This is a genomic window from Ottowia thiooxydans DSM 14619 (assembly GCF_000422885.1).
GTDB lineage: Bacteria > Pseudomonadota > Gammaproteobacteria > Burkholderiales > Burkholderiaceae_C > Ottowia > Ottowia thiooxydans.
On sequence record NZ_KE383943.1, the window covers coordinates 1 to 55280 of the forward strand.

The following is a 55280-nucleotide window of genomic DNA, read 5'->3' on the forward strand; positions in this document are numbered from 1 at the left end:
CTGTTGGTCATGATCTTCGGGCGCATGCACAAGCTCAGTGCTGATGCTGTCGTCGCATTCACCGGACTAGACCCGCGCCCGAACGACTCAGGCAATAAAACGGGCCAACGGCGTCTGTCCAAGAGAGGCTGGCCGGAGATCCGACGCCTTCTGTACGCTGCTGCGATGTCGGCAGCTCGCACCAAGACCTGGAATGGGTTCTATCATGCTCAGCGCGAGAAAGGGTTGAGCACAACCGCTGCCCTGATCGTGCTCGCCCGAAAACTCCTGCGCGTGGCATTCTCACTGTTCAAGCAAAAAAGCAACTTCGACGCCTCCATCGTTGCTGGAAAAACTTGACGAAAACCATAGAACCTCAGGCCAGGCCAAGCTCAACCCGAACGGTGTTCCTTTTTCAACGTCACCCACCGCTGGATTGAAACCATAGAACCTCAGCCTGAACGAACTTGATAAGTCAGCGAGCTAATGGACCTGCGGTGCCTGCAGTCTGCAACGCTGAGATCTCGTCTTCACTGAAGCCGAGTTCGCTTAGAACTTCGTGCGTATGCTCTCCGTGCTGCGGAGCTGGGCGTTGAAGGCCCGTGCGCAAACCATTGAATCTCAGAGGTTGGGCAACCGACTTCATCTGACCCAACGTGGGATGCTCGTAGTCGAACACCATGCCACTTTCCCGCGTATGCGGGTGGGATGACAGCTCGCCGAGAGTGTGCAGCGGAGAGCAGGGGATGCCGGCTTCATCCAATGCTTTCAACCAATCAGCCCGGCCCCGGGTCTTCATGGCCTTTTCCACGTAGGCCAGCGTTTCTGCCCGGTGAGCTACGCGAGCGGCGTTGGTCGCAAAGCGAGGCTCGTCCTTGATGGCTTGCAGATCGGCAATGGCGCAGAAGCGCTGCCAGAGCGAATCGTTCGCGACGCCGAGAATGAGCGGCTTGTCCGCCGTCTCAAAGACTTGGTAGGGGCAAAGAGACTCGTGGCCGGAACCTGGGCGCTCGGGTTCTGTGCCGCGTTCCCAATAGTTCTGCAGGAAATATCCCAGAAAACCGGTAGCCGTGTCGAACAAGGATGCCTCGACTGTGCAGCCCTCGCCCGTGCGCTCACGAGCTTGCAAGGCAGCAAGAATGCCTACAAGTGCGTGCAGGCCCGTGCCTTGATCGACCGGGGAGAAGGGGCTGCGAACCGGTGGGCGGCCCGGTTCGCCAGTGATCGAGAGCATGCCGCTAAATGCCTGAAGAATGACGTCGTAGCCTTTGCCCTGGTTCATAGACCCGACGCTGCCGTAGCCGGAGATGTCGCAGCAGATGAGCCTCGGGTTCAGGGCGCGCAAAGTCGCGGGGTCGATCTTGAGCTTCGCGGCCACGCCCGGGCCAAAGCTCAGGATAGTCACGTCGGCCCAGCGGGCCAGACGGTACACCACGTCCCGTCCAGAGTCGCTGGCCAGATCGACGGCTACTGATCGCTTGTTCCTATTGGCGCTAAGAAAGATCGCTCCCGTCTGGGTGTCGCCGCCCTGGCGCAATGGCGGCCAGCCCCGGGTTTCGTCTCCGCTTCGCGGTGGTTCGACCTTGATGACGTCGGCTCCCATGTCGCCTAGGTACTGGGCGCAAAGTGGGCCGGCGAGCACTTTGGAGAGGTCAAGCACGCGCAAACCGGCGAGAGGTGAGGGTGTTTTTTCAGTCATGCAGGGAAGTGTGAATGATTTTTTTCGGTGCGACCCGAGTGATCGCCTGTGCATCAAAACAAGAAAGCATCAGCGTGGGGTAATCCCTATGAGGCATTCCGAAAGGTTTGCTAGCATACTAAGATCTAGTATACCGATCAAACCAGTACCTGAGGAATCCAATGCGTTCATTGAAAGTTTTGCGCTTTTTACCGCGTGTCTTGACGGGCTTGACTTTAGCCGCCGCCACTACGGTGATGGCTCAGGGCTACCCCAACAAGCCCATTCGGTTGATCGTTCCGTATGCCGTGGGACAAGGCACTGATATTGCGGCGCGGTACATTGGCGATGAGCTTTCCAAGGAGCTCAAGCAGCCGGTAATCGTAGATAACCGCCCGGGCGCGGGTGGCAACGTGGGCACTCAGGCGGCGGCCAGATCCCCCGCCGATGGCTACAACATCATGATTGGCACGAACGCCACGCACGCGGCCAACGCCTATCTCTACGCAAACACGGGATTTGACTCACAGGCGGATTTCGAACCCGTTGCCATGGTGGGAATTTTGCCCTTGGTGTTTGTGACCAAGCCATCCAGTCCTATCAATTCCATGCCAGATCTGGTGCGGGCTGCACGCGCCAAGCCGGGTTCCTTGAACATTGCAATATCCACGACTACTTGCCGCCTGGCCTATGAGCTCTTCAAGTCACGCGGCGAGGCTCCCATGTTCCCAATTGACTTCAAGGGGAGCGCCCAGGCTTTGACGGGTGTCTTGGGGGATCAGGTGGAGTTCATGGTCGACACGATCACTTCGCTTCGCGCTGCAGTGACCAGCAATCAGGTCAAGGCACTGGGGGTGACTTCGGCTCAGTCCAGCAAGCTTTTGCCGGGCGTCAAGTCCTTGGCTGAGCAGGGAATTTCTGGGTACGAACTTGTGGGATGGACGGTCTTCTACGCGCCTAAGGGCACTCCACAAGAGGCTTTGAACGTGCTGTCTGCCGCGCTGAATAAAGCGCTGGTCCGCCCGGATGTGCAAGAGAAGCTGCTGCAGCTTGGCATTGAGCCGCAGCGCAAATCCATGGAGGAGCTCAAGGCGTTTGGGCAGTCAGAGAAAGAAAAGTGGGGCCGTCTGATTCAAGGCGCCGGCTTGAAACCGGCTGCGTAATCTGCACGAGGTGCGCGCAAGTCTGGTTGGCTGGGCGAGGCACCGCGCGCTGGGCTCTTAATAGGTGATGGGAACGTGATCAGGGCGATTGCCCACAAGATTAACTAGCACTGTGTTCCATCAAAAGGCTGACGAAATGAATCCGATGGATGTGTTCGGCAGGCAAGGCGCAACCCGCAGCGATAGCTGTAGCTATCGCGAGGAATTGCAACGCTGCATGGTGAACAAAGACGCGGTTTCATATCAGCTTTTTGGCGGAACGCAGTACTAAATTCAAGGAGACAACCATGAACACCACTAGAAGACAATTTGTTGCGGGCTCGTTGGCGCTTGGCGTGTTGCCAGGTAGCGTCTTGGCGCAGGATCAGTGGCCAAACCGTCCTTTGAGAATGATTGCGGGCGGGTCTGCCGGCGGCGTCAGTGATATGTTCGTTCGTATCCTGGAAACTCGTCTGCGAGAGCGCTTAGGGCAGCCGCTTTATCTCGAAAACAAGCCTGGCGCGGGCGGTATGCTCGCTGCTGGCTTGACATCTTCTGCGCCGCCAGATGGCTACACCTACTACGTGAGCAATTTGGCGACCAACGCCATCGGGCTTGCTTTGTACGCCAAGCCTACCTTTGATCCGGTCAAGGAGTTGCCAGGTGTGGCACGGATTTCCACTCTGACGAACGCAGTTGCCGTGCGAGCAGACTCTGGCATTGACTCAATCGGGGCGCTGATTGCCTACATGAAGGCTCAACCAGAGAAAGTGTTCTACGCTTCCGCGGGGGTGGGCACCTCATCGCATCTGGGTGGACATCTGTTTGTTCAGCGTGTGGGTGTACCTGGTAAGCACGTCGCTTACAAAGGAACGGCTGCGGGACTTACGGCGTTGTTGGCGGGCGAGGTGCTTTTCGCAATGGATAACCTCCCGCTCTACGTACAGCAGGTCAAGGCAGGCAAACTGAAGTTGCTGGCTGTGACGCAGGCCAAACGCTCGCCGATTTTCCCTGACGTACCCACCATTCAGGAGGCAGCCGGTCTTGGCCCATTCGATGTTTTCTCCTGGTATGGGCTTTCCGCTTCCACGGGAACACCCAATGCCATCCTGGAGCGCCTAGGGGGCGAAATCGTCGCGGCGCTCAAGGAGCCAGCCATCATTTCTGCGGTGCGCGAACTCGGCGCTGAGCCTGCTCCACTGGGGCCTGCGGAGTACCAGGCATTCGTCCAATCGGAGATCCGTAAGTGGACGCCTATCGTCAAATCTTCGGGAGCTTCGGTGTCTTGAGGCAACACTGAACAAGTTTTCGTGTGCTGCGCACCCCAACCCTATCCCCAGGGTGCGCTGCATCGCGAAACCTATTCAACGCCTCCTTGATCGCTCAATCCTCCTCACTATCCGTATTTCCGATTTCGGTGCGAATGGTGGAAAGGTTGTGCTTGACCTGGGCCAGCATGTCTGCGAGCAGCCTGCGTGAGGGCAGGTCCAGGCCCTTCAGCATGCGCTCACTTAGTTCGTGGCTTTTGACGCGCATCTCGGAGATCAGATGTGTGCCCATGGATGAAAGATAGACACGTTTGGCTCTCCGGTCGATCTCATCAGCGCGGCGCTCTACCAAGCCTGAAGCCTCCAGGCGGTCTATGAGGCCGCCTAACGCCGCTTTGCCAAGCTCCAGGATGTTGGCAAGGTCACTCTGGATCATGCCGTCGTGCCGGGAAAGGTTGGCCAAGACCCACCATTGGGAACGCGTGACGCCAAGCGGCTTGACGAAATCGTCGAACACCGTGCGTCTTAACCGGGAGACGTCATGCATCAGAAAGCCCAGCCGTTGGTCCCAGTTGTCGGATTCGGCGATCCGAGGGGAATTGGCGCTGCGGGCTTTGGCCGCCTTCGAAGGGGCGCGTGTGCTGACTTTGGCCGCAGCCGAGTTCGTTTTTGGAGTTGTTTCTTTCATAGATGCCGTTGCCCGCTCGTCACGAGGGGCTAAATATTACTATCTGCCAGCATACAGTATAAAAATGGATTGGAGATCAAATATTCACTCTTGCGATCGAACGTTGAAGTTGCTCGTGTAGCTTCCATATGGTACGCTAGCATAACTAAAATTAAGAGCTCGACCGGGCGGTGCCCAACGCCGCCGCCTGTCATCAACAAGGAGATATATGCCGTCCAAGCGCCCGCTATTCACACCAGATCACGAAATGTTCCGCGATTCCGTGCGGCGCTTTGTGGAAACCGAACTCAAGCCGCACCACGCACAGTGGGAGGAAGATGGTTTGGTGCCGCGCGAGGTTTGGCGCAAGGCGGGTGACGCAGGCCTGCTCTGCTGTAACACTGCTGAAAAGTACGGTGGAACCGGATCAGACTTTCTCTATAACTGCGTCGTTATTGAGGAAATGGCGCGCGCGGGAGTCACAGGCCCTGGCTTCAACATTCATTCAGACATGGTGGCTACCTATATTGAGCGCTTCGGTAGCGAAGAGCTCAAGAAGAAATGGTTGCCCGGCATGGTCTCCGGCGAGGTGATTGGCTCTCTGGGCATCACGGAGCCAGGAGCGGGGAGCGATGTGCGGGGAATTCGCACCTCAGCGCGTCGCGAGGGAGATGAGTACGTGATCAATGGGCAAAAGACCTATATCTCCAACGGCCAGACCAGCGATGTGGTGATGCTGGTCACCAAGTCTGACCCTGCGCGGCCGCGGGACGCGATCAGTCTCTTCCTGGTGGAAACCAACAGCCCCGGATTCAAGCGCGGACGCAATCTCAAGAAACTGGGGCTTCACGCGCAAGATACCTCGGAGCTGTTCTTCGATGATGTGCGTGTGCCGGCTTCGAATCTTATCGGTGAAGAGCATGTGGGCTTCAAATATCTCACGGCCAACCTGGCGCATGAACGCCTGGTGCAAGCGGTGCGAAGCTGTGTGGTGGCAGAAGTCACGATCGAGCAAACGGTGGAGTACACCTCGACGCGCAAAGCGTTCGGCCAGACGATTGCAGATTTCCAGAACACGCAGTTCAAGCTGGCTGAATTGCATGCTGCAACCGTGGTGGCACGCGCATTCGTGGATAGGTGCATAGAGCAACAGCTGAACAATGAGCTGGATCCCGTGACTGCAGCCATCGCGAAGATGCAGTTGTCTGATCTGCATTGCCGAGTGGTCGACGAGTGTCTGCAACTGCATGGTGGGTGGGGTTACATGTGGGAATTCCCGGTGTGCCGTGCCTACGCGGATGCGCGAATTGTGAAGATTGCAGGCGGCGCAATGGAGGTGATGAAGCAGATCATTTCCCGCGATCTGTTCAAGCGCGGAAAGTAGAGCTCGCTTTGCCTCAATGCTTCTCAATTAGTCTAAAGCCCGTTCGGGCTGAGCTTGTCGAAGCCTCTACGCAAGAGACGAGCCCTTCGACAAGCTCGGGGCGAGCGGAGCTAGCTGAGCGGCATTGCTCTTAGCCCCCATTTCAGGAGACGTTAGATGAGTGGTCAAAGGGTCAACCGCCGAGTGGTTCTCAAGTCGAGGCCAGTTGGCATTCCGCAGGCAGATCATTTCGAGATCGTGGAGAGCCAGATCCCAGAGCTCGAGCCTGGTGAGTTTCTGGTCAGGAACGAGTATTTGTCTGTGGAGCCAGCCATGCGTGGTTGGGTGAATGCCGCAGCGAACTACTCAGATGCGGTGGGTGTTGGTGAAGTGATGAGGGCCTTCGCAGCCGGTGAGGTGGTGGCTTCCAGACATGGTGCCTACGCCGTGGGCGACAAGGTCATGGGCATGCTGGGTTGGCAGGATTACTGTGTGACCAATGGAGATCCAGTCAGAAGAAAAGTACTGGAAGCAGATCTGCCTTTGACGCTATCGCTGGGCATTCTCGGTATCAATGGTGTCACGGCTTATTTCGCCCTTGGCGAGATTGGGCAGCCGCGTGCGGGAGATACCGTGGTGGTGTCCACCGCAGCCGGTGCAGTAGGTTCTGCGGTAGGGCAACTTGCCAAGCTGGCGGGCTGCCGGACAGTGGGCATTGCGGGGGGCGCTGACAAGGTTCGGCTTTGTATGGACGAGTTTGGCTTTGACGCGGCGATTGACTACAAGGACCCGAATTTCCCCGAGCGCCTGGCCGAAGCATGTCCAAGTGGCGTGGATGTCTATTACGACAACACCAGCGGCGCCATCAGTGATGAGGTGCTGCGCCACATCAACAAGTTTGCTCGCATCGTGATCTGCGGCACGGCTTCGGTACAGAGCTGGGATCCATGGCCAACGGGGCCTCGGCCAGAGCGGCATTTGCTCAACAAGTCTGCTCGCATGCAGGGGTTTCTCGTGTGGGATTACGAACACCGTTATGAAGAGGCCGTTAGCCAACTCGCCGCCTGGGTGCGCAGCGGCGACCTCCGCTACCGCGAAGAAATCGTGGACGGGATTGAGCACGCGCCGGGATCGATTGCAGAGCTGTATTCCGGCGCCAATATTGGGAAACGCCTGATCCGTCTGGAGTCCGGCAGGTAGGTCTTCAGATTCTTATCGAACAAACAAGGGGTAGCGCATGAAGCGGTTGGAAGGCAAGGTTGTGGTGGTCACCGGCGCGGGCGCCGGCGTGGGCAAAGCCATAGCGTTGGAGGCGGCGCGGCAAGGGGCCAAGGTCGTGGTCAATGACCTGGGCGTCAACATTGATGGCAGCGGAGGCGGCGCCGGCCCGGCACAGCAGACTGTGCAGGAGATAGAGGCTGAAGGCGGCATCGCGTGCGCCAACACCGACAGCGTGGCGGAATGGAAGTCGGCGCAGGCCATCATCTCCCAGGCGCTGGACATGTATGGCCGCGTAGACGCCGTGGTGAACAACGCCGGGAACCTGCGCGACATCATGTTCCACAAGATGCCTGAGGAAGATTTTGATGCCGTGATCCGGGTGCATTTGAAGGGCAGCTTCAATATGTCTCGCGCCGCCGCTCCGCATTTCAAGGAGCAGGAGGGCGGTGCCTACGTTCACATGACCTCCACCTCCGGGCTCATCGGCAACAATGCGCAAGCCAACTACATGTCCGCCAAGATGGGGGTTGTAGGCTTGTCCAAATCGATTGCGCTGGACATGGAGCGCTTCAAGGTGCGCTCCAATTGCATCGCACCGTTTGCGTTTACGCGAATGGTCAACTCCATTCCCGCCGATACGCCCGAGGGCAAAGAGCGCATGCGGGTGAACTCTCGTATGGAGGCGGCGAAGATTGCACCTTTCACCTGCGCTTTGCTGGCCGATGCGGCGCAAGACGTGACAGGGCAGATCTTTGGGGTGCGCAACAACGAGATCTATCTGTTCTCGCAACCGCGACCCATACGGACGGCGCACGCCGGCGGCGATGGGTGGACTGTAGATAGTTGCCTGGAACGCGCCCTGCCGATGATGCGCGCATCGTTTTTCCCTCTCGACCGCTCACGTGATGTGTTCTCCTGGGACCCGGTATGAATCTCCAAAAAGTCCTCGCTCATCAGTTCAAGCCGATTGAGCACATTCTTCAACCACGGGATTGCATGCTCTACGCCGCGGGCATCGGCTTGGGGGCCCGACCGGAGCATCCGGGTGATCTGCAGTTTCTCTACGAGAAGAGCTTGAAGGTATTTCCGTCGTTCGTGAACGTTATTGCCCATCCGGGTGGTTGGGTTCAAGCACCAGAGTTGGAGATCGACTGGGTCAAACTGCTGCACGGGGAGCAGGCGTTTGAAATGCACCGGCCTCTGGAACCAGGAAAAACCTATGTCGGTACCTTCAAGGTCACAGACGTGGTGGACAAGGGCGAGGGCAAGGGTGCCTTGATTTTCATGCAAAAAACCTTACACGAGGTGGGACATGACGACCCGGTGGGCACGGTGACATCCACCTACTTTCTCCGCGGAGATGGCGGGTGCGGAGGCACGGCAAATGCAGCGCCAACCCCGCACCCGGTGCCCGACTGCGCGCCTGACGGCACGTGCGTACTGGAGACCTTGCCCCAAGCCGCGCTCATCTATCGGCTCTCCGGTGACTACAACCCCATTCACGCCGATCCCGCCATTGCGCGCAAGGCGGGCTTCGAACGGCCCATCCTTCATGGCCTTTGCAGCCTGGGTGTGGCCACGCGTGCCATCGTGCAAGCGGTGTGCGGTGATGACGCAGACAAGCTCAAGTCATTCAGCTTGCGTTTTTCTTCGCCCGTGTATCCGGGCGAGACCATTGCCACGGACTATTGGGTGGATGGCCCGGTAGTCAGCTTTCGCTCGCGAGTACTGGGGCGTGATGTCGTGGTGTTGAACAACGGCCGCGCAGAATTGATGGAGTGAAGATAGATGAATTTCGACCTGACAGATGACCAGCAAGCGATCCGTTCGGCGGTACAAGAGGTTTGTGCGCCATTCGATGACGAGTATTGGCTGAAAAAGGACCGCGAGGGCGGCTTTCCTGAAGACTTCTATGCCGCCATGGCCGGGGCCGGTTGGCTAGGTATTGCCATGCCGCAAGAATATGGCGGAGCAGGCCTGGGTATTGCTGAAGCCGCGCACATGATGGAGACGGTGTCCGCCACAGGTGCCGGACTGTCTGGGGCTTCTGCCATCCATATGAATGTGTTTGGCTTGCATCCCGTGGTGGTGCACGGAAGCGATGAGCAGAAAAGCCGGTGGTTGCCTCCTATCATCAATGGCACTAACAAGGCCTGCTTTGGCGTGACTGAGCCGAACACCGGATTGAACACGCTCAAGCTCAAGACCATGGCGGTGCGCAAAGGCGATCGCTATGTGGTGAACGGGCAGAAAGTATGGATCTCTACGGCGCAGGTGGCCCACAAGATTTTGTTGCTGGCAAGAACTACGCCGATCGAGGAGGTGAGTTCGCCTTCCAAGGGCTTGAGCTTGTTCTATACCGATCTGGATAGAACCAAGATCGAGGTGCGCGAGATTGAGAAGCACGGGCGCAAGGCCGTTGATTCGAATCAGCTGTTCATCGATGGCCTGGAAATCCCTGTGGAAGACCGTATTGGGGAGGAGGGCAGGGGATTCGAATACATCCTCCACGGCCTTAACCCGGAGCGCGTGCTACTTGCTTCCGAAGCGACTGGCCTGGGACGTGTGGCTCTTCAACGGGCAGCGACCTATGCGGGCGAGCGGATCGTGTTTGATCGGCCGATTGGTAAGAACCAGGGTATCCAGCATCCCCTTGCAGACCGATGGGTCGATCTGGAAGCAGGCACCTTGCTCTATCAGCGCGCGGCCTGGCTTTATGACCAAGGCCGTTCCTGTGGGGCGGAAGCCAACGCTGCGAAGTACTTCTGCGCCGAAGCGGGTTTCCGCGCATGCGAGACCGCGGTTCTGACGCACGGAGGGTTTGGCTATGCCAAGGAGTATCACGTTGAACGCTATATGCGCGAGGCCATGCTCACACGCATCGCACCAATCTCGCCGCAGTTGATTTTGTCCTTCATCGCTGAGAAGGTGCTGAACCTACCGAAATCGTACTGAGCAACCCCTGCAAAGAGGGGAAGTCAGGGCCATACGCGTGCCGGCAAGAGAGCTGCTCACAGGTGAGCGCTATTGGGGAAATTGCCATTGACGATATGGTATTGGGTATTTACTATATGGTAGATAACTAATATCAATTGGAGACCTGAATGAATCGTCGCACTCTCTTGCTTCTTGCGATGGCGCTCGGCGCCGCAGCGCCATCGCATGCTCAGTCAACCTACCCCAGCAAGCCCATCAAGCTGATTGTTCCTGCTAGCGCAGGCGGTCCGAGTGATGTGGTGGCCCGGTTGGTGGCAGAAGGGCTCACTAAGGCCATGGGTCAGCCCGTGGTGGTTGAGAACAAGGCTGGTGCAGCGCAAACCTTAGGCACTGCTCAGGTCGCCAAGGCAGAGCCAGATGGCTACTCACTGCTGTTCACGACCAGTACGCCTATCGTAATGGCGCCGTTTACGCGCAAGAACCTGCCTTATGACGTTCGCAAGGATTTGATTGCGGTCTCGCATGTAGGTGTGACACCGCTGGTGCTTTACGCCAACTCAGCCGTTCCCGTGAAGTCAGTCAAGGAATTGATCGACTCAGCCAAGGCCAAGCCGGGCGAGTTGAGCTACGGCTCATACGGCAATGGATCAAGCGCGCACTTACTGGGCGAATACCTCAGCAAGCAAGTTGGGATCAAGATGATTCATGTGCCCTATGCCGGTGTGTCTCCCCAGATCACGGCATTGGTGGGTGGCCAGATCCAGTTCGCCATAGCTGATATCGGAGTGCCGGGACCGTTCGTCAAGGATGGAAAGCTCCGTCCATTGGCCGTGACTGGGACCCGGCGCTCCGCTTCGTTGCCCGAGGTGCCAACATTTGCCGAGCAAGGGGTGGCCGGCATGGAACCGTTCTCGCCATGGTGGGGGCTTTTTGCACCTGGTGGCACGCCTAAAGCGATTGTGGACAGACTGTCTGCTGAGACTGTGAAGATCGTGAAGTCGCCAGAATTCGCGGCCAGGTTTGCGGTGTTTGGAGCGGATGCGACTGGCATGGATAGTGCTGCATCTACGGTGGCCTTGAATGACGAGTTGGCGCGGTGGGCCAAGATTTTTGCGGCATTGCCGGGGTTGAGCCTTGAGTAAGTTGGGAGCCTTCAAGGTCCCCGGCGGGTCCGAGGGGCGTTAGCATTTCGAGCGCGATAGCGCCCTGGCTAGGTGTGCACCAGGTCGTGGGTGTGTTGACTCAAGGGGCCGAGCGCAGCAATGGCCCGAATCAGGCTCCCTACCCCTTGAGGCCGTGCCGAGGAGCACAGGGCAAGGGGCGGGCAAGAGCACTGAAAGATGCTCGTGCTTCGTGAACTAGCTTGCGGCAGCTGTTTGAACGTAGTGAGCGAAGCGAACGAAGAGAGTTCTGCCGCACCGCCCCTTGACCGAGCACCGGAGGGTGCCCGGAGCGCAGCGTAGGGACACGGACTTGGGGTCGCCTTTTTTGTGCCTACTATTTTTTGGCGACGCAAAAAATAGTAGGTGCGCCGCCGGGCGCATTCCCGGCCTCCGACCTAAAGGGAAGAGGAGAAGGTAACTATCAAGCGCTACCAATAAATCAACCGCCGCTTGCCCTCACGCCGCAGCCGGCCGCCCCCGCCCTCTCCCAGGGGGAGAGGGAGTAAAACAGGCCGCACTCCAATTTACCCCCCATTCACCTCAATCAACACCCGCCCAAAAGACCGCCGACTCTTTACCGCTTCGAAAGCAGACAAAAAATCCGGCAACGCATAGCAATCAGACGATGTGGGCTTGATCTCTCCGTTGAGCACGTGTTCAAAGAGCGTCTGCATCATCGTTCGAAGACCGGCCGCATGCAGCTTGCGCTCGTCCACCGGAGACCACCCCAGATAGGTTCCGAAGTTGAACCCGATGACATCGATGTTCTTCACCAGCAGGATATTGGCCGGTATCTGCGGGATAGTGCCACTGGCAAATCCGATGATCAGAATACGGCCCATGGTCGCGGTGCAGCGCAGCGTTTCTGTAAACAGATCTCCGCCTACAGGGTCAAACACAAGATCTACCCCACGTCCATCCGTCAAGGCCTTGACGCGTTGTCCCAGTTCGGGTTCGGTATGGAGCAAGACTTCATCAGCGCCGCGCGCTCGGGCCAGAGCCAAGCGCTCCGGGCTGCTCCCCACCGCGAGCACGCGCGCACCAGCCAATTTCCCTAGTTCCACGGCCGGCAGGCCGACACCCCCTGCTGCGCCAAGAATCAAAAGCGTTTGGCCAGGGCGTAAATGACCACGCCAATGAAGCGCCGCATAGGCAGTACCGTAGGTGGTTGGAATGATCGCGGCGTCCCGCAGTTCGACGCCGTCTGGAACATGCCATACCGTTTCTGCGGTCGCGATGGCTTGTTCTCCATAACCACCCCAGTCCAGGCTGGCCGCCACGCGGTCCCCGGGTTTGAAGCCTGTAACATCAGATGCCACTTCCAGAATGACACCGGCCACCTCCGTTCCAGGCACGAATGGCAAAGGTGGTTTGCGTTGGTATTTTCCTGCTACCACCAATAATTGTCCAAACCCCACAGTAGCGTATGCCACGGCAATGCGCACACAACCAGAGGGAAGTATGGGTGCCGGCGTTTCACCAAATACCAAGCCTTGGTACCCGTTCCAGCCTTCACATAACAGCGCCTTCATACCTCGTCTCCTATCTTGCGAACGACCTAAAAAAGTACTGTACCATATGGTATTGAGGATTCATAATGTCCTCCATGGCAGATCAAATGGGCCCGCTTTCTGGGCTAAAAGTCATTGAGATGGCCGGCATCGGGCCGGCTCCTTTCGGCGTTACCTTGCTTGCAGATGCAGGCATGGAAGTCATTCGCATCGAACGAAGTTCGGGCTCGGTATCTCCTGCCGGCGCTGTGAACGCCGCTCAAGATCCCCTGCTGCGAGGACGGCGTTGCATTTCACTTGATCTCAAGAATCCGCAAGGTAGGGAAGTCGTGCTGCGATTGCTTGAGCATGCGGATGCTTTGGTTGAAGGGTTTCGCCCAGGCGTTATGGAGCGCTTGGGCTTGGGCCCCGAGGTGTGCATGAAACACCGGCCCAGTCTCGTCTACGGGCGCATGACAGGATGGGGCCAGAACGGCCCTCTTTCAAACGAGGCGGGTCACGATATCAACTACATCGCATTGTCTGGTGCCTTGCACGCCATAGGCTTGCCTGAAAAGCCGGTGCTTCCGCTCAACCTGGTGGGCGATTTTGGTGGAGGAGGCACATTGCTGGCCTTCGGCGTGACCAGCGCGCTGATATCTGCATTGCGGACTGGCCGTGGCCAGGTGGTAGACGCCGCCATGAGCGACGGAGCCGCGCTGCTGATGGCACCGTTTTATGCCAAGCTGGCTGCGGGTTCGTGGACAGATGAACGTGGGGCCAATGTGCTGGATGGCGCAGCGCCGCACTACGGTGTGTATCCGTGCGCCGATGGAAAGTTCATTGCGGTGGGGCCACTGGAGCCGCAGTTCTATTCGAGCTTTCTTGCGCGGCTTGGGTTGTCGGAAGACCCTCTGTTTGGAAAGCGTGCGCAGCGTGAGATGTGGCCACAACTGCGCGAACGATTGGAACAAGTATTCCTCACTCGCCCGCGAGATGCGTGGTGCAATTTGTTCGAAGGCAGCGATGCGTGCGTGGCTCCCGTGCTCTCTATGGCAGAGGCACCTTCGCATCCGCACAATCTGGCGCGAGAGACCTTCATGGATGCAGGGGGGGCGATGGTGCCGGGACCTGCACCTCGCTTTGGTACGGGTGATCGCCAAATGCCTCCTGCACCCCAGCGCGATAGCCAGACGACTGATGAACTGCTTCACCTGGCTGGCTATTCCGACACCGAGATCGTCAGCCTGCGTGCTGACGGCATTGTGAACTCCTGATTGAGGTTGATTCAAGCATGACACTTGATTTGCGCCGCTGGGCGCTTGAAGATCCCGAGCGCTTGGCAGTAAGAGTCGGAACTGTGAGCACGACCTATGGTGAGCTCGAAGCGCAAGCCAATCGGGTGGCCCGTGTGCTTAGAGAATATGGGATTGAGCGCGGAGATCATGTGGCCGCGTTGATGGGCAATGGTGCATCGGTGTTTGCAGTGGTGTGGGGTGCGTACCGCGTGGGGGCCTACATCACGCCGGTGCCGTCCACCGCTTCAGTGGAAGATGCCGCCTACATTGTGCGTGACTGTGGCGCACGTGCGGTGATTGCCGATGCTTGTCTGGGTGATGGGTTGAAAGCATTGCCTTCCATGGCTGATCAATGTGCGGTGTGGCTGGCATTGAGCGGAGAGATTCCCGGATTTATCTCTCTGGATCCGTTGCTGGCGAAAGCGCCTGATACTCCTGTCGACAACGAGTCTTCAGGGGCGCTCATGATGTACACATCTGGCACTACGGGCCACCCCAAAGGGGTTTGGCGAGCTTTGTCTCCCACCGTATCAGCGTGCCCGCCGTTTGCGCAGGATCTGATCGCCATGTTCGACGTTTCAGAGAACTCCCGGTATCTCTCTACCGCGCCGCTCTACCATGCTGCACCACTCAGATTCGGGCTGGCGTTTCTTGCGGCGGGTGGTTCCGTATTCGTGATGCCCAGGTTCGAAGCCAGCAAGGCGCTGGAGCTATTGCAGAACGAACAGATCACTCACTCCCAGTGGGTACCCACCATGTTCCAGCGCTTGCTCGATCTGGACGAGAGACAGCGGGCGCAGTTCAAGGCTCCGCATCATCGCCTGGCTTTGCATTCAGCGGCTCCTTGTCCAGTGCCGGTCAAGCGGGCCATGATTGAATGGTGGGGTCCGATCTTGGAGGAGTACTACTCAGGTAGCGAAGGCGTCGGGTTGACGGCCATCACTTCTGAGGAATGGCTGGCCAGGCCAGGTTCGGTAGGGCGAGCCAGAAAAGGGACTCTTCACATTCTGGACGAAGCTGAGAATGAACTCGGCGCGGGGGAAACAGGGCGTGTGTTCTTCTCGGGTATTGCGCCTTTCGCATACCACGGTGCTCCAGAGAAAACGGCTTTGCGTACCAGTCGCCAGGGTTGGCAAACTTTTGGAGATCTGGGCTACGCGGATGCGGACGGCTATCTTTTCCTGACTGACCGCCTGGACGACATGATCATCTCTGGCGGGGTGAACATTTATCCACAGGAGCTGGAAGCTGCTCTTCTTGAGATGCCAGAGATTGCAGAGGTTGCGGTGGTAGGCGCACCAGATCACGAGTTTGGAGAGCGCCCCGTGGCGTTTGTGGTGCCTCGTCAATCTCATGTTGATCCAATCGTCCTCGCGGAAGCCATTGGCGCCTTTGCCCTTCAGCGCCTGGGCCGAATCAAGCGCCCCAGGGATATTCGTATCGTGGAAGCTCTGCCATATAGCCCTCAGGGGAAGTTGCTTCGACGGGAGCTCAGGCGACAGCTAGCGAGTTGAATTTGCGGCGATTTAACTCCCTCTCCCGTATGCGGGAGAGACGGATGCAGGAGTGCCTGCTGACTTGAGCCCCGGAACCCGAGGCTGTGGAATGGTTTTACTCCTTCCCCCGCTGGGGGCGCCCGGCGTAGGGGAAGGTGGGGATGGGGGCAGGCGGCGGTCGATTGAAACGCTGCGATTGCTAGCAACCTTCTGCTCTTCTTTTTAGGGCGGAGGCCGGGATTGCGCCCGGCTGCGCAGTCCCTTTCTTTGCTCGCCCAAAGTAAGGAACCAAAGAAAAGGCGCCCCACCGGACGCGTCCCTGCGCTGCGCTCCGGGCAACTTGCGATGCTCGGTCAAGGGGCGGTGCCGCGGAACTCACTGCGTTCACTTCGCTCTCTACGTTCAAACAGCCGCGGCAAGCTAGTCAACGAAGCAAGAGCATCTTTCAGTGCTCTTGCCCGCCCCTTGCCCTGCGCTTCTCAGCGCGGCCAGAGGGGTGGGATACCCACTCGGGCCATCGCTGCGCTGGGCCCTGCACTGTCAGTCGCAAGCGATTAGTTTTACTCCCTCTCCCGCATGCGGGAGTAAGACGGTAACCCAGCAGACTTCGAACGTTCTCTTAGACGCCGCACAAAGAAAGCGTTCGGCATTCGGGGTCACAGCGCAGTGCCGCCCCCGTTCTCTCTTGTAGCTGCTCAAAGCTCAAGCCCTCAACCATGGCGCGGACCCATAGCCCATCTGGCGCTACATCAATGATTGCCAGGTCCGTGTAGATGCGGTCTACAACGCCCGCGCCGGTGAGCGGCAAAGTGCAGCTCTCCACGACTTTAGGGCGACCGTCTCGGGTTTGATGTTCCATCATCACGAAGGCACGCTTGGCGCCTATGGCGAGATCCATCGCGCCGCCCACGCCAGGTATGGCATCAGGAGCTCCGGTATGCCAGTTGGCCAGATCGCCTTTAGCCGAGACTTCAAGCCCGCCCAGTACGCTCAGATCCAGATGGCCGCCGCGCATCATGGTGAATGAAAGAACGCTGTCGGAGATGGAGGAGCCGGTCAGCAAGCTGATGGGCTGTTTGCCTGCGTTGATGAGATCAGGATCGGGCGCTTGGTCGGGATGCAAGGGTCCCATGCCAAGAATGCCATTCTCACTGTGCAAGATGATTTCACGGTCTTTGGGAAGGTGTTTTGCAACCAGAACCGGTAAGCCGATTCCGAGGTTTACGAAAGCCCCATCGGGAATATCGTTCGCTACGAGCTTGGCAATGGCCTCACGGCTCAGGCGAGGCAACTGAGCGTTATCAACTGGCATGGCAGACCACTTTCTGAACGAAGATCGCGGGCGTCATAACCTGCTCGGGTGGGATTGAACCCAGGGGCACAATTTCTCGAACCTGCGCTATGGCGTGCCGCGCCGCTGTGCACATCACAGGTGCGAAGTTTCGGCCAGCCAATCGATAGGTGAGATTGCCCCAACGATCTCCTCGGTCTGCTTTAACCAGTGCGTAGTCGGCGCGAATGGGTTGCTCCAGCACATAGCCTATGCCGTCGATCACCCGGGTTTCCTTGCCTTCTGCCAGCAATGTGCCGTAGCCCGTGGGCGAGAAGAACGGGCCCAGGCCTGCTCCGGCGGCTCGCATACGCTCCACCATGGTGCCTTGGGGAATGCATTCCAACTCGACTTTCCCCGCTCTGTACATCTGCTCAAAAGCAGCCGCGAGTGGTTGGCTCTTGTCCGCCGACTTGGGGTAGGAGCAGATGAGCTTGCGTACCCGCCCAGCGCCGATCAGGGCATTGAGGCCTTCAGTGCCGCTACCGGCGTTGTTGCTGACCACCACTAGATCCTTGGCGCCTTGTTCCAGCAGCGCTTCAAGCAGGGCGATCGGTGCGCCCGAACCACCGAAGCCGCCGACGAGAATGGTGGCGCCGTCTGGAATCTCACTGACGGCTTCGGTCAAGGTATTAACGGTTTTATCGAGCATGTGGGCGTTTCAGGGATTTCGAATCGGGGACTTAGATATCCATCCAGGTATCCCGATCTATGCCTGCATTCTTGCGCGCTTCGTTCACGATGCGGGTGATCTCTGGCCCCAGAGTTTCAGGATCCTTGCTAGCCTCCGTAAGAGGACCGTGCTGCCAACTTTCCGCCACCGCATATCCGAAGCCCCAAGCTTCGAAGACACGGCCGCTGACGGCACTTGATTGGCTGCTGGCCAGCCAAGTGACCAGCGCGGCGATCCACTCAGGATCTCGCCGCTCCAGTTGTTCGGGTGTCCATTGGCCAAGGCCTTCTGTCATGCGTGTGGTGGCGCGCGGCGCGATGGCGTTGACCGTCACCCCATAGCGTTGCAACTCTCGCGCGGCCACCAACGAGAAGGAGGCGATGCCGGCCTTGGCTGCGGCATAGTTGGCCTGCCCTATGTTGCAAAACAATCCGGAGTGCGAGCTGGTGTTAATCACCCGGGCATCAACCTTCTTGCCGTCCTTGGTCTGTTGGCGCCAATAGTTGGCGGCATGGTGCGTAGGTGCGAATGTTCCCTTGAGGTGGACGTTGGTGACGGAGTCCCACTCTTGCTCCGTCATGTTGATGAGCATGCGGTCGCGCAGGATGCCAGCATTGTTGACCAGGATGTCCAAGCCACCAAAGTGAGTGATGGCTGTATTGATCAATGACTTGGCGCCTTCCCAGTTCGCCACGTTGGAGGCGTCTGCCACGGCTTCACCGCCCGCTTCCCGAATCTCCGCGACGACCGCATCCGCAGGTGTGGTGTCCTGGCCAATGCCGTCAGCACTGGAGCCCAGGTCGTTGACCACCACCTTGGCGCCATGTCGGGCCAACATCAAAGCGTGGGCTTTCCCTAGTCCCCGGCCCGCGCCGGTCACGATGGCAATTCGGCCTTCGCAGAGTTTCATAGTGATCCCTTGTTCTTTCAATGTGGGTATTCAGGAATGCAGGCCGAGAATCGAGATGGCCGCAATACCTTGGAAAGGAACGCCCCCAAGGTTGTGCGTCAACCCTACTGAAGGCGAAGAAATTTGACGCTCACCGGCACGCCCCAGAAGCTGGGTGTAAACCTCGTAAGCCATTCGCAGACCGGAAGCCGCAATCGGGTGGCCGAAGCACTTGAGCCCGCCATCTACCTGGCAGGGCACACCGCCGCCGGTGCGGTCGTAGAAGCCTCCCAGAATGTCGTCTACGGCCTGGCCTTCGGGTGAAATGAAAAGATCTTCCATCGTCACCAGTTCAGTGACGGAAAAGCAGTCATGTACTTCAATCAAGTCCAGCTGGCTGCGTGGGTCGTCGATCCCGGCTTCCGCATACGCTCTCTGGGCGGCCAGACGCGTGGTTCGCACGCTTGCGCCATCCCATTGGTCTGTCGAAGATTCGACACCTGAGCCGATCGCAAGCTGAATCGCCTTGATTGACACGATGTCTTTCTTACCCAAGGCACGCGCAATTTCTGGCGTGGTGACGATAGCCGCTGCTGCGCCATCACTGACACCACAACAATCGAACAAGCCGAGCGGTTCGGCAATCATGGGCGCGTTCAGGATTTGCTCCATGCTCACCTTTTTACGCAAGTGAGCCTTGGGGCTTAGAGCGCCGTTCTCGTGGCTCTTCCAGGAAACATGCGCGAGGGCTTGCTTGAGGCGCTCTGGGGAAATGCCGTGCTTGTGTCGGTAGCCGGCGGCCAGTTGTGCAAACCCTGCGGGTGCCGAGCCAAGGTTCAGCCAGAGGTCATTCAACGTGCCTTTGAAGGGGGAGGGCAGACCTCCATAGCCGGTGTCCTTGAGTTTTTCCGCGCCAATGGCCAACGCGATATCCACTGCTCCGGAAGCCACGGCGTACGCCGCGCTTCGCAGTGCCTCCGTACCGGTCGCGCACATGTTTTCTACCCGGCTGACGGGGATACCGTCCAGGCGCAAAGCCATGGATGCGGGGATGGCGGAGTTGCCTACGTTGACTGCGTCCATACAGGAGCCGAACCACGCAGCCTCTATCTGGCGGCGCTCAATGCCTGCATCGGCCATGGCTTCTGTGAAGGCTTCCGCTAAGAGATCCGCAGTGCCCGCGTCCCAACGCTCCCCAAACCGGGAGCAGCCCATGCCAAGAATGGCAACCTTGTCCTTAATACCTGTAGCCATGACGGATTTCCAGTAAGAGTGGCCTAGGCCTGCCCCTGCACGGGGATGGCTTTCCAGAAGTAGCGCGGATAGTGGCGAACCCTGTCTATGTCCTTGATACGAAACACCATGTTCACTGGGGCTCCGATTTCCAAGCCAGCGGGCCCTACATCGACGATCTCCATCATCAGCCGCGCCGCGTTGTCGAACTGAACAAAGCCCACATACAGCGGTGGTGCGGGGTGGTAGGAGAGCCAGTCAGCCGTGAAGGTCATCACGCGTGCCTTGGCGTCGGCCAAGGCCACTTGATCGAACTGGCTGGAAGGCGCATTGCAAGCAGGGTTGACGCAAAACGGTAACTGGGGAAACTGGATGGTGCTGCAGGCGCGGCATTTTCCTGCCTGAAAGTGCGAAATCTGTTCGTTTGAGCGGTACTGCTCGGTGAGCGCGGTTTTCACCGGCCGTTCCGCGCGCATGCCCCAGTCAAGATCAACACCGCCTTCATTGGCCAGGAGGCGCAGGTAGGCGTCTGTTTCCAATTTGTCGGCCAGCGCGCCGCTGACGCCTCGGCGCGGCCGCGCATTGGTGATGGCATCGGTCACGCGCAAGACTAAGACATCGCATCCCTGACCGAAGCCAGCCAGCAGGATATGTTCGCCGGGCTCGGCGCGTTCCAATACATGAGCCAACATCAGCAAACCGTGCGCGGTGCCGGTATAGCCGCAGTTGGCGGTCAGAGCGTCGGCTTCCGCTTCGGCCGGGATGCCGGCGCTACGGGCCACCGCCGTGGCTATGCCTTTGAAGCTTGAAGGCAAGATGAAGTGGCGGATCTCCTTGGGTTCGACGCCAGCATCGGCTAGTGCGGCCGCTATCACAGGCGGCACCAGCTTCAAGTAGCCTTCGTCGCGTATCCAACGCTCTTCCCAGAAATAATCGTATTGGCTTTCCGCTGCCCGGAAGTGGTCTACGAACAGCGCACTCTTGCTGGCGCTGCCGCGCAGCTCTGCAACGATCTTTTCGCTGCCAAGCGTGAAGGCGGCGGCACCTGCGCCGTTGTTCATTTCTTGCGTGCTGGCAGGCTTGCCGCGCGGGCGATCACTGGCCACCACCAGGGCTGAGCCTGAGGAGGCGTCGGAGAGGGCTGCGAGTAACGCGCTGATGCCGGCACGCTGGGATTGGCCAACATCAAGTGTTCGGATACCGCTTGAAAGACCCAGCGCGCTTCCGATGATGGTGGCGTGTTGAAGGTCTGCGAATGGATGAGTGGTGGAGGCGAACACCACACGCGAGATGGCGTCTCGCGCCTGGCCGTCCAGGGCGTCACGGGCGGCTTCTACTCCCATGGTAACGCTGTCTTCGTCCCAGCCGCAAAACGCACGCTGTCCCTTGGCGAGGCCCTTTAACGCCGGCGCCATCCACTGGTGGGCCTTCGCAATGGCGTTGCGATCGAGTCTCCAACGGGGTATGTAGCCACCGAAGGCAGTGATGCCATAGGCCTTGGTCATAGACAGGTTCCGTGAGCTTTCATATCGAATTTATAGTATGCAACCATATCACAATTGTGGTGAATGAAACTCTATCTAGGGTAAGTACCAGTGGGTATTGCCATAGAGTGGAATTTCATGGAATATGTTATGCATGTAAACGATATGGAATGGATTGAGTATGGCTGGTTTGTATTTCGAACAGTTCGAGTTGGGGCGTGTATGGGATCACGACATACGCCGAACCGTCACTGAGACCGACAATTTGATGTTCAGCTGCATGACGCATAACCCCGCGGCGATACATATCGACGCCGAATACGCCAAGACGACTGAGTTCGGCAAGCCCCTGATGAACAGTGCGTTCACCTTGGGTCTGATGGTCGGTATCTCGGTAGGCGACACCACGCTGGGGACCACCGTGGGCAATCTCGGCTGGGATGAAGTCAGGTTTCCTCGCCCGGTATTTGCGGGCGATACGCTGCGAGTGCAGACCAAGGTCCTGGAAAAGCGTGAAAGCCGTTCACGCCCTGACAACGGGATTGTGGTGCTGGAGCACACTGCGTACAACCAACGCAATGAGTTGGTGGGTTCCTGCAAGCGCAGCGCGCTGATGTTCAAGCTACCTAAGGTGCCAGCATGACGGGGGCTTTGAACGCACCGCTCAGGTCCCTTTTGTTTGTTCCTGGTGACAGCGAACGCAAGCTGAGCAAGGGCATTGAGTCGAAGGCTGACGCCTTGATTCTTGACCTGGAAGACGCAGTTGCTCCCTCGCGTACGCACTTGGCGCGGGGTATGGTGGTCGATTACCTGAAATCCAGACCGGAGCGCTCGCGGCAGAAGCTCTGGGTCCGGATCAATCCGCTAGGGACGCCGGCCTCCATGCTGGATTTGGCCGCGGTGGTGGCAGGAGCGCCGGACGGCATTTTGCTGCCCAAGGTCAACGGCCCGGCGGATATTGTCCACTTGGGGCATTGCCTTGATGCGCTGGAGGCGCGGGAAGGTCTGCCCCCCGGCGTGATACGCATCATGCCCGTAGCGACCGAAACGCCTCTGTCCTTGTTCGCATTGGGCGGATATGCTGGTTGTAGCGAGCGATTGCACGGATTGACCTGGGGTGCTGAAGATATAGCGGCTGCACTGGGTGCCAGTGCCAACCGCCGGCCCACAGGCGAGTACGACACGGTGTACGCCATGGCGAAGGCTCTTTGCCTCTCCGGGGCGGCAGCTGCCAATGTGCAACCTGTGGACACCATCTGGGCTGACTACCGCAATAACGAGGGCTTGCTTGCCGAGGCCATGCAATCGCGTCAGTCTGGCTACACCGGAAAGATTGCCATTCATCCAGGGCAGGTAGATGTCATCAATGATGCGTTCACGCCCGGCTCGCAAGAGGTCGCATGGGCTCGGCGTGTCGTGGAGGTGTTCGAGGCTAACCCGGGCCTGGGCACGGTGGGTCTGGAAGGCAAGATGCTCGATATGCCGCACCTCAAGCAGGCGCGCAGAGTGCTGGAACTGGTTGAGCGCGTGGGAGAAAAGTAATGCCGGCATTGCACGATTGGGCGCAGGCGCAGCCTGACAAGGTGGCGATTCACATGGCAGACGGCAGTGGCCAGCTGACCTACCGTGAGCTGGACGAGCGAGCCAACCGCGTGGCGCAGTGGCTGATCTCTCTCGGGCTGCAACCCGGCGCCACGGTCGGTCTACTGCTGGAAAATCACCTGCACACTTTCGAGTTGTGGTGGGGAGCGCGCCGCGCTGGACTCTATTACGTTCCGCTCAGCACCCATCTGAAGGGCTCAGAAATTGCCTATGTCTTGCGCGACTGCCAGGCCAGTGCGTTGATTGCCAGTGGGGCTACCGCCAGTTTGGCGGTAGAGGCATTTGAGACGTTGCGGCCGGACGAGTTGCCGCACCGCTATCTGCTTGAAGGCGAGGCCTCTGGTTTTGCTTCTTACCTGGCGGCCCTGGAGCCATTTTCTGGTACGGCCACGTTGCCAGAGCGTGCCATGGGGCGGGAATTTATGTATTCCTCCGGAACCACAGGGTTTCCCAAAGGCATACGCCGGGCTCTCGCACCTTTTGATCGGCGTCGCGATCTTCCTTTGCTGGAGCAGCGCTTGCGCGCCATCTTCCGCTTTGATGCCCAAGCGATCTATCTATCCACCTCGCCGCTCTATCACGCTCTGGGGCGCTTCAATATCCGCACGATCGAATGCGGTGGCACTTGCGTCATCATGGGTAAGTTCGATGCGCTTTTAGCGTTGCAGGCCATTGAACGCTACCGCGTCACCCATTCGCACTGGGTGCCCACCATGCTGGTTCGGCTGCTGGCCTTGCCGGCTGAAGTGCGGCAAGGCCATGATGTGTCCAGTATGCAATGCGCCATCCATGCCACTGCGCCTTGCGCGGTTCACGTGAAGCGAGCCATGATCGAATGGTGGGGGCCGGTGATCGAGGAGTACTACGGCGGATCAGAGAACGTGGGTGTGACGCACATTGATGGCAACGAATGGCTCGCGCACCCGGGCTCAGTGGGCCGCCCCATTTGCGGTACCGTGCACATCGTGTCCGAAGAAAATCCAGACATCGAAATCCCTGCGGGGGAAATTGGAATGGTCTATTTCGATGGGGGGGTGGCTTTTGAATATCACAACGATCAGGGGAAGACTCGTCAGGCGTTCAATAGCCGGGGCTGGGGCACCTATGGCGATTTGGGAAGCCTCGATGCTGAAGGGTTTTTGTATCTCAGCGACCGGCGCACTGATCTGATCATTTCTGGCGGTGTGAATATCTACCCCCGTGAGGTAGAGAACGTTTTGGACACCCACCCATCCGTGGCGGAATCAGCGGTGATTGGCGTGCCCAATGAGGAATACGGCCAGGAAGTCAAAGCGGTGGTGCAGCTCAAGGCGGGTGTACCTGAGACTTCTGAGCTTGCAGAGGCGTTGATGGCCTTGTGCCGGGAAAAGCTTTCTCGCCTCAAGTGTCCACGCTCAGTCGACTTCACGCAGGAATTACCCCGCAATGAAAACGGCAAATTGCTTAAGCGAGTGCTGCGCGAGGCGCATTTGAAAGCAGCGAGCAACCCGGTTTGAGTTTTCTTCGCATGGGGCGGGGTCTCCGGGTCTTACAGATCCGCTCAAGACGGCGTGTCGCCGATCTGCTGTTGCGCCTGAAGTCGATAGCAGCCCTTTTTGAGCGATAAGAATTCGCCGAGGGCCGGAGGGAAAGCATTTTTAGTGAACTATGGTTATGGTTTCACGACATAATCGTTAGGAAATGTTAGCCGCAACCCGGTCCCTGCCCACCACGCTTTTCCGCACTAGCCACGTGGCTGTGGAGGATCGGTTCGAGGCTTGGCGCGAAAGCATTTCCGTGATCTTCGACGTGACCCCCTCGGCGCGAGTCGCGTTGAATGAATTTGAGGCGTCGGTGCATGCCACGCACCTGGGGCAACTGATGGTGGGCGACGCCCGTTTTGGCGCTCAGCAATTCGCCCGAGGCAAGGCGAGAGCGGCACGCGATGGGTTGAATCACTATATGGTGCAGTGGTACCGCGAAGGGGGTTTCGCGGGGCAGCACGACAGCGATGGTGACATGCAGGTGCGTGCCGGCGATATCGTTTTCTTTGACATGACGCGCCCGCTTCGCACCGTCGCCAATCCTTCCAGAGTGATGTCGTTGGTCTTGACGCGCACCTTGTGTGAGGAAGCGTTTGGGGCCTCGGCCGAAACGCTTCACGGCACAGTGCTGCGCTCGGGCGACGTGCTCCATGGGTTGCTGGCCGACCACCTCGACTCGTTGCACCGGCGTTTGCCTGCTATTGATGTCGAGCAGGCAGGGGCCGTGGCGCATGCCACCACGCGTATGCTGGCTGCATGCTTCAGCCCGGCGGGGCGAGCGCGCGCTCATGCGCAGGCTGAGATGCGTGCAGTGACACGGGAGAGCATTGAGCAATACATTGGCCGAAATCTGGGCGCTTCGCTCACGCCCGAATCGCTATGTGGCACCTTCGGCGTTTCCCGGACCTTGCTGTACAAGTTGTTCGAACCACTGGGTGGCGTTGCTCACTATGTGCAGCATCGGCGCCTTCTGCGTGCGTTCCATTCCCTGACCAATCCCGCCAATCAGCGCCTGCGCGTAGCGGAGATAGGCACACGCCTGGGCTTCGCGAGCGAGGCGCATTTCAGCCGCGCGTTCCGTGCGGCCTTTGGTCTTACACCTAGAGATGCGCGGGCCTCGGGTGGCACTGCGAGAGCGCTTCAGACAACCGGCGCCTCTTCGATCGAATATGCCGACTGGGTTCGCGGGCTCTAGTGATGCGGTGCTTGACCCCGATGTCGACCAATTTCCGTTTTTAGTGAACTTCCAACTTCTGGCACTAGGGCGTGTTCACACTAAATTCGCCCCCGCGCCGGGGTGAATTTATGGTGAACAGGCCCTAGCGTAAAGCCGAAGCGAAGCTCGCCGAAAGACGTCGGTGCGTATCGCCCGCTTGCTTGAAACGCGGCAACGTTGACTCGCAAGACACCCAGGCAAGAAATTCAGGATGCACAGTCAAATTCCCATGCGGGGTGCCTCCTAGCATCAGCTTGGAGCGTGCGCAGCAGAAGGATTGACCGCTGCCGCACACGGTTCAGGCGCTTTGCGCAAGCCATCATGGCCGCTGTTTGCAGTGGTCGAGTTCCTTACATTTCAAACTCATATCATGATCAAACACAGCACCCGTGTACTGGGCTTGGCGGCCCTTCCCTTGGCTTTGGCTCTTGCGGCGTGCGGCGGCGATAGCAGCCCTGCACCGGCACCGGCACCAGCACCAGCACCAGCACCAGCACCAGCACCAGCACCAGCACCAGCACCAGCACCAGCACCAGCACCAGCACCAACGCCAGCACCTGCACCAACGCCAGCACCTGCACCTGCACCTGCACCTGCACCTGCACCTGCACCTGCACCTGCACCTGCACCTGCACCTGCAGCGGATCGAATCGAACCCTATGACCCGGGCAGCATCAAGGCGGCTGGCACGCCGACCTCGAGCCCGAACGCTATCGCTCCCGCCGCTCGCATAGTGAAGCTCGGTCCACTGGGAGCACCTTTGAGTCCCAAGGCCGCAAGCAACAAAGCTCTGGGTATCGCTCTGCAGATAGGCCAATCCCGGTCCGTGGCAGACACCGCGTCGGCCGCAGCCACATCTGCGCTGTTCCAATGGCAGATCACCACACGGGGCACGCAAGCGGCGGCGCTGCGTTTCGTGGCGGAAGGCGCTCGCGGCGTACGCCTAGGCGTGCTGATCGATGCGCTGCCTGAAGGTGCAGTGCTTCGGTTTTATGGGAAAAATGCGGCAGACGCCGTGGAAGTGTCTGCGCAACAACTGCGAGACACGGCCGGACGCAATGCCCTCGCCGGTGTTCCAGATGCTGAAGCGCGCACGTACTGGAGCCCGGAATTCGGCGGTTCCGAGACCACCCTGGAAGTTGAGATTCCTGCCACGACCCACGTTCAGAACGTGCGTATCGCGGTGCCGCGCCTTTCGCACTTTACGAGCTCGCCAGCGGAAGCTCAGGAGAAGGCCAGCCCCGTGCGCAAGGTGGGCGAGTCAGAGAGTTGCAACGTCAATGCCACGTGCGTTCCTGACTACCTTGACCAGAGCCGTGCTGTTGCACGTATGGTGTATGTGATCGCGGGGAATTCCTATCTGTGTTCGGGAACTCTGCTGAACGACTCAAAGTCCTCGGGTACGCCTTATTTCCTGACCGCACACCATTGCATCTCGGATCAGGCCGCAGCATCCACTCTCAATACTGACTGGTTCTACCGAGCCAATGCTTGTAATTCAAACGAGGTTAACTCCGCAACCAAACGCCTCTTGGGCGGCGCCACCTTGTTGTATTCAGCAACCGCGACCGACGTAGCGCTACTGAGGTTGAACGACGCACCCCCTGCAGGCATTGTCTATGCAGGGTCATACTTTGGTGGTGCACCCACCATAGGCTCCACCACCGCAGGGCTACATCACCCGAAGGGAGATCTGCAGAAGTTCAGTCTGGGCACCGTGCAGGGCAACGCCACTTGCGTGGGCGATGTAGATTGCACTCCCGCAGAAAGCGGCAGCTTCTTCGGACTGGGTTGGACGCAAGGCATCACCGAGCAGGGTAGTAGTGGATCGGCGGCGTTTCTTCAGTTGGACGGAAAACGCTACGTAGTCGGCCAATTGCTCGGAGGTGCATCCAGCTGTACGAGCCCCAGTGCCACAGATTATTACGGGCGCTTTGATGTGTCTTTCCGAAACGCTCTGCAGAAATGGCTTAGCCCGTGAGAGAAAGCTTGCGCCCATTGCGCGAACGGATGGGCGGCGTTTTATTGATCTTTGGCCAGCCAGGAGGGACTCGAACCCCCTACCCATGTCTTAGAAGGACATTGCTCTATCCAGATGAGCTACTGGCTGACACCCTTGATTCTAAGCGGGCGGAGGTGTGGGGGAAGGAGCGGGCGGGAAATTGATAACTGATACCTGCTGTGTGACAGAAAAATGTCAACTAAATGACGTAAAAATGATGCGGTAGATGGCGCGACATTTATCGGCTAGCATTCGGCCTCGTTGACATCCGTGTCTGGGCGGCATAAGCAGTCCAGGCCCACGATGTCTACCTATTCGTACCCGAATCCAGCATGACAGCTGTCAAGCATGGCGGCCCAAATCATCTGCATTGCCCAGGCGATGCGTGGGCTGTCGCGTGATTTTTCAACATCTATATTTCACCCATGCGCGCCATCAAAGAAGCCCGTAAATTTATCGAACGTAAGCCAGCAAACGCCGATGCCCAGACCTTGTCTCGCTTGGTGCTTGCGCTGGAATCAGAAGCGGATTTTCCGATCACTGATCTCTACTTGCTGGACCTCGATCAGTTCAAGCTAGCCCTCGAAATTCTTGACGAATGGCGTCTGGACCGCCATTACGCGAGCAAGTCACGCTTGTTTGATGTGTCCTCTCAGCTTGCAGCGCTCAAGTCCAACGCATCTGCGCCTGCTTCTGCTGCTCCCGCTCCCGCTGTTGAAGAAAAGGCCGCGAAGCAAGCCAACTGATTGGCACCTGCCCGTTAATCAGGCGGGCTACAAGGGGACAGGGTCTATGCATATTGGTATTGCATAAGGTCCCCAGGCGTACGCTCACGTTAGCTAAAGGCCTACAGAATTCCAAATTGTTGTGACGAGAATCAAATTTTCAGTCACACAGGAGTTCGCATGGTCACCGCGTACGTTGATTCAGAAATGCTGGGCCAGCGTGGCCCAGTCAGCATCGTTCCACCCAACACAGATAGTGCGGTCTCATGGGCCGCGATATTTGCAGGCGCCTTGGCGGCGGCAGTTTTATCGCTGCTGCTTTTCATGCTGGGCATTGGCCTGGGACTTTCATCGGTATCGGTGTGGTCCGGTAAGGGCGCAGATGGTGAAACTATTGGTTGGGCTGCAATCATCTGGCTTGCCTTCACGCAACTGGCCTCAGCTGGTGTGGGTGGATACATTGCGGGCCGGCTGAGAACCAAATGGCAGGGTGTCCACACTGACGAGGTTTACTTTCGCGACACCGCTCACGGATTCCTTGCCTGGGCTTTTGCAACTATCTTGATGGTCTCCGTCATGGGATCCGTTGCAGGCGCGGCCCTGACGGGTACGGTCAAGGCCGCAGGGGCAGTAGCTACTGGAGCCGCGACCGTGGCAGGAGGCGCTGCAGGGGCAGTGGCCGAGGCGTCAGGAGGCGTGCTTTCCAAGCTGGCCGATACCGTTGGAGCACCAACAGGCAAGGACGCAAATTCAGACTCTGGATTGCAATACGGGATCAGTGGGTTGATGCGTAGTTCGCCTTCCTCCGATCAGCAGAAACAAGACACAAGAGATGGCGCTCAGGCACAGACCGGCTCACGTACTTCCTCTTACGCCATGTCGAATACACGAGAGGTGGCGACTGTACTGGGACACGCTTTAAAGAGTGGTTCGCTTCCGAACGAGGACGCTCAGTACCTTGCTCAGTTGGTGTCACAAACCACAGGTATCTCCCCCGAAGAAGCGCAAGTCAGAGTGCAGAAAACATTTTCGCAACTCAAATCCCAACTTGATGCTGCCAAGCAGACCGCTAAAGAGGCTGAAGAGAAGGCAAAGCAGGCAGCTGAACAAGCGAGAAAAGCGACTGCTTATTCCATGCTGTGGATGTTTGTAGTGCTTCTGATGGGTGCTTTCGTGGGAAGCGTATCAGCCACATTGGGCGGTCGACAACGGGACGCTTGAGGGCTCCCCTCAACCTCATCTGTTTTACGAATATTTAGAAAGGCACTGAAATGAGATCAATCCTGCTTTGGCTAATTGGAGTTCCCATTCCAATCATCATTTTGATCGCACTGTTCTTCCGTTGAGCTAACCATATCGCTCAGGTAGAAATCGCTGGCACCAACGAAAATGCCGATAGCCTCAAAAGAGACTATCGGCACTACGTTTTTTTGGTCGGAGCGGCGGGATTCGAACTCGCGACCCTCTGCTCCCAAAGCAGACTTGATCCAATTACAAATCAATCACTTAGGTGGAAATTGTCTAACCACTGGGTCAAAGAATAAGTGCTGTTTCTCACTCTGAGGGGAGATGTGTGGTTAGACAGAAATCAGCGGGTAGCCGACACTCTGCGGGCTTTCTTTTGACGCACATAGTCTGCTGTCTGGCTTTGCGTGGAATGGCCGCCCATTCGTTGCGCTTCACCGATTCCACCACGTTCGTCGAGGTCGGTTAATGCCTTGGCGCGGAGATCATGGAAGTGAGCATTCGTCACGCCAGCCCGCGTCCTTGCGCGCGTCCAAGCGGTTGAGGCGCCATCGTATGTGTACGGCTGGCCATCCAACCTAGTGAAGACGAAGCGCGTGCTCACCGGCTTTGCTTTCTCCTTCTTGCCAGGGATCGGCGGCGGGTTCTTCAAGCGGTCGACCAGCGCACGCAACCGGGGAGTCCACTGGATAAGAATCCGCACACCTGTACTCTGCTCCGTCTTGCTGGGTTCGAAGAGGATCCCATCGGGTTGCATGGCGGACCATTCCAGCCTTAGCAGGTCGCCAATCCGTTGACCTGTCAGATAAGCCATGTCGATCAAGCCGCAGAGAGTGAAGCCCGCGCGGGTGCGCAGACCATCGTCTCCCCGCATCGCTGCTGCCTTGATTCTGCGTAACTCTGAATCGGTGATGTATCGCTGGCGAGCCTTGGTGCTCATCGTGGGCACGGAATCGACCGGGTTAGTGCCAGGCGATCGGAAGTCCTTTGACTCGGCGTAGCGTAGCCGCTCGCGTAACGCGGTGCGATAGGCGTTGTAGCTGCGCGGCCTGGATAGGTAGGGCTTTAGAAAATTGATCACGTCTGATGGGCGAATGTCTCGTGCCCGGTACTCTTGGAACACGCGCGCAATCATCGCGTTGTGGGTGCGGTCGTTGGCCTGAGTCTTGGCCTTGTGTCGGCTTCCGATCTCAATCATCCAGTTGTCCACCAATTTAGGCATCAGGTCGTCGTCAGCGCTGCTGGCTGCAGCCAACTTCGATAGTGCCAGGTACATCGCCGGCAAGCCTTCGCTTATGGCACACAGTCGGATCCATTTCCGCTTGGTGCCCTCGGCGAGCACGCGGTAGTAGGCGCCATGCTTCTCGAACACGCCAGCCGGCAGCGCTGCGCGTTTCTTCCGTGGAGGAGGCTGATGTTTCATCCGTAGTGACTGTGCATCTTCGGTCGGCGTTCCGAGTTCTCGGCGTACTTCGTGGCTCCGCCGGAGCACACGGCTTCGTAGTGCGCTCGCTCCAGCAGTATGTTCCCGGCGCGCGATCGGCGCGCGCGAAAGAATCCCTGCAGGTGGAGCTCGGACAATTGTTCTGCTGGGCGAACATAGCCTCCGGTGACAGCACGGATCTCTTCCTCACGCAGCAGCAGGTCGTCCACAGCAACACTATCGGCTTCCATCATTTCCCTCTTTCCGACGTACCACGCACCTGGGGGTGTCGATCCAGCGCTTTTACTTCGGCCAATTCCTCGCGGACGTGACTGAGTTCGGCAGTCAGCACCTTCACCTTGGCCCTGGCTTCGGCCAGACTCTCATACGGAATGGAAGACTTGCCGTCGCGCGCCAGAACCTTGGGGATGGCATCACCTGCGATAACGCCCGTGTGTTCCCTGAGGGCCGCATGTGTTTCGCCGATGCGCTGAATCAGCTTGGCGTTGTTCTGGTCGACCGTACCCGCAACGACTTTGACCTGCAGGTACAAGAGCTCATTGAGCAACTCAATGTGCTTCTCATACCACGCGGAGACATCAACCACATCCGGCACCTGGTTCAATTTCGCGCTGGCATCGGTGGCTTGCTGTTCCTGCTGGGCTTTCTGCTTGAGCATTCGTGCAATCAGGCCGCCGGGCTTCGGTATGGGAAGGCTATGCATGGCGGAGGTTCTCCATTCCGGCTTTGAGACGGCTTTCGGCCATACCGATAAGACTGCCACATGCGTTCAATATGAGACTTTCTTCGTGGCGGCCGAAGACATCGAGGATCCCGGTGGCCTGCTCCAGGCCTCGCAACACGCCCCAGCAATCGTCGTAGGACGGCTGTATGTGAAAGCGTTCGAGATCATTGGCCGCTGAGCCGATGATGAACATTACCCCCCATAGACCATTGGTCCTGAAGTCCGTATTGCAGCCTTCAATTTCGGCGCGCAGAACGGCTTCGGCTTCACACACCCGGCCCCAGGCGTCTGTGGCGAATGTGTCGGTACTCAGCAGCGGAGTTTTTATCCCGAGAGCCTTGAGTTTTTCGGCAACGGCGTTCATGTTGCAACCCCTTTGGGCACGGGATTTACGCGAGCCTTTGGCAGATCTTTCGGTGTGCTGACATCGGTATCTCGGGCGAGGCCGTCGTCGTCATCTTCCAATGGCTCGATTTCGGTATCGCACAACACAATCGTCGAACTGAGGCCTGTTATCGCGGGATTGCCTATCCTCGACCAATGGATCGGCGCACCAAGCGAAGTTACCACCCAAGGGTATATGGCTTTTGGCCACTCAGCATCACTGATCTTCTCGCCGGGTCGATAGGCTCGTACTACGAGCACGATCTTTCCCTTGTCGACTCTACCGACGATGATCCTTGCTCGCTGTCCGGGCTTGCAGCGGCGGGTCATTGGCACTCTCCTTGGAGAATCGACACGTCGATCTTGGTAAGCGTTGCGAACTGTCTTTCGAAGGCTGGGTCGGCGGCCCTGATGAGTGCCCGGTAGCCGCTAATGAGCTTCTCGTGCCGTTCGGCGTCAAAGATGACATTGGCACTCATCACAGCCTCTGTAATGGCATCGATGACCAGCATGATTGAATCCACGCCACTCGATTCAAATCGATAGCCATGCCACTCTTCGGGCTGGTCGGACTTATTGAAAATGGAACCTAACGTGCGCCTCGCTCGCTCAAGAAGCGACAGTCGATACTCTTGCTCGGTTTTGTATATCCCTTGGAGTTCACGCTTAGCCCGTTCTGCTGCCTCTTTTCGTTCCGCAGCTTGCTTGCCTTCGGCTTCCGCCCTTTGCAGATCCGCCCATTCGCGCCGCTGTTTTTCCTTCCGCATCTTCCGAGTTTCAGGGGACACCCCGATGCAAACGCATGGAACCGCGTGATAGAGTTGGACTGCAAGATATGCTTCATCTTTCTTGCATTTGTTCCTCATGCGCTTGCCGTGTGACCAGGAAATGGACAGCTTCCCCGGCTCAGGAAGCTGATCTCGCCGTACTAAACCGGCAGCTATCAGGTCTTCCAGAGGACCCGAGTACACATCAACATCAACCCTTTCGAACCTCTCTATACGCGCTGGTAGCGGCCTTTCTTCGTGAATGGGACGTGGCATTGAAGTAGTCGTCTCTGTATCAAGCGGAGCAGTGGCTGGTGTATTGATGGCGGTGATTCCGGTACATTTCGTCATGGTCTAAGTTCTCCTGGTTGAGGGTTTTGGATCTAGAGGCCCCGATGCAATCTCACCTGCTCGGGGCTTCGCTTTATCTGAAGAGCGAGGTCAGCATGGCGACCATCACTCCACCATCCTGGGCCAGCGACGCAGGCGTTTGAGCACCCGGCTATGGGGCATCACACGGCCAGCGTGCCGGACAGGTTCCGTACGACGATGTAGTCGAAGCCTCCGGCCGTTGCGGGGCCACTGAGGCCGGCGGCGGGCTGCTGAACGTCTGGCTTGCGGGCATACAGCGACAAGGCGCGATCGGTAAGTTGCTGGAGGTCGGTGCTCATGCCCATCCCCCAGCGATCAGATTGCGGATGATGGCCGGGCTTTCCGTGCGGTCAGTGGCCTCGCGCTCTTCCAAGTGGTCGAGCACGGATAGAGCCTCTTCTCTTGTGCGTGGTTTGATATGGGCGAGACGACGGAAGCAGAAGTCTTCGTACTCTTGAAACTCGGGGCAATGGTCTCCCGCGTTTTCTAAGCTCGCCTGGCGAAATTGATGCAGCTCACTTGAGTACTCTTGGGCATGCAGGCAATCGGCCAAGGTCGTAGGTATCAATTCCGGGAGCTTCATGAAGCGTTGATCGGCCTTCGCGGAGTCGTAACCCCAAAGGGCGCCTTTCTTCTTACCGAGACCCTTTAAAGCGGTCTTACAGGCTGCCTCGGCCGGTGTCTCGTCGAACAACTGGTCCACCGAGCCGAACCGAGATATGGCTTCATGTGATCGGGTTTGGCGTTTGATGACTCGTTCGGCAAGACTTTCCAGATCGGCAAAACCGAAGGTCATCAGCACGGCACCGAAGTGGTTATTGGAAACACGAGCCACGTGTTTCGTGTATCGATCCTCCAGTTCATTGACAGGAGTCTTGATCTTCTTGAAGGCCTCCAGCGCCTTCTCGATCAACACCGGATGCGCGGTCTTGATGCAGTCGCGAAGCCAGAGCAGGGCGTCCAACTCACGGTCGCCAGTCTCGTTCTTGGGCGCGGGCGTCTCCGGTACCGTCAGCGATGTGCTGGCGCTTTCCCTAACCTGTGGCAGGGTGAAAAGCGCGCGGAATGCTTGGTTGTCTTGCATGGGTTCTGTGTGGTGGTGAAGTAGATGGTTTTGCAATCCGCTCATGTCGGATTGACCGAGGGTCAGACGCGCTCGTATCCGGCGCTCCTGGATTGAGCGCGGCGGTGGTGGGTGGCCAGGCGGCTGCGCCAAGCCAGAGCGGCAGCCCAGCGAAGCGACGTGGACATGCTGGCGCCTCCGCGGCGACGCATGGCAGTGAGGCGGGCAAAGATGGCGAGATGCTTCATACCGCCAATCCGCAGGGAGTGGATTGAGTCGGCGGCTGAGCTGCTAGGACTCCATTTATGGCTCGGCGCACTCGCATAGCGTGTTCCCGGCCGACGCTGTGAGCCATAGCCATCAGACCCGCTTCCAGCGCTTCTAGGGTGGCCGGGCCAGCAGGCTCAAGTTCTACGAGGGCCGAGGAAGGCTTCGACGGCGGGAGCGCCCTCGAATGAATGCGGCCGCTTTCAGCTTGGGTATCGCACCAGTCGGCAAGCGTGCGGGCTTGGTCTGCCCATTCCTGAGCCAAAGTGGCCGTAGTACGTAAGTTGCACGCGGCTGCGGGCCAGCGCTCGCCGACGATCGCGTTCTGCGCCAGTACACAGCGATGGCTGTGTTGGTTAGGAGCGGCTTCGAGCAGAGTAGTGAGGTCAGTGGTCATTGTTGTCTCTCATCTCCGAGGCAGTTGCTGATCTGCTATGCGCGCCAGTCGGGCACGGGAGGTTCAACGTAGCCTGAGCCCGCTTCGTTTTTCCCTGCCTGCTGCAGAGCGCGTGCGTATGCGTCTTCAAGGATCTTGTTGGCGATCCATCCCTGAGAGCGTTCTTGAGCTTTGGCTTCTTGCTCAATCCATTGTTTGATCTCGGCCCGAATTCTGTGCTGGATCAGACCGGGGCGCTGAACAACTTGGTTCATGTTGAATCCTTAATTGACCTTAAATTGAAGGCATGATGTAATGTATCAAGCCTTTAAATTAAAGGCAATTGTTGACTTCAATTTAGGGTCTATCATGTTTGCATGGCTACCTCCTATCAAGACGACTACCTCAAGACGGCACTCCGCTTGCCCCGTGACTTACACGCGCGCATTCTCGAATCTGCGACGACATCGAGTCGGTCAATGAATGCTGAGATCGTGGCCAGATTGCAGGCATCAATTGCTGAAGCAGGCCAACCTGTGCAGACCGGGATAGGGTCGGGACCGATACAGGACGACCTGCTGAATGCTGTGCTAACGCTAAGTGCGTTGCGGGCCGAAAAGGGTGTCTATGAACTACGGCTTGACCTGGCGTCCGCGACGAAACGCCAGATCACAGGGCTGGAAGAAATGGCGCAGCGCTTGACCGCGATCAACGGAGAGATCGCGCGATGCGAGCTGTTCATTGAGCGGTTCAAGAACGCTGCAGTGAAGCCTGCTACCCAACTCGATAAGTAACCGGTTAAAAATGAGCCAGTCCTAGGTCGATCCCCGAAGACCTGTTTCCCCAACGGGCTGGGCTGGCGCCACCATCAGGGGCATGCGTGAAAGGGCGCTATGCAGGATTGGGTCAGAGATCTCTTTGAAAGGCCTGAGGGCCCCATCCCAAAGGATGGAGTGACCAAGCAAGTGCTTGCGCCTGAATGGGCCGCGCAACTCTTGATGGAATATGCAAGGGGAAGGGAGCGTCATAAGCAAGAGTTGCTTGCGGGGGGCTATGGTCACGATGAACTGTTGGACCAGTGTGCGGGGCTGCTTCAACTTGTGGACTTGCAAAAGAATCGCCTGAATTCTTTTGTCGAGTTACTGGGCCAATGGCAGTCCAGCAACCACGAGTCGGTTGAACTTATCGGGCATACCGCGTCACTGATAGAGGAGATGCAATCTGTGATGCCCTTTATAAAAGCCCAGCTTGCCTTGCGCGTGGAAGGGGAGAAGGCAGACGCACTGAGGAGAGAGCTCTTGGCCAGAGCAGGGTCAAAAGGTGCCGCCACAAAAAATAAGAAAGCAACAGAGCTTAAATATTGGGCTCTACGAGAGGCAGAGTCCATGCATGACTCTCACGCTGCCATTGCACGTAAGTTATCGGCTCGAGTTCCCATTCATCTTGCCAATGCTTCGGTAAATCCTGAGCGTCTCATATACGACGCATTGCGTTCTGAGAAGAACAGAATTCCGCGCCAAGCCGGCTAGGCGTAACGGCTGCCCGGCCACACGTAGCGGCTAGCCAGCCGCACGTAATTTCTAGAGAAATTTGCCGACACCATGCACCACATTCCTTCATGTGGTGCCAAGTGCAAACATTCCAATCTCCTCACCACCGCCGCGTCTATCAAGGCGTTGAGACGGTTCAGATTCCCGAAGCTCTGCTCAAGATCCAGACGGTTGTCGCTGTCACGGGCCTGAGCGAGTCGTCAATTCGCAGGCGCATCGCCGCAGGCACGTTCCCGGCTCCCGTCCGTGACGGCAGACAATGCACCCGCTGGGTCGCGGCGAAAGTCCAGAACTGGCTCCATGTTCGAGGTGAGCAATGAGCCCAGCGACGGTACCCGCCGCACCCATTCCCCGCTCTGCTCTGGTGGCCAGTGGCTCATCCAATGAGCTGATCCGCGACCTGCGTGCCATTGCTATGTCGGTTGCAACCGATTGGGCGCGCTCGATGTGCTTGGCGTCGCCTCTTTGTGACCATGAGGACTTTGGCAAGAAGGTGGCGCAGGTGTACCTTGCCACTCTACGTAAGCTCGAAGCCAATTTCGGGCCGGAAGAGAAGCGGGATTGGGAGCGATAAGTGGCGGAGCAATCGAAAACCATCGTATTGCTTGCAGGTACGCCACTACGCGACGAGAACATGGGTTCCGTACTCCGCTCCGATGCAACCATCACCTGTGATGAACGAGATGAGTGGTTGCTGTGCGCAGCGCTGAACCTGCCGAGCGCAGTTCAAAGATTGAGTTCGCTCGATAGCCAGTCCGTTGAGCGTTTGTCCAAGCCAGACCAGGCTGCTTCTTTGCCCGTGATGTCGACCACGAAAAGTTCGTCGTTGGGGAGTCGAGAAACTTGCGCAACCAGTCGTGTACTTGCCCTGGAGAGTGTGGCGTTACCACGATCCAGGTTGTCGTCAACTTGCGCCAATAGGTTGGAAAGGTTGCAATGATGGCATCGCGAACCCTCCCCCATTTATCCGACGGCGAGTCTTTGTTCAAGTCGTATGTGAACAAGATCCTGTTCATGTCTGCCCCTTCCGTTGATGGTTGCTTCAGAAACACCATCGTATTGCGGGAGAGGGCCGGCACCCCATGCGCCGGACGCCAGTACAAAAACTGTGTAGTACGGCGCAAAGGAAGCCGAGAGGTGATTGCATGAGCGGGACAACTGTTGAAGAACTGCGCCAGCAGCTCGCCGCAGCCCAAACCGAGGTTGATCGACTGCGTGAAGCATTGGAGAAAGCCGAATGGCTGCGGGCTTACGACGGAGTGCCGGAGGCAGCATGAGCGCTCCTACATGGCAGCAACTGCGTGACACCCGTTGGATGGTGATGGATGTCAGCACACTGCAGCTCGCCGTCTATCCGACCGAGACTTGCACGGTGGCCCTAATGAGTCAGGCTCCAGGAGTCGAGCAGCCTCAAATACTGTGGGTCAGCCCGGAAGATGTTCCGCTGCTTGTGGAGCGGCTGCAGCAGGCTCAGCGGCTCGCTGAAGAAGGCCGTGAGAGCCGCATGCAAGCTGAGTCTGTGCAAGCAGCCTTCGACCTCATCGAACGCATGAGGAGGCGCGACTGATGGACCCGATACAGCCACTCATCGAGGCATTGAACCTTAAGCCCACGGGCAGGCATCGCGTGGCTATGGTGCTGGCGCAAATGCATGACCTGGAAGGCGGTTACATGCAGGCAAGCATGCTGGAAATCGCGAGTTGTGCGGAGCTTTCTAAAGCCCAGGCGCGCAAACACGTGCACGCGCTTACCGACGAGGGTGTTCTTCGTGTGTTGGCCAATGCTCACGGCGGCACTCCGGGAGAAGCTCCGCGATATGAATTTGTCCGCGAGCGCATTTCTCAGCTCTTGGCATCCGTGCCGGATTTGTTTCGGGAGTCTCCACTGCTCACGGGTCCGACTCACCACTTCGTTTCCGAAGGGCGCGCCCGCATGGTGGCGGAACTAGTGGGAAGACCTGGCCAGCGGTGCGTTCAGTTTTACCGCGAGGCCGAAGAAGGGCTGCGGGACTACGGCTCGGTGTCTCTTGCTGACCTTTTGAAGCCATGGCGGCTAGATGGCCAATGGGATGCGGTGACGCACCCTCTGGTTGATCTGGAAGACGACTATTCCGAGGAAATTTTTCCGGGCGAATTTGAGAAATTGCAACAGTGGGCCCAGGCGGCCGCGTTGGGGCGGATGGAAAGTGTGGTGGAAGTATGAGCATCGCGATTCTCAATCAGTGTTGGCCTATGAAGATGCCACCGACCGCTAAGTCGGTACTGATAGCTCTCGCGGATCAGGCCAATGACGACGGCCATTGCTGGCCTAGCATTGAAACCATCGCGGAGAGGACGTGCTTGCATCGGGCAACGGTCATTGAAGCACTTCAGTGGCTTGAGTTGGCTCGTGCTGTTGATGCCAATCGAGCTAATGGCCGAAAAACCACCTACCGAGTTACGCCAGGGTTCTTCGATGCGACGGTGCCATTTAAGTCCCGGCGCTCAACCAGTCGGGCAGAACGACAGGTTGAGGATCAAAACCAGTCGGGCAAACCTACCGGTCGGGCAGAACGACCGGTCGGGCAAAACGACCTAACCAGTCGGGCAGAACGACCCCACCCGTCGGGCAAAACGACTGGACCAGTCGGGCAAAACGACACTAACCACCAAGAACCACCAATTAACCATCAAGAACCACCAGTACTCAAGAATTCGCGATCGAGGAAATCGAATGCCGGACTGCCGGATGGTTTCCCGGAATTTTGGGATCAGTACCCGCGGAAGGTGGACAAGTCTGATGCGGCGAAGTCCTGGTCAAAGAAGCTGCTGCATGAGGACCTCGATCTGCGGGCAGAGGTGATGGTCGCTCTCGCCCAGCAAAAGAAATCGGATCAGTGGGCCAAGGACGCCGGGAAGTTCATTCCGCATCCGACGACTTGGCTGAACAAGGAGCGCTGGACTTCCAACATTGGAGCTCCGGGTAGCGATGCCGGGTCTAGCGCCGGAAACTGGTGGAGCGCCGCTGGATTCCCTAACGTCTACGAAGCGGAAAACGAGCGTTGCTATCAACACAACGCCCACGAATTCCGTGAGGGCAAACGGTTGCCTGCGAAGGCTGTGGAGCTCGCATGAACGCCAAGGAGTTGAGTGCAGCGCTGGCCAAAGAGGCCACTAACATCGCCGAATTCTTGCTCCCTCAGGGCAAGAGAGCCAGTCGGGAGTGGAAGATCGGGAGCGCAAACGGCGAACCCGGCACGAGCCTATCGGTGTGTTTGTCCGGCGCCAAGGCTGGCGTGTGGAAAGACTTCGCCAAGGATGAGGGAGGAGATCTGCTGGATCTCTGGATGGCGGTTCGTGGATGCTCGCTGGTGGAAGCGATTGCCGAGGCCAAGCAGCGGCTGGGCATTCGCGATCACATGCCAGAACGAGAGCGCAAGGTCTATACACGGCCAGGCAAGCCCCAATGCCAAGCAGCCAAGGCTGGTGTGCTCGACTGGTTGAAGGGCCGTGGTCTGAACGCAGAAACCATTGCGGGATTCAAGATCGCGGAGCAGCTGCAGAGCGGTAAGACTTATGCCGTCTTTCCTTTTGTGCGAGACGGGGAGGTGGTCAACCTCAAATATCGCAACGTCGCAGAAAAGCGTGACATGCGCCAGGAGAGGGATGCCGAACCGTGCCTTTTCGGGTGGCACCTGATCGATCCCAAGACCCGGCAGGTGGCTATCACCGAGGGCGAGATCGATGCCATGAGCCTGCATCAGGTGGGCATCCCTGCGCTATCGGTCAATGCCGGCGCTGGCAATCACCAGTGGATCGAGAACGACTGGAGCCGACTGGAGCGCTTTGACGACATCTTGGTGTTCTTCGATTGCGATGAGGCGGGAGAGAAAGGCGCACGAGAAGTCATTCAGCGGCTTGGTTCAGAACGTTGCCGCCGGGTGCGGTTCGAAAACGGTGTCAAGGATGCGAACGAATTCCTGATGAAGGGGGCTGAACGCTACGACTTCGACAGCTTGATCCAGCAAGCGCGCCCGCTCGATCCAGAAGAATTGCGGTCGGCCGCGGACTTCATTCCTAGCGTCCTCTCCCTCTTTTACCCGGATCACGATGCTCCCCGAGATCCTGTGCTGCGCATTGACAAGGATCTGGATTGGTTTGAGTTTCGCCATGGGGAGGTCACCATTTGGACGGGAATCAACGGGCACGGAAAGAGCCTGCTGCTGTCCCAGGTACAGATCGGTCTGATGGCTCAGGGCGAGGTGTTCGTGGTGTTCTCGGGTGAAATGAAACCCGCCGTCCTGCTCAAGCGCGGCATCAAGCAAGCGACAGGCGTTGATCGTCCCACCAGAGCCTACATTCAGGCAGCCGGTGAATGGATGCGTGATCGCTACTGGATCTTCGACCTGGTAGGTTCTTCAAAGCTTGACCGGTTATTGGAAGTTTTCACCTACGCTCACAGGCGCTATGGCGCCACGCACTTTGTCATCGACAGCCTGATGATGACGGATGTCCCGGAGGATGGCCCTGGTTCGCTGACGCAGCAGAAAGAGGCCATGCGCAAGATCTGTGCTTTCGCGCGTGGCATGAATGTGCACGTCCATCTGGTCGCTCACCCACGTAAGGCGCGCGATGAGTCTCACGCCCCCAGCAAAATGGATGTCGCTGGCAGCAGCAAGCTCACAGACGGCGCAGACAACGTGTTCTCCGTCTGGCGTGCACAGAAGGACGATGCGAAGCCGGACGAGGGAGAGCCGGATGCCAAGCTGGAATTGCAAAAGCAACGCAACGGCGACATTCAAAACAAATCGATCAGCCTCTGGTTCGACCGAGCCAGCATGCAGTTTCGAACGCAGCAGCGGGCCTATCCGCTTCGCTATGTCGAATTTCAAGGAGAGGTGGAGTATGTCCGCACTGCCGAAGCCAACTGAACCCATTCCTTCCGCGCGTGACCTTGTCGTGGCTGCTATGCGTGCGAGTGATCGTTGGAGTGACAACGCGGCCGCACGCGAACAGATGCGCCAGGAGTGTCATGAAGTCCTTCCCCACCACCGAGCCGAGTTGATCAAACACTTTGAGGACCAGTACCAATGAGCTCTGCAATCACTTCCATGACCGATTCGCCTATAGCCGCACCGGCCGACGCCGAGTTGAGGGGAAAAAAATCTCCGACGGCGCTGGAGTACGAGCCACCGGCGCTGATAAAAAGGGCGACACCCGCCCAAGCCAAGGCAACGCGCCAGCTAATCTGGGAGGCTATCAACGACTTGTTCAACCAAGACCAGGTTGTCTCCAGGGAGGCGATTCGGGAGGCTACAGGCTTGACGATGTCCAAAGTCGACGACAACGTTTCCAGGCTGATTGAAGACGAGCAAATCCGCCGCGTAAAAAATGGCGTTTTCGTGCCCATTCCTCGCTATGACCCGCCTCGCCCGGTCTACGGCACGATGACCACCGACGGCTTTTTCGTTCTGGAGATCGGAGATCAGGTCATTACGATGCAGCCGCGTGAGGCACGGCAGGCAGGAGCTTTACTGGCAGGCCAATTCGTCCAGTTCTCCAATATCCAGAGCGGCCACGACGCCAATTACCTGGTGAACGTTGTGTGGGAAGAACTGAAGCGGCTCAAGCGCGATCTGGGCGAAAGCTGAGGCCATCGCGAGGTGACGCCACCGGGCAACAGAAATAGTGGCAAGCGCGCGTTAGAAATGCGTGTTGGTCGAGGGGGCGATTTCTTGAACAAGAGAACAATGGATGCAAGCCGGGTCGATTTAATATCGCCCTATGCTCGAATCATTCATTTGCCAGAACTGCGTTGCAGACAAGTACCTCCGCGCGGAAATCATTTCGCGCGGAGACCCGGTACCCGATTGTCCCATCTGCAAAAGGGGGGGCGGTCTGGCGCTTTCTACTGATGATGAGCTTCTCGCGCGCATTGTGCGTGCTTTGATTCGCCTTAACTTCTCTGAATGGGATTACAACACCCACTTGGGAGGGATGCAGCTGAGAAAACTGGTTTTCTCGAGCAAACTAATTTTTGACTATCCAGAGGACGCGGACGAATCAGCATTTGATGCGGCTTTCCAACAGATAGAGGGAATGGGCGGTTGGTACCCACAGTCTGATGAGGAAATTTCTCTCGGGGGCGGGTACTGGGATGGTCGAGTCCTCTTTGGATTGCGCGCGGAGCGAGACCGGGCTGTTGAAAACCTGGTAAATGCTTCGCTTCAACGAAACTGGCATGAGATTGAACCTGAGGCGCGACAGCTCATCCGCTCGTTAAAGAACGACATCACGCTAAAACTGAACGCTGGGCAAAAGTACTATCGTGGCCGTATTGGAGTCCACTCGCGCCTTAAAAAGGTCTTTTGCAACCCGTCCGAGTTTCCGTTTACCTACTTGCCTTACAGCGGAAAAGATATTGGCCACCCACCAATGCTGCACGCCTCAGAAGGTAGGTTTAATCGCACTCGCGTTTCGATCCTCTATCTTGCCTCCGATCGAGAAACCGCTGTCGCCGAGTTGCGACCGCATCCGGGCCACCTGATCTCCACTGCATCATTTCGACTAGAGCGAGACATGGTGGTTGCCAACTTCGGGGATTTAGACATTCGAAAATTTCTACATGACGACCGACTAAGAGAACTACGCACCATCCTGTCTTTGGCGGACATCTTGAATGTTCCAGTACAGCCCGAGCATCGATTTCTATATGCGGCCACACAGCTGATCGCAGATGCGGTCCGTGCGGAGGGGTACAACGGCTTGATATTTAATAGTAGCGTGGCGTTTGGATTCAACCTCGTATGCTTCGATCCCAATGATTGCACCGTCATTGCGTCAAGCGAGGAGATACACGAGGTGCGATCGTTGGCCTATGAGCTTAGCGCTGTGCCAGCCTTGCAGCAGGATGAAGACGAATCCGATTACATAAAAGACGAAGACAGCCCATTAGCAACTTTGCTGCATGGGGTCTCCCTACGCGCGGCACCTCGTTAGTGCAACCGCCCATCCGTATGACAGCATCGAGGGGCTGTGTTGCGGTGACATGTAGCAATGGGTTGAACATCCCCCCGTAGGGTTTCCATGGTTTCCAAGTTTCCGGAACCATCCGGTCCGTGGAAACCAAACCTGTCGCCAGTGATTCCGTTCCCGACGAACTGGAAACCTCGCCGTCCAAAGTGGATTGGGCGACGATCGAGCACGCCTACACAACCACTACTGAATCAGCGCGGGAGATTGCACGCGCCCACGGAGTAACGCACTCCGCAGTCGCCAAGAGAGCGAAGAAGGGTAAATGGAACCGGCCGGAGAAGGAGAAGCCGGTTTCCAGAGAGATCGAGAAGCTGGAACCACGGCAACAGAAATTCGTTCAGCAATACCTCCAAGAACCAAACGCAACCAAGGCTGCGATCAAGGCTGGATACAGCTCCAAATGCGCCGGTGAGATAGGTAGCGAGAACCTCAAGAAACCTCACATCAAGGAAGCCATCGAGGCCGAGCGGGACAAGACTGCTCGGAAACTCAATCTCAGCCGCGAGCGCGTCATGGCCGAGTACACCAAGCTTGCGTTCTTCGACATGCGCCAGGCCTATCACGAAGGCGGTGAACTGAAGCTCCCTCACGAGCTGGACGAAGATACTGCCGCCGCCATCGTGGGTTTTGAGACGGTTGAAGAGAAGAGTCACGGCCAGAAAGCGCTGCCGCTCGCCGTTCGCAAGGTTCGTTGGACCGATAAATTGGGCGCGCTTAACTCAATCATGAAGGCCCAGGGGTGGAATAAAGACGTTGGCACCTCCGAGAACCCATTGGTGATCCGCAACTTCACTGCGACTGAGCGCGCTGTGCGCATGTCTCGAGCGTTGCAGAGTAATCCCGAACTGATGGCGGCCTTGATGGTTATTGCCAGTCCGAAGGCGGTCGAATGATGCGCGCCCCGCCATCGGTTGCTGAACTCCTTGAGCGCATGCAGGCCATGCCGCCGGAGCAGGCTGCAGCCATCGACGCCTTGCTCTCGGATATTGACCCAGTCATATGGGTGCCCCAAGATGGGCCCCAGCGTCAAGCCTACGAGTCCGAAGCAGACATCCTGTTCTACGGTGGTGCGGCTGGCGGTGGGAAAACAGAGATTCTCCTTGGACTGTCCTTAACTGCCCAGGAGCGCAGCATCATCTTTCGCCGGGAAGCTGTCCAGCTCATCGGCTTGGAAGAGCGCATGACCGAGATCCTCGGCTCGCGGAACGGATACAACGGTCAGGATCATGTCTGGCGTTTGCCGGGCAAGCGCGTATTGGAACTAGGGAGCGTGAAAGAGCCTGGCGACTGGACCAAGTACCAGGGCCGGCCGCACGACTTCAAGGGCTTCGATGAGGTTTGCCACTTCACGGAAGGTCAGTTTCGCGCCCTGATCGGCTGGATGCGCACCGATAACCCCGATGTGCGCCAGCGCGTGGTGTGTGCCGGCAATCCTCCCACGGATGCCACTGGTGAATGGGTGAAGCGGTACTGGGCACCTTGGCTCGACCCCCATCACCCGAATCCGGCCAAGTCCGGAGAGCTACGCTGGTTCGTCACGAACGAAAAGGGCGACGATCAGGAAGTGCCAGGGCCTGATCCCGTCATGGTGGGCAGCGAGCTTATGCAGCCCAAGAGTCGTACCTTCATTCCTTCGCGAGTGGATGACAACCTTTTCCTCATGTCCACCGGCTACAAGGCGCAGCTTCAGACCCTGCCAGAGCCATTGCGTTCGCAGATGCTGCGTGGCGACTTCAATGCCGGCGTGTCAGATCCCGTGTGGCAGCTCATTCCCACCGAGTGGGTGAAGGCTGCGCAGGCGCGTTGGAAGGAGCCAGAGAAGAAACCGCAGATGACTGCGATCGGCTTCGACCCATCGCGCGGTGGTCGTGACAAGTCCTCGGCAGCACGCAGGCATGGCAACTGGTTCGACAAACTGATGACGGCACCAGGCGTGATTACCAAGGACGGGCCAACCGCCGCGGGCTTCGTGACGCCATTGGTGCGTGACGGTGCTCCTATCGCGGTCGACAGTATCGGTATCGGTTCCAGCGCCTTGGACTTCCTCGTCGGCCTGGGTCTGAATGTGCACCCCGTGGTGGGTTCAGAAGCCAGCAGCCTGATGGACAAGGCCGGGCAGCTCCATTTCCGCAACAAGCGGGCCGAGATGTACTGGCGGCTGCGTGAAGCACTCGATCCAACTCACACCGATCCGATCGCGCTCCCTCCTGACACCGAGCTGCTGGGAGACCTGACAGCACCTCGATACAAGGTCGTGACGATGGGCAAGGGCGCCGCGATCCAGATCAACAGCAAGGACGAGATCCGCGAGATTCTCGGCCGTAGCCCGGACAAGGGCGACAGCGTGGCCATGACGTTCGTGGCGGACCTTCCGACTCCTCGTGCTAAGCCGCGTAAGCGCAGCTTGCAGGATCGGCTATCACAGCTTTCCTCTCCCCGTGGCGGTGGCCACTGGGATCAATCCACCGCATGATCATGACCAGTACCGCACTTCTTACCATAGGCGACGAGCCCGCGCGCGACAACTGGGCACGCTACCAGTACGCTAAGGATCGAGGTCACCTGGACTATTTGCCTCACGCCGCTCGTTGTGAGGACATGTACATGGGTGGTGGCCGTCAATGGACGCCTGAGGCCAAGAGTGTGATGCAGCAGGAGCGCAGGCCCTGCTATGAGTTCAACGAGATCAAGCCGAGCATCAACGCAGCCATTGGCTACCAGATCCACAACCGCATGGACATCGCGTTCAAGCCGCGCGGCGGCGATGCTGATCTGAACCGGGCCACGATTCTCTCCAAGGTGGCCATGCAGGTGGTGGACATGTGCAACCTGCATTGGCACGAGACGCAAGTATTCAGCGATGGCGTGATCCAGCAGCGCGGTTACTACGACGTGCGGGTGAGCTTCGATAACAACATCAAGGGCGAGATCGTGGTGAGCGACCTCGATCCGATGGACGTGATCCCTGATCCAGACGCCAAGAGCTACGACCCGGACGACTGGGGCGATGTGCTAATTACCCGCTGGCTGACTCCCGATGAGATTGCCCAGCTCTATGGTCAAAAGGCGCGCAAGAAGGCTGAGGAGAGCAACGATGCGGGCGTGGACTTCGGCGAACTAGACGACGAGGAGGCACGCAGTAAGTTTGCCAGCCGCGACAACATTGGCGCCTTCGACGCTTGTGTCACCAAGGAAGATGGCCTGCAGCGCTATCGGATCATCGATCGCCAGCGCTTCGTTTACGAGCTGACACCTTGCATTGTGTGGCCGACGACTGGCGACGTGCGCACTGAGTCAGCGCTAGCGTCGGACTCCATAGACGACGCGATCGCCCAGGGTGCGGTACGAGCCAAGCGCATGCGACGCAGGGTGAAATGGACGGTAACCACCCTCACCGCCACGCTGTTCGACGACTACAGTCCCTACGAGCACTTCACCGTGGTGCCGTACTTTGCTTACTTCCGTCGTGGCAAGACAGGCGGGATGGTTGATGACGCCATTGGCCCACAGGAAGCGCTGAACAAGGCTGTGAGCCAGTACGTTCATGTGGTCAACACGGCTGCTAATAGCGGCTGGATCGTGGAAGAGGACTCCCTCACCAACATGACGGTGGACGAGTTGGAGCGGGTGGGCGCACGCACTGGGCTGGTGATTGAGTTCAAGAAGGGCAGCGCGGCACCTCAGAAGATCCAACCCAACCAAGTGCCCACCGGCGTGGACCGGATCATCGATCGAGCGGACAAGGCCCTGAAGGATGTGACGGTCCCAGAGGCTATGCGCGGGCAGCAAGGCCCAGAAGTCTCAGGCATTGCCATCCAGGCCAAGCAGTTCGCCAGCCAGCAGCAACTGGCTGTTCCTTTGGACAACTTGGCCTACACGCGTCGTCTGTTGGCCAAGCGCGTCCTCAAGCTGATCCAGACCTACTACGACAGCCACCGCATCTTCCGTATCACTGAGACGGATCCTATGACGGGCAAGCAGGTGGAGGACACCTTGGAGATCAACAAGTTCGATCCAGCCACCGGAAGCTACGTCAACGACGTCACGATCGGAACCTATGACGTGGTGATTTCTGAGCAGCCCATGCAGGTCACCTTCCAGAACAGTCAGTTCCAGCAAGCGCTAGAAATGCGCAAGTCGGGCATCAGCATTCCTGACCAGCAGGTTATCCGTTACTCCAACCTGGCGGACAAGCACGAGATTCTGGCCAGCATGCAGGGCAACCAGCCACCTGCAGACCCGACGCTCGATGCACGCGTAAGACTGATTGACGCCCAGGCACGCAAGACAGACGCGCAGGCCACTGACGTGGTCGTGAAAACCCAGTACAGCGCAGCGCAGACCGCCCAGGTGCTGCAGCTCACACCCGGCACTGCACCGATCGCCGATGGACTGTTGCGATCTGCTGGCGCGGTGGACCACGACGCCGCGCCCATCGTGCCCCAGCCGTCAGGAAATGCGTCGGCTTTGGATATGCCCCAAAACACCGATCCGCTGACCCCGGCTAGTCCGGCCCAGGGTCAAGCGATCGGAATTGAAACCCCCGGGCCCGATGGTGTCCGGGATACCACCCCACTTTGAAGAGGACGACATGACCAAGACCAATGGCATCGGAATGGACAAGGACTGGCAGGCCGAGAGCGACATGCGCGCCCTGGCTGCAGCAGAGGAAATCCGCAAGGACCCCAAGCGCCTGAAGGCGGCGTTGGCCAAGGCGAAAGAAAAGATCAGCGAGTTGCAGAAGCTGCAGCCGACAGACAAGAAGTAACTACACCTTAGACCACTAAAGGAAGCAACACTATGAACCCCCTGCTCAAGAACTTACTGGCTCGATACATGGCGCCCGCGGGCGATGACGGCGCCGATACCGGCGGCACCAACACCGGCGACAGCGATGCGGTGGTTCTGGACGACGATGATTTGTACATGGCTCGTTCTGAGGAAGAGCGCCGCCGCCTGCGTGGAGACACCGCTACAGATGAACCCAACGCTGATACGCTTGCGGCGCTGGTGGCCTCTGGCGATCAATCTGCCCAGCAGGTAGGGCAGGCGCCTGACGGTGGCGGCGTCGAACCGGATGACGCAACCGGAGAGAGAAGCGGTGGAGGGATACCTCGGGCGCGCTTCAACGAGGTCAACGATCGACGCAAGGCCCTGGAAGCCCAGGTTGAGGAACTGCAAGCTCAGCTTGCCGCAGGAAATTCCGGAACAACTCCTTCGTCTGTCGCTCAGACTTCGAGAATTGGCCTTCAGGAGGCGGAGGAGCAGTACGCACAACTCATGCTGGATGGCGATGCCAAGGCTGCGGCCGCTCTGCGCATGCAGATCAATGCTGCCGTCGAGCAAGAGACCTTTGAGCGCTTCAGGGCTGCTAACGCTGGCGAACGAGAGCAGGCCAAGGCGCAGGCTACCGTTGAGCAGTTGCTCGGTGAGTTCCCCTGGTTGGACGAGCCCGAAGGCGCAGAGGCTATGGAGTTGATAGAAGCTTCGGTGACTCTGAAGATGGGCCGGGGCGCGTCCCGAGCCCAAGCAATTTCCGAAGCCGTGATGTCCATTGCCCCTCGCTTCGCACCAGGGTATCCCCTGTCTAGGGTTCGCCAGGACACCCCAGTATCTGGTGATATACGGGCTGCGCGTGCCAATGAACGCGGCGCGGCGCACTCCCTGCTGCAGCCAGCACTTCCTCAGGCGGGCATGGGCAATAGGGCCACGCCTGTGAGAGTGGATACCTCGAAGCTCAGCGACGAGGAGTACATGGCCCTTCCAGAGGCAGAGCGCAAGAAAGCGCGCGGCGACTGATGGCAGCACGGGCCGGCAAAGGACTCATCCACCTTGTCGGCCGAAGGATTCAACGAGATGTCGCCTTAGACCGGCGTTAAACAGTCTGGCGCTCTTGGCCGCTTAAGCCATGTCTTCCGCATTGGGCTGCGTCATGTCCCGACAAGCAAACCAATTTTTGGAGTAAGACATGGAAACCAACTTTGCATCTTTAACGCCCATTCAGAAAGTGAACTGGGCACGTGAGACGTGGACCGCGGCGCGCGACCAGATGTTCATCAAGAACTTTACCGGCAAGGGCGACAACAACGTCATCCACCGCATCACCGAGCTCTCCAAAACGGAGAAGGGTGAGCAGTGCATCTTCCAACTCGTAGCCGATTTGGTGGGCGATGGCGTTGCAGGCGACAACGAGCGCGAAGGCAACGAGGAGGCGATGCAGTCGCATGGCCAGATCGTCACGATTGACCAGATCAGTCATGGCGTGAAGAACAAGGGCAAACTGGCCGACCAGAAAACGGTCATCAACTTCCGCGAGCAGGGCCGCGACAAACTAGCCTACTGGCTGGCCAACCGCTGCGATCAACTCGCGTTCCTGACGCTCTCCGGCATCGGCTACGCTTTCAACAACGATGGCTCACCCCGAGCTGTGGGATCCCCATTCCCCAGTCTGCAGTTCGCAGTAGACGTACGGGCGCCGTCTGCCAAGCGTTCGTTGATGTGGGATGGCACCTCGCTGGCGGTCTCCAACACCGGCAGCATTACCAATGCCTATGTGCCCAAGTACAGCATGATCGTGGACGCCATCGCTTATGCGAAGGAGCACCACATCAAGCCATTGATGAGCGGTGGGAAGCCGTACTACGTGATGTTCCTTGCGCCTGGTTCGCTGGCAGCCTTGAAGAAGGATCCGGACTACCAGCGCGCTGTGGTGGCTATCGCAACCAAAGCCGGTGCTGATTCGCCATGGTTCACTGGCGCGACCGTGACTGTGGACGGCGCTGTGCTCCATGAGCACAACCTGGTCTATACGACCAAGGGCGCAGCCTCCGGCTCGAAGTGGGGTGCAGTTGGGGCTGTCAACGGCACGCGCACGCTGCTTTGCGGCGCTCAAGCCTTGGGCATGGCTGACCTCGGTCCCGGCGATTGGGTAGAGAAGCTGTTTCAGTATGACAGCCAAGTGGGCCTGAACATCGACAAGATCTTCGGCCTGCTCAAGCCTCAGTTCTATTCGATCTACGACAGATCGATCGAGGACTTCGGTCTGCTGACTATCGACCACTACCTGCAGTAAGCAGTCTCGAAGCGGGGCCTTCGGGTCCTGCTCCTTCTTTCCTTTGTTGTTGAACGGAGCTCATCATGCCCATCAAAAAGAACCCCTCGCGCCAGGAATTAATCGCGGCGCACCTGACCATCGGTTATGCCGACGTAACCACTTACGGTACTGCTGAGGACGCAATCGATCTGCCGGGTAACGCCGTGCTGGTTGGCGGCGACGTCACAGTGCTCACGCCATGGAACAGCGCCACTACGGCCACGTTCAAGCTCGGCGACGCTGCAGACGATGACCGCTATACCGGCACAGCCATCGACTTGAAAACCGCTGGTCGCACTGCACTGACCTTGACGGGACGCAAGCACACAGTAGCTGAGGCGCTTAAAGCCCTGGTTGCGCAAACCGGTGCGGCCGCTACGGCAGGCCAGGCGCGTATCACCGTTCTCTACCTCGTTGAGGGCCGATCAGCCTTCACACAAGGCTAATCACTTTTCGTGGTCAGGCCTTACGGCCTATTTGCCCGGCGGCTCTGTGCTGCCGGGCGCTTTCTCAAGGAAACCATCATGACCAAACGTTTTCGCTCTCCGACTGACACCCCGTTGCATGTGGCTCTGACCTCGGGTCATACCGCAGTCATCCCCCCAGAGGGCATTGATCTGCCTCAAGTATTTCAACGCGAGGCAATAGCCCGCGGTGCACTGCTGGCAGAAGGGGCAACCGACGAGGATAAAACTCAAGTGCTCAACCGCGCGCTCGTCGTCCGGGAAACCATGCAAGCCATGATTGCTGGCGGTGACAAGGACGACTTCACCGGCGACGGTAAGCCTAACCTGATGCGTCTGAAATCGAAGGCTGGATTCAGCGTATCTCGTGAAGAGGCAGATGCTGTATTCGCCGAGCTGACCAAGCAGGAGTGATCCACCATGCAGGTAGGAGAGCTCATTGCAGCCTTTCGTGAGAACACGAAGGACGGCGCCGGCCAGACATTCTGGTCGGAGGGTGACATCGTCTCCTATCTCAATGAGGCGGTTCAGGAGGCGTGCGAGCGAGCCAGACTCATTGAGGATCGCTCCATGTCCGTCACCCTGGTTCCTGGCCAGGACACCTACGACCTGGATCCCAGCGTATTCGAAATCAAACGCCTGACCGTTCGCGGTCGGCGGATCGATGAAACCAGTGTTGAGGCGTTGGATGAGGATAGCCCAGGCTGGGAGGCCAGATCTGGATTGCCGCGCACTTTCATTCTTGAGCAGGCCAGCGGTGCGCAGCCGCCTCGGCTTCGATTCGTTCCCACGCCCGTCGCGGTGGAGCCCATTGGCCTGACGGTCTATCGGGGAGCCCTGCAGGCTTTACGCGCAGGCGGCGTGACTGAAGAGCCTGAAATACCTGCTCGTTTCCACGAACGCCTGCTGTACTGGGTCTATCACCGAGCCTATCTCAAGCAAGACGCCGATGCATTCGACCTGAACAAGGGTGCTCAGTGGCTGGCGCTTTTCGTTCAAGCCTTCGGTGAACGGCCCGATGCAAATGTGCAGCGCAAACAGCGGGATCGTAGGCCGCCCATTGTGGACTGCAGCTGGTGAACGAACCAGAAATATTGAAACATCCCAGTCGCTGCTGCTTTCGAGCGACTGGTTAGCAACGAATCACTGAGGCACACCATGGCACAAACCAAATCCCTCGCAGCTCGTCGACTTCTGGCCATAGGTTCACCTCGCAGGTACCGCGAAGGCGGTATGGTTCGCGGCCCTGGTAATGCCACATCAGACTCTATCCCGGCACGCTTGTCTGATGGTGAGTTCGTCCTGCCTGCTGACACAGTGCGCAAGGTGGGGGCTGAGAGTTTGCACGATCTCGTGCGCATGACCCACAAGCCCAGCGGAAAGCCTGCACATCCGGCCCGATTCGCTGATGGTGGACAAGTTGATGAGAACGGCCTTCCCAACAATAGCTTTGGCGATGCAGCGGCTGTGGCTGCCAATCCGGCGGTCATGGAAGTGAACACGCCACCGCCACCGATCGCTCCCACTCCAACATCTCCTGGACAAACCCCGGCAAGTCTTGCCACCCCAACGCAACCTCCAACATCGAGTTCATGGGATGCCGCGGATACCGCCAAGGCTGCAACTTTAGGCGCAGGGTCAGCCGCCTACGGTGCCAGCAAGTATCTGGGGCCTGTTGCCAATGGGCTCGGCTACAGCGGAGCAGCTCAGATGGCTGGGGATATGGCTAAGACTGCAGTCAAGGATGTGGCCAGTGCCAAGCTGCCAGGCGCTCCGACAGGGGCACTTGCCAAACTGGGCGCCTTGGGTGCGTTGGCCTCGACAGCGGTCGACACGTACTCCACGCCCACGGAGGATTACCGCAAGCGTTTCGGCCTCGAAACCAAGGATCCTTCGTTGCTGGGAGACGTAGCGGTGCGCGCGCTGGGCGCCGCCTCGGATCTGGGAAACGGCATGACGCTTGGCCTCGCGAGTAAGCTGTTCCGCGACAAAACTGAGCCAGTGGCGCCTGGGCCCGCTTCAGTAGCAACTAAGCCGCAGACGGCCTTGCCTCCCTCGGCTTCTGGCGATGCAACGATGCCCGCCAAGGATCCTTCGTTGCGTCCTCTGACTCTTGGTGGGACGACCGAACCCAAAGCCACCCCGACTCCGCGTCCGCAATCCAATGTCACCAAGACGGTAGGCCCAGATGGCAGGGTGACGTACAGCGGCACGGACGTCTCTGGCGACATCAATGTCAACGGTAAGGCGCCACGCGGCAGGCTCTCGGATCTCGGCAATCAAGGTGTCAACAGCGCAGATCGTATCGACCAGATTAACCGGACATCGGCGATCAACAGTGACATCGCCGGCTTGCGCCAGCAGATCCAGCAAGGAGGGGACGCTAAGACCGGCTTGCTGCCAGGTGGCGGCGGGGCTGTCCTCGGTGGCGGTGGTGGGCTGCGCGACGAGAACTACTTGGCCGAACGCAATGCCTTGGTCTCCGTTGGCAGCCTTCAGGCAGCGAAAGAGCGGGCCGGCGACACGTGGCGTAAACGAGGCGGACAACCGGGTGTTGCAAGAGCTGACACGCAGTTGGCCAACTTTAACCGCAACAGAGAGCAAACCAATTCGCTTGCCAACAACGTCGCGGTGCAACATACGCGCAACGCTGGCGATGCAGTGCGTACTCGCTTGCAAGAGCAGGGCGCCAATCAGCGTAACGCGGTGCTTGCTTCGGTTGATCAGCGAAGGGTTGGCATTGAAGCGCGCAGGCAAGCCGATACTGAAGCCACGTCCACCTTGGAACGTACGAAGCTGGGATTCCAGAATCAGAGTGCACAGCAGCTGTTGGGCGCCCAGAAGGGTGTGGACAACGCCAAGACGCCTGCCGAGCAGCGCAGCTCTCGTGAGCGCTTGCTGGCGCTCATGGGCAAGACCGATAACGATGCCTGGACATACGCCCCCGGTGGTCAGGTCCCGGATCCCAAGACCGGTCTACTAGTGACGCAGCCAGGCGTAATCTTCAATCGCTATACCGGTGAGACTCGCAATTCGCCTGGGCAAGCCAGTTCGGCCCCTGCGGCGCCTCCAGAAGGCTCGACGATTCGTGGCAAGGATGGAAGCTTGTACGTAGTGCGCAATGGCCGGCCGATGCCGCTGGGGAGATAAGTGATGGCTGACGTGAACTGGAACGACTTCACTCCCGTGGACAGCCCGGCGCCTGTCGATTGGTCGCAATTCGAGGTGATCAAGCCCACGAGTGCCGGTCGCAAGCTGGCCGATCTGGGCGTCTCCTTCGCGGGCGGTGCACTGGGTGCCACCAAGGCGATTGTCGATTCGACTGGTGCAGGCAGCCAAGCCTCGCAGACGTTGGGCAACGCTCAGGACACTGTTCAAGGTTGGTTGAGCCCGGGGCGCCAAGCAGAGCGCGCCGCGCGGGATCAGATCATTAAGGACGCGGAAAAGTCTGGTTCGTCATTGCAAGAGATCGGCGCGCATCTCGGCGGCATAGCTGAGGCACCGATTAGCACGGTGGCGGAAGCGGCGGGCTCGGCTACGCCCATCGTGGCATCCATGTTTACTCCGGGGGGTCGCTCTGCAGCCGCACGCAGGTTGCTTGGCATTGGATTGGGTGCGGCACAGGGCGCTGGCTCTGTGAAGGGAAGTGTTTACGACGCTGTCGAGAAGCAGCATCTCGATCGCGGTGAAGCACCTGAAGCGGCGAGGCAGTTGGCCGATCAAGCTCAGGCGTACACCGGCCCGAACGCCGACAACATCGCTATCGGTGCGGGCATTGGCGCCGTATCTGGAACAACGGGTGTCGAAGGGATGGTGAGTCGCACGCTGGCCGGCAAGGGCTCGACTAGCGGGTTGTTGCGCCGCATGGCCATGGGCACTGTGAGTGAGGGGCTGCCGGAAGCCGTACAGGGTGGCCAGGAAAGATTCTCAGCGAACGTCGCTCAACAACGGGCAGGCTTCGATGTGCCTACCTGGGAAGGCGTGGCGGGACAAGCTACGGCCGAAGGCGTGGCCGGCGGAATGCTCGGAGGCGCGGCCAGTACCGTGGAAGGACGCGGTGCTCGGCGCCATGCGCGTGAAGCTGCTTTGAATCAGAGCCGGGTCGATGAAAGGACTAGGCTGAGCGCCGATGCCGCTTT

General features: G+C 58.4%; 63 protein-coding genes and 1 tRNA gene (1 of these 64 running past the window's edge). 42 read left to right on the plus strand and 22 right to left on the minus strand.

Annotation, left to right across the window (positions count from 1 at the left end; translation table 11 throughout):
• A partial coding sequence (locus G518_RS0129220; protein WP_028605497.1) for a transposase occupies positions 1-339 on the plus strand: 339 nt, incomplete at its 5' end.
• Between the two features lie 115 nt (positions 340-454).
• On the opposite strand, the gene G518_RS0129225 is transcribed toward G518_RS0129220, so the two are convergent.
• The gene (locus tag G518_RS0129225; RefSeq protein WP_028605498.1) at positions 455-1678 is read right to left on the minus strand and encodes a CaiB/BaiF CoA transferase family protein; all 1224 of its coding nucleotides are present in this window, start codon (positions 1676-1678) and stop codon (positions 455-457) included.
• Between the two features lie 161 nt (positions 1679-1839).
• On the opposite strand from G518_RS0129225, the gene G518_RS0129230 reads away from it, so the two are divergent.
• From G518_RS0129230 to G518_RS0129240, 3 genes are all read left to right on the plus strand, one after another.
• Positions 1840-2820: a Bug family tripartite tricarboxylate transporter substrate binding protein gene (locus tag G518_RS0129230; RefSeq protein WP_051237542.1), complete on the plus strand. Its 981-nt coding sequence runs from the start codon at positions 1840-1842 to the stop codon at positions 2818-2820.
• A 136-nt stretch (positions 2821-2956) separates the two neighbouring features.
• Entirely contained in the window at positions 2957-3091 is a 135-nt protein-coding gene (locus G518_RS41375) for a hypothetical protein (protein ID WP_281170572.1), read from the plus strand.
• A gap of 16 nt (positions 3092-3107) precedes the next feature.
• The gene (locus G518_RS0129240; RefSeq protein ID WP_028605500.1) at positions 3108-4088 is read left to right on the plus strand and encodes a Bug family tripartite tricarboxylate transporter substrate binding protein; all 981 of its coding nucleotides are present in this window, start codon (positions 3108-3110) and stop codon (positions 4086-4088) included.
• Positions 4089-4182: 94 nt separating this feature from the next.
• On the opposite strand, the gene G518_RS0129245 is transcribed toward G518_RS0129240, so the two are convergent.
• Positions 4183-4755, minus strand: a complete 573-nt coding sequence (locus tag G518_RS0129245; protein WP_028605501.1) for a MarR family winged helix-turn-helix transcriptional regulator — start codon at positions 4753-4755, stop codon at positions 4183-4185.
• Positions 4756-4963: 208 nt separating this feature from the next.
• Here G518_RS0129245 and G518_RS0129250 point away from each other — a divergent pair, with 208 nt between their 5' ends.
• The 6 genes from G518_RS0129250 (at position 4964) to G518_RS0129275 (ending at position 11397) form a co-directional block, all read left to right on the plus strand.
• Positions 4964-6118: an acyl-CoA dehydrogenase family protein gene (locus tag G518_RS0129250; RefSeq protein ID WP_028605502.1), complete on the plus strand. Its 1155-nt coding sequence runs from the start codon at positions 4964-4966 to the stop codon at positions 6116-6118.
• 156 nt (positions 6119-6274) lie between these two features.
• A complete protein-coding gene (locus tag G518_RS0129255) occupies positions 6275-7297 on the plus strand; it encodes an NADP-dependent oxidoreductase (RefSeq protein WP_028605503.1) in 1023 nt (340 codons plus the stop codon).
• 37 nt (positions 7298-7334) lie between these two features.
• The gene (locus G518_RS0129260) at positions 7335-8249 is read left to right on the plus strand and encodes an SDR family NAD(P)-dependent oxidoreductase (RefSeq protein WP_028605504.1); all 915 of its coding nucleotides are present in this window, start codon (positions 7335-7337) and stop codon (positions 8247-8249) included.
• Entirely contained in the window at positions 8246-9100 is an 855-nt protein-coding gene (locus tag G518_RS0129265) for a MaoC/PaaZ C-terminal domain-containing protein (RefSeq protein WP_028605505.1), read from the plus strand. Before G518_RS0129260 ends, G518_RS0129265 begins: the two co-directional genes overlap by 4 nt.
• Before the next feature lie 6 nt (positions 9101-9106).
• A complete protein-coding gene (locus G518_RS0129270; protein WP_028605506.1) occupies positions 9107-10273 on the plus strand; it encodes an acyl-CoA dehydrogenase family protein in 1167 nt (388 codons plus the stop codon).
• A gap of 149 nt (positions 10274-10422) precedes the next feature.
• Positions 10423-11397, plus strand: coding sequence for a Bug family tripartite tricarboxylate transporter substrate binding protein (locus G518_RS0129275; RefSeq protein WP_028605507.1), 975 nt, complete (start codon positions 10423-10425; stop codon positions 11395-11397).
• 545 nt (positions 11398-11942) lie between these two features.
• Here the strand turns inward: G518_RS0129275 and G518_RS0129280 are convergent.
• Positions 11943-12950, minus strand: coding sequence for an NADPH:quinone oxidoreductase family protein (locus G518_RS0129280; protein ID WP_028605508.1), 1008 nt, complete (start codon positions 12948-12950; stop codon positions 11943-11945).
• A 74-nt stretch (positions 12951-13024) separates the two neighbouring features.
• Between G518_RS0129280 and G518_RS0129285 the strand changes: the two genes are divergently transcribed.
• Together G518_RS0129285 and G518_RS0129290 are read left to right on the plus strand one after the other, a co-directional pair.
• Positions 13025-14185, plus strand: a complete 1161-nt coding sequence (locus G518_RS0129285; RefSeq protein ID WP_245598190.1) for a CaiB/BaiF CoA transferase family protein — start codon at positions 13025-13027, stop codon at positions 14183-14185.
• A 17-nt stretch (positions 14186-14202) separates the two neighbouring features.
• Positions 14203-15720 (plus strand): AMP-binding protein, encoded by a 1518-nt coding sequence (locus tag G518_RS0129290; RefSeq protein WP_036596570.1) that lies wholly within the window; start codon positions 14203-14205, stop codon positions 15718-15720.
• A 601-nt stretch (positions 15721-16321) separates the two neighbouring features.
• Here G518_RS0129290 and G518_RS0129295 read toward each other — a convergent pair.
• The 5 genes from G518_RS0129295 to G518_RS0129315 are packed head-to-tail and all read right to left on the minus strand — an operon-like array spanning position 16322 to position 21332.
• The gene (locus G518_RS0129295; protein ID WP_036596571.1) at positions 16322-17014 is read right to left on the minus strand and encodes a 3-oxoacid CoA-transferase subunit B; all 693 of its coding nucleotides are present in this window, start codon (positions 17012-17014) and stop codon (positions 16322-16324) included.
• The gene (locus tag G518_RS0129300) at positions 17004-17684 is read right to left on the minus strand and encodes a 3-oxoacid CoA-transferase subunit A (RefSeq protein ID WP_028605512.1); all 681 of its coding nucleotides are present in this window, start codon (positions 17682-17684) and stop codon (positions 17004-17006) included. Before G518_RS0129300 ends, G518_RS0129295 begins: the two co-directional genes overlap by 11 nt.
• 31 nt (positions 17685-17715) lie before the next feature.
• Positions 17716-18615 (minus strand): SDR family oxidoreductase, encoded by a 900-nt coding sequence (locus tag G518_RS0129305; protein WP_036596575.1) that lies wholly within the window; start codon positions 18613-18615, stop codon positions 17716-17718.
• Positions 18616-18645: 30 nt separating this feature from the next.
• Positions 18646-19848 (minus strand): acetyl-CoA acetyltransferase, encoded by a 1203-nt coding sequence (locus G518_RS0129310; protein WP_028605514.1) that lies wholly within the window; start codon positions 19846-19848, stop codon positions 18646-18648.
• A 23-nt stretch (positions 19849-19871) separates the two neighbouring features.
• Positions 19872-21332: a hydroxymethylglutaryl-CoA synthase family protein gene (locus G518_RS0129315; RefSeq protein WP_028605515.1), complete on the minus strand. Its 1461-nt coding sequence runs from the start codon at positions 21330-21332 to the stop codon at positions 19872-19874.
• A gap of 160 nt (positions 21333-21492) precedes the next feature.
• Here G518_RS0129315 and G518_RS0129320 point away from each other — a divergent pair, with 160 nt between their 5' ends.
• The 4 genes from G518_RS0129320 (at position 21493) to G518_RS0129335 (ending at position 25631) form a co-directional block, all read left to right on the plus strand.
• The gene (locus tag G518_RS0129320; RefSeq protein ID WP_028605516.1) at positions 21493-21954 is read left to right on the plus strand and encodes a MaoC family dehydratase; all 462 of its coding nucleotides are present in this window, start codon (positions 21493-21495) and stop codon (positions 21952-21954) included.
• Positions 21951-22853 carry an HpcH/HpaI aldolase/citrate lyase family protein gene (locus G518_RS0129325; protein ID WP_036596577.1) on the plus strand — a complete coding sequence of 301 codons (903 nt, stop codon included), beginning with the start codon at positions 21951-21953 and terminating at the stop codon, positions 22851-22853. The genes G518_RS0129320 and G518_RS0129325 overlap by 4 nt, the downstream gene beginning before the upstream one ends.
• Positions 22853-24409 (plus strand): AMP-binding protein, encoded by a 1557-nt coding sequence (locus G518_RS0129330; RefSeq protein ID WP_028605518.1) that lies wholly within the window; start codon positions 22853-22855, stop codon positions 24407-24409. The genes G518_RS0129325 and G518_RS0129330 overlap by 1 nt, the downstream gene beginning before the upstream one ends.
• A 184-nt stretch (positions 24410-24593) precedes the next feature.
• On the plus strand, positions 24594-25631 hold the full coding sequence (locus G518_RS0129335; RefSeq protein ID WP_028605519.1) for a helix-turn-helix domain-containing protein: 1038 nt from the start codon (positions 24594-24596) through the stop codon (positions 25629-25631).
• A gap of 395 nt (positions 25632-26026) precedes the next feature.
• On the opposite strand, the gene G518_RS41215 is transcribed toward G518_RS0129335, so the two are convergent.
• On the minus strand, positions 26027-26269 hold the full coding sequence (locus G518_RS41215) for a hypothetical protein (RefSeq protein ID WP_245598192.1): 243 nt from the start codon (positions 26267-26269) through the stop codon (positions 26027-26029).
• Positions 26270-26412: 143 nt separating this feature from the next.
• Here G518_RS41215 and G518_RS37545 point away from each other — a divergent pair, with 143 nt between their 5' ends.
• A complete protein-coding gene (locus tag G518_RS37545; RefSeq protein ID WP_245598194.1) occupies positions 26413-27633 on the plus strand; it encodes a trypsin-like serine peptidase in 1221 nt (406 codons plus the stop codon).
• A gap of 52 nt (positions 27634-27685) precedes the next feature.
• Here G518_RS37545 and G518_RS0129350 read toward each other — a convergent pair.
• Positions 27686-27762, minus strand: a tRNA-Arg gene (locus G518_RS0129350).
• A gap of 317 nt (positions 27763-28079) precedes the next feature.
• Between G518_RS0129350 and G518_RS37550 the strand changes: the two genes are divergently transcribed.
• Positions 28080-28400, plus strand: a complete 321-nt coding sequence (locus G518_RS37550; protein WP_245598196.1) for a hypothetical protein — start codon at positions 28080-28082, stop codon at positions 28398-28400.
• Between the two features lie 159 nt (positions 28401-28559).
• On the plus strand, positions 28560-29600 hold the full coding sequence (locus tag G518_RS0129360; protein WP_245598198.1) for a flagellar export protein FliJ: 1041 nt from the start codon (positions 28560-28562) through the stop codon (positions 29598-29600).
• Positions 29601-29967: 367 nt separating this feature from the next.
• Here G518_RS0129360 and G518_RS0129370 read toward each other — a convergent pair whose 3' ends face one another.
• From G518_RS0129370 to G518_RS0129420, 11 genes are all read right to left on the minus strand, one after another.
• Positions 29968-31047 carry a tyrosine-type recombinase/integrase gene (locus G518_RS0129370; protein ID WP_028605522.1) on the minus strand — a complete coding sequence of 360 codons (1080 nt, stop codon included), beginning with the start codon at positions 31045-31047 and terminating at the stop codon, positions 29968-29970.
• Positions 31044-31298, minus strand: coding sequence for a hypothetical protein (locus G518_RS37555; RefSeq protein ID WP_051237625.1), 255 nt, complete (start codon positions 31296-31298; stop codon positions 31044-31046). The genes G518_RS0129370 and G518_RS37555 overlap by 4 nt, the downstream gene beginning before the upstream one ends.
• Positions 31298-31771: a hypothetical protein gene (locus G518_RS0129380; RefSeq protein ID WP_028605523.1), complete on the minus strand. Its 474-nt coding sequence runs from the start codon at positions 31769-31771 to the stop codon at positions 31298-31300. Before G518_RS0129380 ends, G518_RS37555 begins: the two co-directional genes overlap by 1 nt.
• Positions 31764-32156: a hypothetical protein gene (locus G518_RS0129385; RefSeq protein ID WP_028605524.1), complete on the minus strand. Its 393-nt coding sequence runs from the start codon at positions 32154-32156 to the stop codon at positions 31764-31766. The genes G518_RS0129380 and G518_RS0129385 overlap by 8 nt, the downstream gene beginning before the upstream one ends.
• On the minus strand, positions 32153-32506 hold the full coding sequence (locus G518_RS0129390) for a hypothetical protein (RefSeq protein ID WP_028605525.1): 354 nt from the start codon (positions 32504-32506) through the stop codon (positions 32153-32155). The genes G518_RS0129385 and G518_RS0129390 overlap by 4 nt, the downstream gene beginning before the upstream one ends.
• Positions 32503-33294, minus strand: a complete 792-nt coding sequence (locus tag G518_RS0129395) for a hypothetical protein (RefSeq protein ID WP_028605526.1) — start codon at positions 33292-33294, stop codon at positions 32503-32505. Before G518_RS0129395 ends, G518_RS0129390 begins: the two co-directional genes overlap by 4 nt.
• A 161-nt stretch (positions 33295-33455) precedes the next feature.
• Positions 33456-33614: a hypothetical protein gene (locus G518_RS40250; protein ID WP_156909594.1), complete on the minus strand. Its 159-nt coding sequence runs from the start codon at positions 33612-33614 to the stop codon at positions 33456-33458.
• Positions 33611-34399 carry a hypothetical protein gene (locus G518_RS0129405; RefSeq protein ID WP_028605527.1) on the minus strand — a complete coding sequence of 263 codons (789 nt, stop codon included), beginning with the start codon at positions 34397-34399 and terminating at the stop codon, positions 33611-33613. Before G518_RS0129405 ends, G518_RS40250 begins: the two co-directional genes overlap by 4 nt.
• A 62-nt stretch (positions 34400-34461) precedes the next feature.
• Positions 34462-34626, minus strand: a complete 165-nt coding sequence (locus G518_RS40255; RefSeq protein WP_156909595.1) for a hypothetical protein — start codon at positions 34624-34626, stop codon at positions 34462-34464.
• Positions 34623-35042, minus strand: a complete 420-nt coding sequence (locus tag G518_RS0129415; protein WP_028605528.1) for a hypothetical protein — start codon at positions 35040-35042, stop codon at positions 34623-34625. The genes G518_RS40255 and G518_RS0129415 overlap by 4 nt, the downstream gene beginning before the upstream one ends.
• 35 nt (positions 35043-35077) lie before the next feature.
• Positions 35078-35296 carry a hypothetical protein gene (locus G518_RS0129420; protein ID WP_028605529.1) on the minus strand — a complete coding sequence of 73 codons (219 nt, stop codon included), beginning with the start codon at positions 35294-35296 and terminating at the stop codon, positions 35078-35080.
• Between the two features lie 102 nt (positions 35297-35398).
• On the opposite strand from G518_RS0129420, the gene G518_RS37560 reads away from it, so the two are divergent.
• From G518_RS37560 to G518_RS0129440, 4 genes are all read left to right on the plus strand, one after another.
• Positions 35399-35815, plus strand: coding sequence for an Arc family DNA-binding protein (locus G518_RS37560; RefSeq protein WP_036596580.1), 417 nt, complete (start codon positions 35399-35401; stop codon positions 35813-35815).
• 159 nt (positions 35816-35974) lie between these two features.
• Complete coding sequence (locus tag G518_RS0129430) at positions 35975-36550, plus strand: hypothetical protein (RefSeq protein ID WP_156909596.1); 576 nt, start codon at positions 35975-35977, stop codon at positions 36548-36550.
• Between the two features lie 89 nt (positions 36551-36639).
• Positions 36640-36891: a helix-turn-helix transcriptional regulator gene (locus G518_RS0129435; protein WP_036596582.1), complete on the plus strand. Its 252-nt coding sequence runs from the start codon at positions 36640-36642 to the stop codon at positions 36889-36891.
• Positions 36888-37145, plus strand: coding sequence for a hypothetical protein (locus G518_RS0129440; protein WP_028605532.1), 258 nt, complete (start codon positions 36888-36890; stop codon positions 37143-37145). Before G518_RS0129435 ends, G518_RS0129440 begins: the two co-directional genes overlap by 4 nt.
• Before the next feature lie 152 nt (positions 37146-37297).
• Here the strand turns inward: G518_RS0129440 and G518_RS0129445 are convergent, their stop codons facing one another.
• Positions 37298-37489: a hypothetical protein gene (locus tag G518_RS0129445; RefSeq protein ID WP_156909597.1), complete on the minus strand. Its 192-nt coding sequence runs from the start codon at positions 37487-37489 to the stop codon at positions 37298-37300.
• A 227-nt stretch (positions 37490-37716) separates the two neighbouring features.
• Here G518_RS0129445 and G518_RS41380 point away from each other — a divergent pair, with 227 nt between their 5' ends.
• The 19 genes from G518_RS41380 to G518_RS38925 form a co-directional block, all read left to right on the plus strand.
• A complete protein-coding gene (locus G518_RS41380; protein WP_281170573.1) occupies positions 37717-37848 on the plus strand; it encodes a hypothetical protein in 132 nt (43 codons plus the stop codon).
• The gene (locus G518_RS0129455; RefSeq protein ID WP_028605534.1) at positions 37845-38138 is read left to right on the plus strand and encodes a hypothetical protein; all 294 of its coding nucleotides are present in this window, start codon (positions 37845-37847) and stop codon (positions 38136-38138) included. The genes G518_RS41380 and G518_RS0129455 overlap by 4 nt, the downstream gene beginning before the upstream one ends.
• Positions 38138-38773 carry a hypothetical protein gene (locus tag G518_RS0129460; protein ID WP_028605535.1) on the plus strand — a complete coding sequence of 212 codons (636 nt, stop codon included), beginning with the start codon at positions 38138-38140 and terminating at the stop codon, positions 38771-38773. The genes G518_RS0129455 and G518_RS0129460 overlap by 1 nt, the downstream gene beginning before the upstream one ends.
• A complete protein-coding gene (locus G518_RS38915) occupies positions 38770-39684 on the plus strand; it encodes a helix-turn-helix domain-containing protein (RefSeq protein WP_028605536.1) in 915 nt (304 codons plus the stop codon). Before G518_RS0129460 ends, G518_RS38915 begins: the two co-directional genes overlap by 4 nt.
• A complete protein-coding gene (locus G518_RS37570) occupies positions 39681-41480 on the plus strand; it encodes a toprim domain-containing protein (protein WP_036596584.1) in 1800 nt (599 codons plus the stop codon). Before G518_RS38915 ends, G518_RS37570 begins: the two co-directional genes overlap by 4 nt.
• On the plus strand, positions 41455-41643 hold the full coding sequence (locus G518_RS37575) for a hypothetical protein (RefSeq protein ID WP_036596585.1): 189 nt from the start codon (positions 41455-41457) through the stop codon (positions 41641-41643). The genes G518_RS37570 and G518_RS37575 overlap by 26 nt, the downstream gene beginning before the upstream one ends.
• The gene (locus G518_RS0129480) at positions 41640-42200 is read left to right on the plus strand and encodes a hypothetical protein (RefSeq protein ID WP_051237543.1); all 561 of its coding nucleotides are present in this window, start codon (positions 41640-41642) and stop codon (positions 42198-42200) included. Before G518_RS37575 ends, G518_RS0129480 begins: the two co-directional genes overlap by 4 nt.
• Before the next feature lie 133 nt (positions 42201-42333).
• Positions 42334-43548 carry an RES family NAD+ phosphorylase gene (locus G518_RS0129485; protein WP_028605538.1) on the plus strand — a complete coding sequence of 405 codons (1215 nt, stop codon included), beginning with the start codon at positions 42334-42336 and terminating at the stop codon, positions 43546-43548.
• Positions 43549-43667: 119 nt separating this feature from the next.
• Complete coding sequence (locus G518_RS38920) at positions 43668-44477, plus strand: terminase small subunit (protein WP_051237544.1); 810 nt, start codon at positions 43668-43670, stop codon at positions 44475-44477.
• Positions 44477-46057 (plus strand): terminase, encoded by a 1581-nt coding sequence (locus tag G518_RS37585; protein ID WP_245598200.1) that lies wholly within the window; start codon positions 44477-44479, stop codon positions 46055-46057. The genes G518_RS38920 and G518_RS37585 overlap by 1 nt, the downstream gene beginning before the upstream one ends.
• 2 nt (positions 46058-46059) lie before the next feature.
• The gene (locus G518_RS0129500; RefSeq protein WP_028605539.1) at positions 46060-48165 is read left to right on the plus strand and encodes a portal protein; all 2106 of its coding nucleotides are present in this window, start codon (positions 46060-46062) and stop codon (positions 48163-48165) included.
• 10 nt (positions 48166-48175) lie between these two features.
• Positions 48176-48352 carry a hypothetical protein gene (locus G518_RS40260; RefSeq protein WP_156909598.1) on the plus strand — a complete coding sequence of 59 codons (177 nt, stop codon included), beginning with the start codon at positions 48176-48178 and terminating at the stop codon, positions 48350-48352.
• Positions 48353-48384: 32 nt separating this feature from the next.
• On the plus strand, positions 48385-49383 hold the full coding sequence (locus G518_RS0129510; RefSeq protein WP_028605540.1) for a hypothetical protein: 999 nt from the start codon (positions 48385-48387) through the stop codon (positions 49381-49383).
• Between the two features lie 169 nt (positions 49384-49552).
• Complete coding sequence (locus G518_RS0129515; protein WP_028605541.1) at positions 49553-50656, plus strand: N4-gp56 family major capsid protein; 1104 nt, start codon at positions 49553-49555, stop codon at positions 50654-50656.
• Between the two features lie 65 nt (positions 50657-50721).
• Positions 50722-51123 carry a hypothetical protein gene (locus G518_RS0129520; RefSeq protein ID WP_028605542.1) on the plus strand — a complete coding sequence of 134 codons (402 nt, stop codon included), beginning with the start codon at positions 50722-50724 and terminating at the stop codon, positions 51121-51123.
• A 78-nt stretch (positions 51124-51201) separates the two neighbouring features.
• Complete coding sequence (locus G518_RS0129525) at positions 51202-51555, plus strand: hypothetical protein (protein ID WP_028605543.1); 354 nt, start codon at positions 51202-51204, stop codon at positions 51553-51555.
• A gap of 6 nt (positions 51556-51561) precedes the next feature.
• Positions 51562-52221, plus strand: a complete 660-nt coding sequence (locus tag G518_RS0129530) for a phage adaptor protein (RefSeq protein ID WP_028605544.1) — start codon at positions 51562-51564, stop codon at positions 52219-52221.
• A gap of 78 nt (positions 52222-52299) precedes the next feature.
• Positions 52300-54291, plus strand: coding sequence for a hypothetical protein (locus tag G518_RS0129535; protein WP_028605545.1), 1992 nt, complete (start codon positions 52300-52302; stop codon positions 54289-54291).
• 3 nt (positions 54292-54294) lie between these two features.
• A protein-coding gene (locus G518_RS38925) for a PLxRFG domain-containing protein (RefSeq protein ID WP_051237547.1) crosses the window boundary here: on the plus strand, positions 54295-55280 show its start. 7252 nt of this gene lie beyond the right edge of the window; the window shows 986 of its 8238 coding nt (coding positions 1-986); it begins with the start codon at positions 54295-54297; its stop codon lies beyond the right edge, outside the window.

Coding starts and splice junctions, on each gene's coding strand:
- G518_RS0129225 (WP_028605498.1), bottom strand. CDS start 1,678: ATGACTGAAAAAACACCCTCACCTCTCGCCGGTTTGCGCGTGCTTGAC.
- G518_RS0129230 (WP_051237542.1), top strand. CDS start 1,840: ATGCGTTCATTGAAAGTTTTGCGCTTTTTACCGCGTGTCTTGACGGGC.
- G518_RS41375 (WP_281170572.1), top strand. CDS start 2,957: ATGAATCCGATGGATGTGTTCGGCAGGCAAGGCGCAACCCGCAGCGAT.
- G518_RS0129240 (WP_028605500.1), top strand. CDS start 3,108: ATGAACACCACTAGAAGACAATTTGTTGCGGGCTCGTTGGCGCTTGGC.
- G518_RS0129245 (WP_028605501.1), bottom strand. CDS start 4,755: ATGAAAGAAACAACTCCAAAAACGAACTCGGCTGCGGCCAAAGTCAGC.
- G518_RS0129250 (WP_028605502.1), top strand. CDS start 4,964: ATGCCGTCCAAGCGCCCGCTATTCACACCAGATCACGAAATGTTCCGC.
- G518_RS0129255 (WP_028605503.1), top strand. CDS start 6,275: ATGAGTGGTCAAAGGGTCAACCGCCGAGTGGTTCTCAAGTCGAGGCCA.
- G518_RS0129260 (WP_028605504.1), top strand. CDS start 7,335: ATGAAGCGGTTGGAAGGCAAGGTTGTGGTGGTCACCGGCGCGGGCGCC.
- G518_RS0129265 (WP_028605505.1), top strand. CDS start 8,246: ATGAATCTCCAAAAAGTCCTCGCTCATCAGTTCAAGCCGATTGAGCAC.
- G518_RS0129270 (WP_028605506.1), top strand. CDS start 9,107: ATGAATTTCGACCTGACAGATGACCAGCAAGCGATCCGTTCGGCGGTA.
- G518_RS0129275 (WP_028605507.1), top strand. CDS start 10,423: ATGAATCGTCGCACTCTCTTGCTTCTTGCGATGGCGCTCGGCGCCGCA.
- G518_RS0129280 (WP_028605508.1), bottom strand. CDS start 12,950: ATGAAGGCGCTGTTATGTGAAGGCTGGAACGGGTACCAAGGCTTGGTA.
- G518_RS0129285 (WP_245598190.1), top strand. CDS start 13,025: ATGGCAGATCAAATGGGCCCGCTTTCTGGGCTAAAAGTCATTGAGATG.
- G518_RS0129290 (WP_036596570.1), top strand. CDS start 14,203: ATGACACTTGATTTGCGCCGCTGGGCGCTTGAAGATCCCGAGCGCTTG.
- G518_RS0129295 (WP_036596571.1), bottom strand. CDS start 17,014: ATGCCAGTTGATAACGCTCAGTTGCCTCGCCTGAGCCGTGAGGCCATT.
- G518_RS0129300 (WP_028605512.1), bottom strand. CDS start 17,684: ATGCTCGATAAAACCGTTAATACCTTGACCGAAGCCGTCAGTGAGATT.
- G518_RS0129305 (WP_036596575.1), bottom strand. CDS start 18,615: ATGAAACTCTGCGAAGGCCGAATTGCCATCGTGACCGGCGCGGGCCGG.
- G518_RS0129310 (WP_028605514.1), bottom strand. CDS start 19,848: ATGGCTACAGGTATTAAGGACAAGGTTGCCATTCTTGGCATGGGCTGC.
- G518_RS0129315 (WP_028605515.1), bottom strand. CDS start 21,332: ATGACCAAGGCCTATGGCATCACTGCCTTCGGTGGCTACATACCCCGT.
- G518_RS0129320 (WP_028605516.1), top strand. CDS start 21,493: ATGGCTGGTTTGTATTTCGAACAGTTCGAGTTGGGGCGTGTATGGGAT.
- G518_RS0129325 (WP_036596577.1), top strand. CDS start 21,951: ATGACGGGGGCTTTGAACGCACCGCTCAGGTCCCTTTTGTTTGTTCCT.
- G518_RS0129330 (WP_028605518.1), top strand. CDS start 22,853: ATGCCGGCATTGCACGATTGGGCGCAGGCGCAGCCTGACAAGGTGGCG.
- G518_RS0129335 (WP_028605519.1), top strand. CDS start 24,594: ATGTTAGCCGCAACCCGGTCCCTGCCCACCACGCTTTTCCGCACTAGC.
- G518_RS37550 (WP_245598196.1), top strand. CDS start 28,080: ATGCGCGCCATCAAAGAAGCCCGTAAATTTATCGAACGTAAGCCAGCA.
- G518_RS0129360 (WP_245598198.1), top strand. CDS start 28,560: ATGGTCACCGCGTACGTTGATTCAGAAATGCTGGGCCAGCGTGGCCCA.
- G518_RS0129370 (WP_028605522.1), bottom strand. CDS start 31,047: ATGAAACATCAGCCTCCTCCACGGAAGAAACGCGCAGCGCTGCCGGCT.
- G518_RS37555 (WP_051237625.1), bottom strand. CDS start 31,298: ATGGAAGCCGATAGTGTTGCTGTGGACGACCTGCTGCTGCGTGAGGAA.
- G518_RS0129380 (WP_028605523.1), bottom strand. CDS start 31,771: ATGCATAGCCTTCCCATACCGAAGCCCGGCGGCCTGATTGCACGAATG.
- G518_RS0129385 (WP_028605524.1), bottom strand. CDS start 32,156: ATGAACGCCGTTGCCGAAAAACTCAAGGCTCTCGGGATAAAAACTCCG.
- G518_RS0129390 (WP_028605525.1), bottom strand. CDS start 32,506: ATGACCCGCCGCTGCAAGCCCGGACAGCGAGCAAGGATCATCGTCGGT.
- G518_RS0129395 (WP_028605526.1), bottom strand. CDS start 33,294: ATGACGAAATGTACCGGAATCACCGCCATCAATACACCAGCCACTGCT.
- G518_RS40250 (WP_156909594.1), bottom strand. CDS start 33,614: ATGAGCACCGACCTCCAGCAACTTACCGATCGCGCCTTGTCGCTGTAT.
- G518_RS0129405 (WP_028605527.1), bottom strand. CDS start 34,399: ATGCAAGACAACCAAGCATTCCGCGCGCTTTTCACCCTGCCACAGGTT.
- G518_RS40255 (WP_156909595.1), bottom strand. CDS start 34,626: ATGAAGCATCTCGCCATCTTTGCCCGCCTCACTGCCATGCGTCGCCGC.
- G518_RS0129415 (WP_028605528.1), bottom strand. CDS start 35,042: ATGACCACTGACCTCACTACTCTGCTCGAAGCCGCTCCTAACCAACAC.
- G518_RS0129420 (WP_028605529.1), bottom strand. CDS start 35,296: ATGAACCAAGTTGTTCAGCGCCCCGGTCTGATCCAGCACAGAATTCGG.
- G518_RS37560 (WP_036596580.1), top strand. CDS start 35,399: ATGGCTACCTCCTATCAAGACGACTACCTCAAGACGGCACTCCGCTTG.
- G518_RS0129435 (WP_036596582.1), top strand. CDS start 36,640: ATGTGGTGCCAAGTGCAAACATTCCAATCTCCTCACCACCGCCGCGTC.
- G518_RS0129440 (WP_028605532.1), top strand. CDS start 36,888: ATGAGCCCAGCGACGGTACCCGCCGCACCCATTCCCCGCTCTGCTCTG.
- G518_RS41380 (WP_281170573.1), top strand. CDS start 37,717: ATGAGCGGGACAACTGTTGAAGAACTGCGCCAGCAGCTCGCCGCAGCC.
- G518_RS0129455 (WP_028605534.1), top strand. CDS start 37,845: ATGAGCGCTCCTACATGGCAGCAACTGCGTGACACCCGTTGGATGGTG.
- G518_RS0129460 (WP_028605535.1), top strand. CDS start 38,138: ATGGACCCGATACAGCCACTCATCGAGGCATTGAACCTTAAGCCCACG.
- G518_RS38915 (WP_028605536.1), top strand. CDS start 38,770: ATGAGCATCGCGATTCTCAATCAGTGTTGGCCTATGAAGATGCCACCG.
- G518_RS37570 (WP_036596584.1), top strand. CDS start 39,681: ATGAACGCCAAGGAGTTGAGTGCAGCGCTGGCCAAAGAGGCCACTAAC.
- G518_RS37575 (WP_036596585.1), top strand. CDS start 41,455: ATGTCCGCACTGCCGAAGCCAACTGAACCCATTCCTTCCGCGCGTGAC.
- G518_RS0129480 (WP_051237543.1), top strand. CDS start 41,640: ATGAGCTCTGCAATCACTTCCATGACCGATTCGCCTATAGCCGCACCG.
- G518_RS0129485 (WP_028605538.1), top strand. CDS start 42,334: ATGCTCGAATCATTCATTTGCCAGAACTGCGTTGCAGACAAGTACCTC.
- G518_RS37585 (WP_245598200.1), top strand. CDS start 44,477: ATGCGCGCCCCGCCATCGGTTGCTGAACTCCTTGAGCGCATGCAGGCC.
- G518_RS0129500 (WP_028605539.1), top strand. CDS start 46,060: ATGACCAGTACCGCACTTCTTACCATAGGCGACGAGCCCGCGCGCGAC.
- G518_RS40260 (WP_156909598.1), top strand. CDS start 48,176: ATGACCAAGACCAATGGCATCGGAATGGACAAGGACTGGCAGGCCGAG.
- G518_RS0129510 (WP_028605540.1), top strand. CDS start 48,385: ATGAACCCCCTGCTCAAGAACTTACTGGCTCGATACATGGCGCCCGCG.
- G518_RS0129515 (WP_028605541.1), top strand. CDS start 49,553: ATGGAAACCAACTTTGCATCTTTAACGCCCATTCAGAAAGTGAACTGG.
- G518_RS0129520 (WP_028605542.1), top strand. CDS start 50,722: ATGCCCATCAAAAAGAACCCCTCGCGCCAGGAATTAATCGCGGCGCAC.
- G518_RS0129525 (WP_028605543.1), top strand. CDS start 51,202: ATGACCAAACGTTTTCGCTCTCCGACTGACACCCCGTTGCATGTGGCT.
- G518_RS0129530 (WP_028605544.1), top strand. CDS start 51,562: ATGCAGGTAGGAGAGCTCATTGCAGCCTTTCGTGAGAACACGAAGGAC.
- G518_RS0129535 (WP_028605545.1), top strand. CDS start 52,300: ATGGCACAAACCAAATCCCTCGCAGCTCGTCGACTTCTGGCCATAGGT.